This is a genomic window from Pseudomonas sp. NFPP12, from assembly GCF_900103205.1.
GTDB classification, from domain to species: domain Bacteria; phylum Pseudomonadota; class Gammaproteobacteria; order Pseudomonadales; family Pseudomonadaceae; genus Aquipseudomonas; species Aquipseudomonas protegens.
In genome coordinates this window covers 1420021-1475518 of the sequence record NZ_FMWW01000001.1, presented here as the reverse complement: position 1 = coordinate 1475518, position 55498 = coordinate 1420021, and the positions used below count along the sequence as shown (strand labels likewise).

At 65.8% G+C, this 55498-nt stretch carries 53 protein-coding genes (1 of these 53 cut by a window edge); 33 read left to right on the top strand and 20 right to left on the bottom strand.

Annotation, left to right across the window (positions count from 1 at the left end; translation table 11 throughout):
- The 3 genes in view from BLS75_RS06325 to msrA are tightly spaced (at most 11 nt apart) and all read left to right on the top strand, a layout consistent with a single transcriptional unit that may run on beyond the window.
- Positions 1 to 1582, top strand: the 3' portion of a protein-coding gene (locus BLS75_RS06325; protein ID WP_072452286.1) for an ATP-binding cassette domain-containing protein. The gene continues 491 nt to the left of window position 1, outside the view; the window shows 1582 of its 2073 coding nt (coding positions 492-2073); the start codon falls outside the window, past its left edge; it ends in the stop codon at positions 1580 to 1582.
- Positions 1579 to 2634 (top strand): ABC transporter substrate-binding protein, encoded by a 1056-nt coding sequence (locus BLS75_RS06320; RefSeq protein ID WP_065363813.1) that lies wholly within the window; start codon positions 1579 to 1581, stop codon positions 2632 to 2634. The genes BLS75_RS06325 and BLS75_RS06320 overlap by 4 nt, the downstream gene beginning before the upstream one ends.
- A gap of 11 nt (positions 2635 to 2645) precedes the next feature.
- Positions 2646 to 3095: a peptide-methionine (S)-S-oxide reductase MsrA gene (gene msrA / locus BLS75_RS06315; protein WP_072452456.1), complete on the top strand. Its 450-nt coding sequence runs from the start codon at positions 2646 to 2648 to the stop codon at positions 3093 to 3095.
- Between the two features lie 581 nt (positions 3096 to 3676).
- Here the strand turns inward: msrA and BLS75_RS06310 are convergent.
- From BLS75_RS06310 to BLS75_RS06295, 4 genes are all read right to left on the bottom strand, one after another.
- Positions 3677 to 4045 (bottom strand): VOC family protein, encoded by a 369-nt coding sequence (locus tag BLS75_RS06310; protein ID WP_072452285.1) that lies wholly within the window; start codon positions 4043 to 4045, stop codon positions 3677 to 3679.
- Positions 4046 to 4411: 366 nt separating this feature from the next.
- Entirely contained in the window at positions 4412 to 5830 is a 1419-nt protein-coding gene (locus BLS75_RS06305; RefSeq protein ID WP_072452284.1) for an efflux transporter outer membrane subunit, read from the bottom strand.
- A complete protein-coding gene (locus BLS75_RS06300; RefSeq protein ID WP_072452283.1) occupies positions 5814 to 6980 on the bottom strand; it encodes an efflux RND transporter periplasmic adaptor subunit in 1167 nt (388 codons plus the stop codon). Before BLS75_RS06300 ends, BLS75_RS06305 begins: the two co-directional genes overlap by 17 nt.
- Positions 6970 to 10191 carry an efflux RND transporter permease subunit gene (locus BLS75_RS06295; protein ID WP_072452282.1) on the bottom strand — a complete coding sequence of 1074 codons (3222 nt, stop codon included), beginning with the start codon at positions 10189 to 10191 and terminating at the stop codon, positions 6970 to 6972. Before BLS75_RS06295 ends, BLS75_RS06300 begins: the two co-directional genes overlap by 11 nt.
- A gap of 229 nt (positions 10192 to 10420) precedes the next feature.
- Here BLS75_RS06295 and BLS75_RS06290 point away from each other — a divergent pair, with 229 nt between their 5' ends.
- The 3 genes from BLS75_RS06290 to BLS75_RS06280 all read left to right on the top strand — a co-directional run bounded on the left by BLS75_RS06290 (position 10421) and on the right by BLS75_RS06280 (position 12409).
- A complete protein-coding gene (locus BLS75_RS06290; RefSeq protein WP_019095346.1) occupies positions 10421 to 10825 on the top strand; it encodes a PA0061/PA0062 family lipoprotein in 405 nt (134 codons plus the stop codon).
- A gap of 33 nt (positions 10826 to 10858) precedes the next feature.
- Positions 10859 to 11269, top strand: coding sequence for a PA0061/PA0062 family lipoprotein (locus BLS75_RS06285; RefSeq protein WP_019095345.1), 411 nt, complete (start codon positions 10859 to 10861; stop codon positions 11267 to 11269).
- 123 nt (positions 11270 to 11392) lie between these two features.
- The gene (locus tag BLS75_RS06280; protein ID WP_072452281.1) at positions 11393 to 12409 is read left to right on the top strand and encodes a PDDEXK nuclease domain-containing protein; all 1017 of its coding nucleotides are present in this window, start codon (positions 11393 to 11395) and stop codon (positions 12407 to 12409) included.
- 75 nt (positions 12410 to 12484) lie between these two features.
- Here BLS75_RS06280 and BLS75_RS06275 read toward each other — a convergent pair whose 3' ends face one another.
- From BLS75_RS06275 to BLS75_RS06260, 4 genes are all read right to left on the bottom strand, one after another.
- Entirely contained in the window at positions 12485 to 12856 is a 372-nt protein-coding gene (locus BLS75_RS06275; protein WP_239690395.1) for a YkvA family protein, read from the bottom strand.
- A gap of 326 nt (positions 12857 to 13182) precedes the next feature.
- Complete coding sequence (locus BLS75_RS06270) at positions 13183 to 14010, bottom strand: sulfite exporter TauE/SafE family protein (protein WP_011060859.1); 828 nt, start codon at positions 14008 to 14010, stop codon at positions 13183 to 13185.
- Entirely contained in the window at positions 14007 to 15284 is a 1278-nt protein-coding gene (locus BLS75_RS06265; RefSeq protein ID WP_072452280.1) for an NAD(P)/FAD-dependent oxidoreductase, read from the bottom strand. The genes BLS75_RS06270 and BLS75_RS06265 overlap by 4 nt, the downstream gene beginning before the upstream one ends.
- Positions 15285 to 15314: 30 nt before the next feature.
- Complete coding sequence (locus BLS75_RS06260) at positions 15315 to 16199, bottom strand: MBL fold metallo-hydrolase (protein ID WP_072452279.1); 885 nt, start codon at positions 16197 to 16199, stop codon at positions 15315 to 15317.
- Between the two features lie 251 nt (positions 16200 to 16450).
- On the opposite strand from BLS75_RS06260, the gene BLS75_RS06255 reads away from it, so the two are divergent.
- The gene (locus BLS75_RS06255; RefSeq protein WP_072452278.1) at positions 16451 to 17764 is read left to right on the top strand and encodes a sigma-54 interaction domain-containing protein; all 1314 of its coding nucleotides are present in this window, start codon (positions 16451 to 16453) and stop codon (positions 17762 to 17764) included.
- Positions 17765 to 17777: 13 nt separating this feature from the next.
- On the opposite strand, the gene BLS75_RS06250 is transcribed toward BLS75_RS06255, so the two are convergent.
- From BLS75_RS06250 to BLS75_RS06235, 4 genes are all read right to left on the bottom strand, one after another.
- Complete coding sequence (locus BLS75_RS06250) at positions 17778 to 18680, bottom strand: tyrosine-protein phosphatase (protein ID WP_072452277.1); 903 nt, start codon at positions 18678 to 18680, stop codon at positions 17778 to 17780.
- 20 nt (positions 18681 to 18700) lie between these two features.
- Positions 18701 to 20083, bottom strand: coding sequence for a DUF1329 domain-containing protein (locus tag BLS75_RS06245; RefSeq protein ID WP_072452276.1), 1383 nt, complete (start codon positions 20081 to 20083; stop codon positions 18701 to 18703).
- A 29-nt stretch (positions 20084 to 20112) separates the two neighbouring features.
- A complete protein-coding gene (locus tag BLS75_RS06240; protein ID WP_072452275.1) occupies positions 20113 to 21666 on the bottom strand; it encodes a DUF1302 domain-containing protein in 1554 nt (517 codons plus the stop codon).
- Positions 21667 to 21885: 219 nt separating this feature from the next.
- Positions 21886 to 22425 carry a GNAT family N-acetyltransferase gene (locus BLS75_RS06235; protein WP_072452274.1) on the bottom strand — a complete coding sequence of 180 codons (540 nt, stop codon included), beginning with the start codon at positions 22423 to 22425 and terminating at the stop codon, positions 21886 to 21888.
- 206 nt (positions 22426 to 22631) lie between these two features.
- Here BLS75_RS06235 and BLS75_RS06230 point away from each other — a divergent pair, with 206 nt between their 5' ends.
- From BLS75_RS06230 to BLS75_RS06215, 4 genes are all read left to right on the top strand, one after another.
- Positions 22632 to 24119 carry a PAS domain S-box protein gene (locus tag BLS75_RS06230; RefSeq protein WP_072452273.1) on the top strand — a complete coding sequence of 496 codons (1488 nt, stop codon included), beginning with the start codon at positions 22632 to 22634 and terminating at the stop codon, positions 24117 to 24119.
- Between the two features lie 136 nt (positions 24120 to 24255).
- On the top strand, positions 24256 to 24507 hold the full coding sequence (locus BLS75_RS06225) for a CsbD family protein (protein ID WP_011060865.1): 252 nt from the start codon (positions 24256 to 24258) through the stop codon (positions 24505 to 24507).
- 1 nt (position 24508) lies between these two features.
- A complete protein-coding gene (locus BLS75_RS06220; RefSeq protein WP_015635301.1) occupies positions 24509 to 24769 on the top strand; it encodes a DUF1652 domain-containing protein in 261 nt (86 codons plus the stop codon).
- Between the two features lie 176 nt (positions 24770 to 24945).
- Positions 24946 to 25587, top strand: a complete 642-nt coding sequence (locus tag BLS75_RS06215; RefSeq protein ID WP_015635302.1) for a trimeric intracellular cation channel family protein — start codon at positions 24946 to 24948, stop codon at positions 25585 to 25587.
- A gap of 193 nt (positions 25588 to 25780) precedes the next feature.
- Here the strand turns inward: BLS75_RS06215 and BLS75_RS06210 are convergent, their stop codons facing one another.
- Positions 25781 to 27175, bottom strand: coding sequence for a sensor histidine kinase (locus tag BLS75_RS06210; RefSeq protein WP_011060868.1), 1395 nt, complete (start codon positions 27173 to 27175; stop codon positions 25781 to 25783).
- Positions 27153 to 27836 carry a response regulator transcription factor gene (locus BLS75_RS06205; RefSeq protein ID WP_011060869.1) on the bottom strand — a complete coding sequence of 228 codons (684 nt, stop codon included), beginning with the start codon at positions 27834 to 27836 and terminating at the stop codon, positions 27153 to 27155. Before BLS75_RS06205 ends, BLS75_RS06210 begins: the two co-directional genes overlap by 23 nt.
- Before the next feature lie 181 nt (positions 27837 to 28017).
- Here BLS75_RS06205 and BLS75_RS06200 point away from each other — a divergent pair, with 181 nt between their 5' ends.
- The 6 genes from BLS75_RS06200 to hcnC all read left to right on the top strand — a co-directional run bounded on the left by BLS75_RS06200 (position 28018) and on the right by hcnC (position 33275).
- The gene (locus tag BLS75_RS06200) at positions 28018 to 28359 is read left to right on the top strand and encodes a YdcA family protein (RefSeq protein ID WP_053151024.1); all 342 of its coding nucleotides are present in this window, start codon (positions 28018 to 28020) and stop codon (positions 28357 to 28359) included.
- 38 nt (positions 28360 to 28397) lie between these two features.
- Positions 28398 to 28784, top strand: coding sequence for a hypothetical protein (locus BLS75_RS06195; RefSeq protein WP_072452272.1), 387 nt, complete (start codon positions 28398 to 28400; stop codon positions 28782 to 28784).
- A gap of 190 nt (positions 28785 to 28974) precedes the next feature.
- Entirely contained in the window at positions 28975 to 29916 is a 942-nt protein-coding gene (locus BLS75_RS06190; protein WP_072452271.1) for a hypothetical protein, read from the top strand.
- A 389-nt stretch (positions 29917 to 30305) separates the two neighbouring features.
- Positions 30306 to 30623 carry a cyanide-forming glycine dehydrogenase subunit HcnA gene (hcnA, locus tag BLS75_RS06185; protein WP_011060873.1) on the top strand — a complete coding sequence of 106 codons (318 nt, stop codon included), beginning with the start codon at positions 30306 to 30308 and terminating at the stop codon, positions 30621 to 30623.
- The gene (hcnB, locus tag BLS75_RS06180; protein ID WP_011060874.1) at positions 30620 to 32029 is read left to right on the top strand and encodes a cyanide-forming glycine dehydrogenase subunit HcnB; all 1410 of its coding nucleotides are present in this window, start codon (positions 30620 to 30622) and stop codon (positions 32027 to 32029) included. The genes hcnA and hcnB overlap by 4 nt, the downstream gene beginning before the upstream one ends.
- Positions 32022 to 33275 carry a cyanide-forming glycine dehydrogenase subunit HcnC gene (gene hcnC, locus BLS75_RS06175; protein WP_019094282.1) on the top strand — a complete coding sequence of 418 codons (1254 nt, stop codon included), beginning with the start codon at positions 32022 to 32024 and terminating at the stop codon, positions 33273 to 33275. Before hcnB ends, hcnC begins: the two co-directional genes overlap by 8 nt.
- Before the next feature lie 92 nt (positions 33276 to 33367).
- On the opposite strand, the gene BLS75_RS06170 is transcribed toward hcnC, so the two are convergent.
- On the bottom strand, positions 33368 to 33979 hold the full coding sequence (locus BLS75_RS06170; RefSeq protein ID WP_053151029.1) for a glutathione S-transferase: 612 nt from the start codon (positions 33977 to 33979) through the stop codon (positions 33368 to 33370).
- A 268-nt stretch (positions 33980 to 34247) separates the two neighbouring features.
- On the bottom strand, positions 34248 to 35471 hold the full coding sequence (locus tag BLS75_RS06165; RefSeq protein WP_019094283.1) for a multidrug effflux MFS transporter: 1224 nt from the start codon (positions 35469 to 35471) through the stop codon (positions 34248 to 34250).
- 92 nt (positions 35472 to 35563) lie between these two features.
- Here BLS75_RS06165 and BLS75_RS06155 point away from each other — a divergent pair, with 92 nt between their 5' ends.
- The 3 genes from BLS75_RS06155 (at position 35564) to BLS75_RS06145 (ending at position 38314) form a co-directional block, all read left to right on the top strand.
- Positions 35564 to 37033, top strand: coding sequence for a MocR-like pyridoxine biosynthesis transcription factor PdxR (locus BLS75_RS06155; protein ID WP_072452270.1), 1470 nt, complete (start codon positions 35564 to 35566; stop codon positions 37031 to 37033).
- 75 nt (positions 37034 to 37108) lie between these two features.
- Positions 37109 to 38029: a DHH family phosphoesterase gene (locus tag BLS75_RS06150; protein WP_072452269.1), complete on the top strand. Its 921-nt coding sequence runs from the start codon at positions 37109 to 37111 to the stop codon at positions 38027 to 38029.
- A 15-nt stretch (positions 38030 to 38044) separates the two neighbouring features.
- The gene (locus BLS75_RS06145; protein WP_053157953.1) at positions 38045 to 38314 is read left to right on the top strand and encodes a DUF7660 family protein; all 270 of its coding nucleotides are present in this window, start codon (positions 38045 to 38047) and stop codon (positions 38312 to 38314) included.
- A gap of 19 nt (positions 38315 to 38333) precedes the next feature.
- On the opposite strand, the gene BLS75_RS06140 is transcribed toward BLS75_RS06145, so the two are convergent.
- On the bottom strand, positions 38334 to 39254 hold the full coding sequence (locus BLS75_RS06140; protein ID WP_072452268.1) for a MurR/RpiR family transcriptional regulator: 921 nt from the start codon (positions 39252 to 39254) through the stop codon (positions 38334 to 38336).
- 315 nt (positions 39255 to 39569) lie between these two features.
- Between BLS75_RS06140 and iolC the strand changes: the two genes are divergently transcribed.
- The 13 genes from iolC (at position 39570) to BLS75_RS06075 (ending at position 54320) form a co-directional block, all read left to right on the top strand.
- Positions 39570 to 41510 (top strand): bifunctional 5-dehydro-2-deoxygluconokinase/5-dehydro-2-deoxyphosphogluconate aldolase, encoded by a 1941-nt coding sequence (gene iolC, locus BLS75_RS06135; protein WP_072452267.1) that lies wholly within the window; start codon positions 39570 to 39572, stop codon positions 41508 to 41510.
- 130 nt (positions 41511 to 41640) lie between these two features.
- Positions 41641 to 42549, top strand: a complete 909-nt coding sequence (gene iolE, locus BLS75_RS06130; RefSeq protein WP_072452266.1) for a myo-inosose-2 dehydratase — start codon at positions 41641 to 41643, stop codon at positions 42547 to 42549.
- Entirely contained in the window at positions 42546 to 43352 is an 807-nt protein-coding gene (gene iolB, locus BLS75_RS06125; RefSeq protein WP_072452265.1) for a 5-deoxy-glucuronate isomerase, read from the top strand. Before iolE ends, iolB begins: the two co-directional genes overlap by 4 nt.
- Before the next feature lie 36 nt (positions 43353 to 43388).
- Positions 43389 to 44291 carry a TIM barrel protein gene (locus BLS75_RS06120; protein ID WP_072452264.1) on the top strand — a complete coding sequence of 301 codons (903 nt, stop codon included), beginning with the start codon at positions 43389 to 43391 and terminating at the stop codon, positions 44289 to 44291.
- Positions 44288 to 46225 (top strand): 3D-(3,5/4)-trihydroxycyclohexane-1,2-dione acylhydrolase (decyclizing), encoded by a 1938-nt coding sequence (iolD, locus tag BLS75_RS06115; protein WP_072452263.1) that lies wholly within the window; start codon positions 44288 to 44290, stop codon positions 46223 to 46225. Before BLS75_RS06120 ends, iolD begins: the two co-directional genes overlap by 4 nt.
- A gap of 34 nt (positions 46226 to 46259) precedes the next feature.
- Complete coding sequence (locus BLS75_RS06110) at positions 46260 to 47270, top strand: bifunctional inositol 2-dehydrogenase/D-chiro-inositol 1-dehydrogenase (RefSeq protein WP_072452262.1); 1011 nt, start codon at positions 46260 to 46262, stop codon at positions 47268 to 47270.
- Positions 47271 to 47483: 213 nt separating this feature from the next.
- A complete protein-coding gene (locus BLS75_RS06105; RefSeq protein WP_072452261.1) occupies positions 47484 to 47729 on the top strand; it encodes a hypothetical protein in 246 nt (81 codons plus the stop codon).
- Positions 47730 to 47770: 41 nt separating this feature from the next.
- A complete protein-coding gene (locus tag BLS75_RS06100) occupies positions 47771 to 48697 on the top strand; it encodes a sugar ABC transporter substrate-binding protein (protein ID WP_072452260.1) in 927 nt (308 codons plus the stop codon).
- 66 nt (positions 48698 to 48763) lie between these two features.
- A complete protein-coding gene (locus tag BLS75_RS06095; protein WP_072452259.1) occupies positions 48764 to 50311 on the top strand; it encodes a sugar ABC transporter ATP-binding protein in 1548 nt (515 codons plus the stop codon).
- A gap of 31 nt (positions 50312 to 50342) precedes the next feature.
- A complete protein-coding gene (locus tag BLS75_RS06090) occupies positions 50343 to 51365 on the top strand; it encodes an ABC transporter permease (protein WP_011060891.1) in 1023 nt (340 codons plus the stop codon).
- Positions 51366 to 51790: 425 nt separating this feature from the next.
- Positions 51791 to 52195, top strand: coding sequence for a TraR/DksA family transcriptional regulator (locus BLS75_RS06085; protein ID WP_011060892.1), 405 nt, complete (start codon positions 51791 to 51793; stop codon positions 52193 to 52195).
- 159 nt (positions 52196 to 52354) lie between these two features.
- Positions 52355 to 53980 carry a methyl-accepting chemotaxis protein gene (locus BLS75_RS06080; RefSeq protein ID WP_015635319.1) on the top strand — a complete coding sequence of 542 codons (1626 nt, stop codon included), beginning with the start codon at positions 52355 to 52357 and terminating at the stop codon, positions 53978 to 53980.
- A gap of 121 nt (positions 53981 to 54101) precedes the next feature.
- Positions 54102 to 54320 carry a hypothetical protein gene (locus tag BLS75_RS06075; RefSeq protein ID WP_011060894.1) on the top strand — a complete coding sequence of 73 codons (219 nt, stop codon included), beginning with the start codon at positions 54102 to 54104 and terminating at the stop codon, positions 54318 to 54320.
- Here the strand turns inward: BLS75_RS06075 and BLS75_RS06070 are convergent.
- From BLS75_RS06070 to BLS75_RS06060, 3 genes are all read right to left on the bottom strand, one after another.
- The gene (locus BLS75_RS06070) at positions 54317 to 54556 is read right to left on the bottom strand and encodes a DUF2789 domain-containing protein (protein ID WP_011060895.1); all 240 of its coding nucleotides are present in this window, start codon (positions 54554 to 54556) and stop codon (positions 54317 to 54319) included. The genes BLS75_RS06075 and BLS75_RS06070 overlap by 4 nt on opposite strands.
- Before the next feature lie 84 nt (positions 54557 to 54640).
- On the bottom strand, positions 54641 to 55003 hold the full coding sequence (locus BLS75_RS06065; RefSeq protein WP_169891827.1) for an RND family efflux transporter: 363 nt from the start codon (positions 55001 to 55003) through the stop codon (positions 54641 to 54643).
- A 78-nt stretch (positions 55004 to 55081) separates the two neighbouring features.
- A complete protein-coding gene (locus tag BLS75_RS06060) occupies positions 55082 to 55312 on the bottom strand; it encodes a hypothetical protein (RefSeq protein ID WP_026020108.1) in 231 nt (76 codons plus the stop codon).
- Positions 55313 to 55498 lie beyond the last annotated feature (186 nt).

Below are 55498 nucleotides of genomic sequence, written 5' to 3'. Positions count from 1 at the left end.
CTATCCCCATGAGCTGTCTGGCGGCATGCAGCAGCGGGTCGGCCTGGCCCGGGCCCTGGTCAGCGAGCCGGACATCCTGCTGATGGACGAACCCTTCAGCGCCCTGGACCCGACCATCCGCCGCGACCTGCAAAGCCACTTTCTGCAGGTGGTGCGCGAGCGCGGCATCACCACCTTGCTGGTGACCCACGACCCGGCGGAAGCCCTGCGCCTGGCGGACCGCATCGCCGTGCTGCGCCACGGCCAGCTGATTCAGGTCGGCACGCCCGAGGAATTGCTGAAGCAGCCGGCGGATGCCGAAGTGGCGGACTTCTTCCAGGAACACGGCGCCCGCAGCGCCACGCCGGTGGCGACGATTGCCCCGCGCAAGAGCGCGACGACCCCGGCGCCGGTCAACCCCGGACTGTCCTTTGCCCAGGCCCTGCTGTTGGGGCCCGCCGCCCTGGCCGCCAGCGGTCGCGGTGGCCTGTACTGGCTGGGCTTCGCCCTGGAACTGGGGGCGGCCGCAGCCTTGGGGCAGGGGCTAGCCACGGCCAGTTTCGCCTGGGCCGCCCTGGCGCTCATCGGCTTGCTGCTCAGCCGCCTGTTGAGCCTGGCCCTGGCCCGCCGCCCCAGCCGCCTGGGGCGCTCGGACTGGCGTCTGCCGTGGCTGGTGTTGCTGCTGTCCCAGGCCCTGGTGCTGTGGCGGGTGTTGGCCGTCGACGCCAGTGGCCCCTGGCTGCAATTTCCCGCCGACCGGCAAGTGCTGCTGGGCACCGCCGCGGCCATCGATCAACTGATTGCCTGGTCCCAGGTGACGTTCGAAAGCACCTTCGTCGGCGTGATAGTCGCCGTGCGCACGGTGATCGACAGCACCGAAAGCCTGCTGGGCTGGCTGCCCTGGCCGGTGCCGGCCCTGGCCCTGGTGCTGCTGGCCTGGCGCAGCGCCGGCGCCGCCCTGGCCCTGACCAGTGCCGCGGCCTTGCTCTACATCGGCCTGTTCGGCTTCTGGGAGCGGACCATCGCCACCCTGGCCCTGGTGGGCTCCTCGGTGCTGATCTCGCTGTTGATCGGCGTACCGGCCGGCATCCTCCTGGCCAAGCGCGCCCTGGCCCGGCGCCTGATCACTCCGCTCTTGGACGTGATGCAGACCTTGCCGACCTTCGTGTACCTGATCCCGGCGGTGGCGTTCTTCTCGGTGGGCAAGACCCCGGCGGTGATCGCCACGGTGATCTTCGCCCTGGCGCCGATGATCCGCCTCACTGCCCTGGGGATTCAGGAAGTGCCCAAGACCGCCGTCGAGGCGGCCCTGGCCCACGGCGCCACGCCGTGGCAGATCCTGACCAAGGTCGAACTGCCCCTGGCTGCGGGCTCCTTGCTGCTGGGGATCAACCAGACCCTGGTGATGAGCCTGTCGATGGTGGTGGTGGCGGCGCTGATCGGCGCCGGCGGCCTGGGCTACGACGTGATGACCGCGCTGCGCAACATCAAGGGCGGCGAGGGCATGTTGGCCGGCGCCGCGATCGTGTTCTGCGCGCTGATTCCCGACCGCATCATTCAAGCGACCCTGCGCCAGCGGGATCGCACATTGCATCAATCATGAGGTGTCCCTTGAACAAGTCGTTTACCCGTACCCTTGGCGCCGCCGCGCTGTTGTTGGGTTTGTCCCTGCCGGTGCTGGCCAAGGACAAGATCGTCATTGGCGAGCAGAACTGGACCGGCGCCATCGCCATCCAGAACATCCTTGGCGAAGTGATCAAGAGCCGCCTCGACGGCGAGGTTTCCTACCTCGCCGGTGACGTGCCGGTGCTGTTCGCTGCCGCCGCCAAGGGCGACGGCTCGGTGGACGTGCTGACCGATATCTGGCTGCCCAACCAGTCCGCCGCCTGGGCCAAATACGTCACTGGCGGCACCCGCTCGCTGGTGCCCAACAAGCAGCCGTACCTGGGGGTTCAGGGCTTCTACATCCCCGGCTACCTGCAAGACAAATATGGCGTGAAGTCGGTCTACGACCTGCAAAAGCCCGAAGTGGCGAAACTCTTCGAACCCCTGGGCGGCGGCAAGGCGCAACTGCTGGTGGGCCCGGCGGGTTGGGAGTCGACCTACATCGGCGAGATCAAGGCCAAGGATTTCGGCTTTGCCGACAAATTCGAATCGGTGTCCACCGAAGCCTCGGTGACCTACGCCAAGCTGGCCGCGGCCTACAAGGCCCAGCGCGGCGTGGTGTTCTACGCCTACACCCCGGACTGGATCTTCTCCGCCTTCGACCTGCGCCGCCTGGATGAACCGGCGTTCGACGGCTACGCCCAGGACAACAAGAAGGGCGACCCGCTGTACAAGGCCGACGGCTGCTGGAAATTCATCAGCCCGACGGTGGATGCCGACTGGCTGAGCAAGAGCAAGATCACCTGCGCCTACCCGGATGCCCGAGTGTATGTCCTGGCGTCCAGCGCCCTGCAAAAACGCGCACCGCGAATTGCCGCGTTCCTGGAGAACTTCAGCATCGAGCCTCAGGCCCTGAATGACTTGATTCTCAAGATTGAAAAGGAACAGCAACCGGCGGCGCAGGCGGCCAAGGAATGGGTTGCGGCCCATCCGCAGATCGTTGATGGCTGGCTGGGTGCCAGCGGCGAGAAAGTGGGAGTGGCGCAATGAGTGGGGCGCCGGTGAACAGCCTCGAACAGGCGACCTTCGGCGCCGGGTGTTTCTGGGGCGCGGAAGCCGCGTTCCGGGTGCTGCCTGGGGTCGTGGACAGCCGCGTAGGCTACGCCGTGGAAGCGGCGGACGAAGCCTTGCAGATAGAAGTGGTGCAGGTGGATTTCGACCCGCAGGTGCTGGCGTATACCCGCCTGATCGAACACTTTTGGGACCTGCATGATCCGACCTCGGTGGATCGCCAAGGGGAACATGGCGGGGTGAAATATCGCTCGGCGATCTTCCACACCAACGCCGCGCAAGCCGAACAGGCGAGGGCGGCCAAGACCGCCCTGCAAGACTCCGGACGCCTCAACAAACCCGTGGCCACGGTGATCGTGCCCCTGGGCCGCTTCGACCTGGCGGATGAAGCGCACCAGCGTTACCTGGAGAAGAATGGCCTGAGCAGTTGCCACATCTGATCGTTTGCAGGTACGCAGGCTGTAGGAGCTGGCTTGCCGGCGAAGAGGCCCGTGAGCCATGCATCGTCTGGGCTGATGCCTTCGCTGGCAAGCCAGCTCCTACACGGTGGGACGGTACACACCGCTCCACCTTCAGGTCGGCCGGCAGGCCGCCACCCGGGCATTGATTACTTTGGGCTGGGCCGGCATTCCGGCATTTCCAAAGGGAGTCGCTGTCAGAGCGAACCCCTAAGCGGCCGTGACCACAGCAACGGATATGTACACCACCGCGGTAAAAAAGAAACGCAACAACGGATGTGTATTTCGAACCTCCCTGACGACCTCTATATCATCCCTTAAAATAAATTAGAGGGTGTCGTCACAAGACCCAAAAAACATTGATGGTTGGTTTATCCAGTTGGGCGGCCAGCGTGTCGTGGCACTTGCAAGCCATCGGCGGCACGATATCTAGATTAATTTGTGGAACTCGCTGAAGCTTCATTTATCTAGCCGTTCACCGTCAGAGGAACTGAAGGTGAAGCAATACTTCTGCTCAGATATTTGTATTGCCCCCTGGGCTATCAAAACTTGTGGGCATGAGATTAAGCAGGCATCTGGGCAGAAAAACATAGTTTGTTTTTATCCAAATCCCTCGCATACGCTGAAAAATATGGTCCCCGTTGGCCAGGTTTACCCTCGCAGGTACCGCCTAATTCAATCACCTTTTCATGAAAGCTTTTTACTTTTTCTACAGAGTCAACATTAAAACCAATCATCGTGCCATTTCCATTTGTTGCAGGCTCCTTGTTAAAGGGAGTTGCCAGCGCAAATGAGAAATTGCTGCTTTGCCAGTAAGTCATTCTGTCTGTTGATGTCACGTACTTGAGTTCTGTTTTCTCAAAGAGTGCATTGTAGAACTCAATTGCGGCCTCCATGTTGTTTGTGCCTAGGACGCAGTAGTTGACTCTCATAATTTAATACCTCGTATTTGTAGCAGGGTTTAGTACTCATGATTAGCATGTTAAAGCGGCTCATTGTCGTCATTATGCTGCAGGGCAGTGACAGTTTCCGTCAGGATTGATCGATACGCACAACAAGGGTAGGCCGCTGAGTTTGGGGAAATCCTACGTTAAGCCGGCTCGGCTTAAGTGCGTGTCATGCCCTTGCAACTCATCGGCGCCACGATATCTCCGACAATGTGTGGAGTTTGCTGAAACCGCATTGAGCCGGCCGCGAAGGTACCTGGGAAGGACGAGCCAAGGTTCACCAACACCGTATTGTGGATTGGCGCGCCGGGGCACCTTGGAGAGACCCGCCAGGCGATCATGTTTCAGGTTTCAAGCCCCACCTTTCCACCCCCCACCCAACGCCACCACCAACCCCACACTGGCCTGCAACTCCCTTGTCTGCACCGCCTGCAACCCCCGCTGGGCCTGCAAGGCTGCGGTCTGCGCCGTCACCACATCCAGGTAGCTGACGGCACCTGCCTGATAGCTGTTCATCGCCAAGGTTTGGGTGTGCTGCGCTGCGTTCACCGCCGCCTGCTGATCCAACGCCTCCTGGCGCAAATCCCGCAGTTGCCCCAGGTTATCCTCCACCTCGCGCACCGCCCGCAGCACTTGCCCACGGTAATGGGCGGCGGCCTCTTCGAACTCGGCATGGGCCTGGCGCTCATTGGCGCTCAGCCGGCCGCCATCAAAAATCGGCAGGTTCACCAACGGCCCCAGGGCCCAATAACGATTGCCCGCCGCCAACAGATTGCCCACGCCCTGGGTCTGGCCACCGAGCATGCCGGTCAGGCTGAAATCCGGATACCAGGCCGCGCGAGCCACGCCTATGCCGGCATTGGCGGCGTACACACGGCGCTCCGCGGCGGCAATGTCCGGCCTTCGTTGCAGCAGGGTGCTGGGCAGTTGCCGGGGAATGCTCGGCAGGCTCAAGAGTTGCGCAGAGGGCGCCAGGTGGAATTGGCTGGCCGGTTCGCCCACCAGTTCGCCGATGGCGTGTTCGGTGAGGGTGCGCTGGGCGCGCACTTCGTCCAGTTCGGCTTCGGCGCTGGCCAGTTGGCTCTGGGCCCGGGTCAGGTCCAGTTCCGAGGCGATCTGCCCCTGGTAGCGGTCGCGGGTCAGTTGCAGGGCCTGGGCGTAATCCTCCAGGGAGTGGCTGAGGATGCGGCTCTGGGCGTCCAGGCCATTGAGTTGCACATACAGGCTCGCCAATTGTTTTTGCAGGCTCAGGCGCGCCGCTGCCAAGTCGTCGCCGGAGGCTTGGGCCTGGGCGTCTCCGGCCGCCGCTTGATTGCGAATCCGCCCCCAGAGGTCGAGGTCCAAGCCCAGGGCAAAACCGGCGGTGTTGCTGTTGTAGATCGACGGTTGCGTGCTGCCGCGCAGGGGGCGGCTGTCCGACTGGCGTTGGCGCAACGGTTGGGCGCTGGCGCTGATCTGCGGGAACAGCCCGGCATGCAGCTGGCTGGCGTAGGCCTGGGCGCCGTCATAGTGAGCCAGGGCCGCGGCGAGGTCCGGGTTGGCCTGGAGCAGGCGCTGTTGCAGGTCGTTGAGAAGCGGGTCCTGGTACAGCAGCCACCACTGTTCGGCAATGACCTGGGGCGTGGCGGCCGGGTGCCAGGGGCCGTCGGCGTTCTGTTCGCGATACTGCGCCGGCAGGTCGATGGGCGGCACCTGGTAGTGGGGCGCCAGGGAGCAGCCGTGCAGGGCCAGCAACAGCAGGGCGGCGAGGGGCTTAAGCCTTGGGCGCATGTTCGCCTCCCGCGTCCGCCAGTTGCACCAGGTCACCTTCGCGCAGGGCGTCCGGCGGGTTGTCGATGACCTGGTCGGTCGCTTGCAGGCCCTGGTCGATCACCAGCCGTTCCCCCAGGTCCAGGCCGATATGGATGCTGCGCAGGTGTACGTGGCGGGAACCGTCGATCACCGCCACCTGGGTGCCCTGGGCGCGGAAGATCAGGGCGCTGGCGGGGATGCTCACACCGTGGGTGTCGGCAGGGATGGCCAGCGTGGCTTCGGCATAGTCGCCGGGCATCAGCGCGCCGTCCGGGTTGGCGGCGACGAACTGTGCCAGCAGGGTGCCGGAGCGTGGGTCGATGGCGGTGGAGTCGCCCAGCAGTTGCGCGCTGAAGTGCTGGCCAGGGTGCTCGGGCACGGTCAGCTGCGCTTGCAGACCAGGGTGGATCACGCTGGCGTAGTTCTGCGGAATCGGCACGTAGAGCCGCAGTTTGTGGGTGTCCGCCAGGTCGAACAGCTCCGGGTCGCTGTCGTTGTCGGCCTTGATCAACTGGCCGATATCGGTGTGGCGGGCGGTGATGGTGCCGGCGAACGGCGCACGAATGGTCTTGTAGTCCTCCAGCGCCGAGAGCCGCGCATAGTCGGCGGCGGCCGCCTCGGCATTGGCTTTGGCGGCGGCTGCGTTGGAGGTCTTTTCATCGGCTTCCTGGTGCGATACCGAGTGGCTGGCCAAGAGGTGCTGCCAGCGCTCGGCGGTGGTCTGGGCCAGCCGGGCATTGGCTTGCTGCTGGGTCATCCGCGCCCGGGCCTGGGCCACTTGCTGGTCCAGGTCGGGGCTGTCGATATGGGCCAGTACCTGCCCGGCGGCCACGTGGGTGCCTATGTCCTGGGTCCAGTCCTTGAGGTAGCCGCTGACCCGGGCATGGATCGGCGCCTTGCTCCAGGCCTCCAGGTGCGCCGGCAGGCGCAGGGTGTCGCCCAGCACGTTGTGCTGCGGCTGGAACACCAGCACTTGCGGCACGGCGGCGGTTTCGGTCCAGGCAACGACGGCCCGTTCATGCCGGGTGCGCGCGGCCAGGCCGCTGGCCACCAGCAGGGCAGCCAGGCTCAGGCCGCCGATGCCCAGCAGCATCAGGCGTTTGCGCGAAGGGGTGTGATCAGGCGACATGGGTGTTTTCTCCAGCAACAGCGGATTGGGGACGGCGGCCGTGGACCAGGCTGAAGACCACGGGGACAAAGATCAGGGTGGCCACGGTGGCGAGGATCAGCCCGCCGATCACCGCGCGGCCCAGTGGGGCGTTCTGTTCCTCGGACAGGGCCAGGGGCAGCATGCCGATGATCATCGCCAGGGCGGTCATGCACACCGGGCGAAAGCGCGTGTAGCCGGCTTCCAGCGCTGCCTTGAGGGCATCGCCGTGTTCCGCCAGGCGCTCGCGGCAAAAACTCACCACCAGGATCGAGTTGGCGGTGGCCACCCCCATGCACAGGATGGCCCCGGTCAGCGCCGGCACCGACAGCGAGGTGCCACTCAAGAACAGCATCCACACGATCCCGGCCAGGGCTGCCGGCAGCGCGGTGATGATCACGAACGGATCGACCCAGGACTGGAAGTTGACCACGATCAGCAGGTAGATCAGTACCACCGCACCCAGCAGGCCCAGGCTCAGGCCGCTGAAGGCTTCGTGCAGGGCGTCGATCTGCCCGTGCAGGCTGATCGTGGCGCCCTTGGGCCGCAGGGCCGCGGCGTCGTCCAGGACCTTTTGCATGTCGTGGGCCACGGCGCCCAGGTCGCGGCCCTGCACGTTGGCGTACAGGTCCAGGGTCGGCTGGATGTTGTAGTGGCTGACCACCGCCGGGCTCTCGACCCGGGAGATGTCCGCCAGGCCGCCGAGGATCTGCGACTGGCCGTTGCTGCCGGTGACCGGCAGCGCCTCCAGGGCCGGCAGGCTGTCCAGGCGGTATTGCGGGGTGGCGGCGACGATGGAATAGGACACGCCGTTCTTCGGGTTGAGCCAGAAGGTCGGCGCCACCTGGGAGCTGCCGGCCAGCGACGCCACCATGCTGTTGGTCACGTCGCGCTCGGTGATGCCCAGGCCATTGGCCCGCAGGCGATCGACCTTGACCTGCAAGGACGGGTAGCCGGTGGACTGCTGGATGCGCAGGTCGGCGATGCCCGGCACATGCTGCAGGCGCCGTTGCAGTTGCAGAGCGAAGGCGCGGTTGGCCGCGGCGTCGGGCCCGGAGATTTTCACGTCCAGGGGGGCCGGGGCGCCGAAGTTGAGGATCTGGCTGCTGATGTCTGCCGGCAGGAAGGCGAACTGGCTGCCGGGGAAGCTTTCCGGCAAGGCTTCACGCAGTTGTTTCACATAGTCGGCGCTGGGAGCGTGGCCGGGTTTGAGGGTGACCTGGATATCACCGTCCTGGGGGCCGATGGTGCCGCTGTTGCTGTAGGCCATGTCGATGCCGCTCAAGGGGATGCCGATGTTGTCGATGATGCTGTCCAGTTGCTCGGCTGGAATCACTTCGCGAATCCGCGCTTCGATACGGTCGAAGGCCGCCGCGCTTTCCTCGATCCGTGTGCCCAGGGGCAGCCGCACGTGCAGGGCCAGGGCCCCGGCGTCGGTGGCGGGGAAGAAGTCCTGGCCCAGGCTCGGCAGCAGGGCGAAGGAGGCCAGCACGCAGGCAAGAAAGCCGAGGATGAAGGTCTTGCGCCGGCCCAGGGCCAGGTGCAGCAGGCCGTGGTAGGTGTCGCGCACGCTGGAGAAACGCGCCTCGAAGCCCTGTTGAAAGACCAATAGCCCGCGCACCAGGGCATTGCGCGGCTTGGCGTGCTGTTCGCCTTCGTGGTGGTTGATGAAGGCATCTTCCGGGTGGTGCCCGGGGCCGGCTTCCGGCGTGTGGGGCTTGAGCAGGTACATGGCCAGTGTGGGCACCAGGGTCCGCGAGAGGATGAACGAGCTGGCCATGGCGAAGATCACCGCCAGGGCCATGGGCCGGAACAGGTAGCCGGCGATGCCTTGCAGCAGGAACATCGGCACGAAGACGATGCAGATGCACAGCAGCGAGACGAAGGCCGGGCCGACGATCTGCCTGGCGCCGTCGAGGATGGCCTGCTTGACCGCCTTGCCCTGCTCCAGGTGCCAGTTGATGTTCTCGATGGTCACGGTGGCGTCGTCCACCAGGATCCCCACCGCCAGGGCCAGGCCGCCCAGGGTCATCACATTCAGGGTCTGGCCGCTGAGCGCCAGCAGGGCAATGGCCGAGAGCACCGCCAGGGGAATCGAGGCGGCGATGATCAGTGTGGAGCGCCAGCTGCCGAGGAACAGCAGGATCATCGCGCTGGTCAGCAGGGCGGCGATGATGCCTTCCTGGGCCACGCTGCCCACCGACTGCTTGACGAACACCGAGGCGTCCCCCAGCAGTGAGGTCTTCAGCGCTGGCGGCAGGGTCTCATTGATGCGCGGCAGCATCTGGCGGATGCCGTCGACGATCGACAGGGTGGAGATATTGCCGTTCTTCAGGGCCGGCATCAGCACCGCGCGGCGTCCGTCGACCCGCACGATGTTGGTCTGCGGCGGCGAGCCGTCGCGCACGTGGGCCACCTGGCCGATGGTGATCAGCGCGCCGTCCACGGTCTTGATCGGCAGGTCGTTGAGCTCCTCGATGGCGGTCGGGCTGTTGTTCAGCAGCACCGTGTATTCATCGCTGCCCAGCTTGGCGGTGCCCACCGGGATGATCTGGTTCTGCGCCGCCAGGGCATTGCCCACGTCCTGGGCCGACAGGCCCTTGGCGGCCAGGGCTTGCGGGTCCAGGTCGAGGGTGATCTGGCGCTGCTTGCCGCCCATGGGGGTGGGCATGGCCAGGCCGGGCAGGGCGCTCAGGGGCAAGCGGATGTTGTTCTGCACCAGGTCGCGGATCTTCGCCTCCGACAGGGTCGGGCTGGAAAACGCCATCTGCAGGATCGGCACCGTCGAGGCGCTGTAGTTGAGGATCAGCGGCGGGGTGATGCCCGGCGGCATCTGCTTGAGCACGGTTTGTGACACCGCGGTCACCTGGGCGTTGGCGGTGCGGATATCGACCCCGGGCTGGAAGAAGATCTTGACGATGCCCATGCCCGGCAGCGACTGCGACTCGATATGCTCGATGTCGTTGACCGTGGTGCTCAGGGAGCGCTCGTAGGTGTAGATCACCCGCCCGGCCATGGCATCCGGCGACAGGCCGTTGTACTGCCAGACCACCGCCACCACCGGGATGCCGATATCCGGGAACACGTCGGTGGGGGTACGCAAGGCCGCCAGGGGCCCGATGATGCAAATGAATATCGCCAGCACGATGAACGTGTAGGGCTTGAGCAGTGCGGTCTTGACCAGCCCGAGCATGCCGAAAACCTCCGAGGGAGTGGGGTTGCAAACCTCGGCAGCCTGCAGCGACCCACCTAACACGCGGCTTTCAGCCAGGTGAAGGAAGTTTTAGGTAAGGCCTGTATTTCCTTTCATGTGGATTCATTTGTTCTCGCACCGGGGCCTCGACAAGCTTGGTGGCCATCGGCGCAGGGGGTTTTTCCGGGCTTGCGCCGCACTCATTACGGTCATTTGCGAGGTTTCTTCCATGTCCCTCAAACCCTTGTTGCTGTTGCCGGGCCTTGGCCTGGTGTGCCTGCTTTCGGCCTGTGCCGGGCCGCTGCCCAAGGCCGATCCTCAGCAGGCCTGGATCGATCTTGCTCCGGAGTCGCCCAACGACTTGCTGGCCGACAGCGTCGATGGCAAGCGCCTGAACGATGGCCGCTACTTCCAGGTCAGCCCCGGCCAGCACCGCTTGCGGATGGCCTTGCTGCAAGGGGCCAACGGCAACTCGGCGCAACCCGACTGCCTGGGGCGCCTGGACTATGCCGGGTTCCAGGCGGGGGGCCATTACCGACTGGTGGAGTCCAGCCAGGGCCAGGACGTCAGCGCCGCTCTGCTGGACGCCCAGGGCCGGCAGGTGGCCCAGAGCCGGCCGTTCAGTTGCCTGTAGGGCTTCTTTTTTCCATTGCCAAGGTAGATTTTCATGACACTCAAACCGCTGCTGCTGATACCCGTCCTGGGCCTCGCGTGCCTGCTCGGCGCTTGCGCCGGGCCCATGCCCCGGCCCGATCCCAGCCAGGCCTGGATCGGCCTGCAGGAAGAGGCGCCCAACGACCTGATGGCCGAACGGGTGGACGGACAGAAGATCGACGATGGCCGCTATTTCCAGGTCAAGCCCGGTGCTCACCGCCTGGACGTGACCCTGTTTGAAGAGAACGTCGGCGACTCCAACCAGCAAGACTGCGACGGCCACATCAGCTACGGCGGCTTCAAGGCCGGGGAGCATTACACACTGGTGGAGTCGAGCCTGGGGAACGAGGTGTCGGCGCGCCTGTATGACGCCAAGGGCAAGCAGGTAGCCAGTACCCACGACTTCAATTGCATGCCCGGCTGACGGGGCTGTTTACCGCGCTCAAACAAGGACATTTCGCTCACCACAAAGAGACGGGCCTGACTTCAGACCCATGGCGAGCCAGGGGATGATAGGGGCCTGTCTCCCAGCAAACGGGCGTGCGTCATGAAGCAAGAGGCTGAAGCGGCGATCTGCTCCACCGAAGTGGCATTTGGTGAAGTGGCGCAAATGATCACCGCCGCGCGGCAGCGGGCAGTGCGCGCGGTGAATACCGAACTGGTGGAGCTGTATTGGCAGGTCGGGGCCTATATCAGCCGCAAGATCGAGGCGGCGGAGTGGGGCGATGGCGTGGTCCGGCAATTGGCGGATTACCTGGCGCGGCAGCAGCCGGGCCTGCGGGGTTTTACCCGGGCAAACCTGTTTCGCATGCGCCAGTTTTATGAGGCCTATCGTGCTGACGAGAAAGTCGCACCACTGGTGCGACAATTGTCCTGGAGCCACCATCTGGTGGTGATGGGACAGAGCAAAGGGCCCAGTGAACGTGAGTTCTACCTGCGCTTGGCGGTCCAGGAACAATGGTCACGCAGAGAACTTGAACGGCAGATCAAATCCGCCCTGTTCGAACGCACGCTGACCCGCCCGGCCAATGCCTCGGCAACCTTGAAGCAGGCCCGTCCCGAGGCCCTGAAGGTCTTCAAGGATGCCTACATGGTGGAGTTTCTCGGCCTGGCCCAGGGGCATGACGAAGCCGACCTGCACCAGGGGCTGCTGCGCCAACTCAAGGATTTCCTGATCGAGATGGGGCGCGACTTCTGCTTTGTCGCTTCAGGCTATCCCCTGCAGGTCGGCGGGCGCGATTTCGCCCTGGACCTGCTGCTGTTCCATCGTGGGTTGAATTGCCTGGTGGCCGTTGAACTCAAGGTCGGGCGCTTCGAGCCGGAGTACCTGGGCAAGCTGGACTTCTACCTGGAGGCCCTGGATCGCCAGGTGCGCAAGCCCCACGAGAATCCGGCCCTGGGCGTGTTGCTCTGTGCCAGCAAGCATGACGAGGTGGTGGAATATGCCCTCAACCGTTCCCTGTCACCGGCGCTGATCGCCGAGTACCGGACCCAGTTGCCGGACAAGCAACTGCTGCAGGCCAAGTTGCAGGAGTTCTATGCCCTGGACACCCAGGCGCGGTGAGTCGGGTGGCCATGGTGTCGGGGGCACTGCACCGCCTTGGTGAGTCGAATGCCCAGCCTGGCGCCGATCTCTGGCTCATTCCGTCTCGCTGCCGAACCAGTCGGCCAGGCGCGCGCTGGCTTGTTCCCGGACCTCGGCGTTGATGTGGGCGGCTACTGTCACCACTGAGCCGGTCAACAGGCCGAGGTCATCGACGTACCCGGCCCCGGGGATCAGGTCGGGGATGATGTCCAGCGGCAGCACGAAGTAACCCAGGGCGGCATAGATGGTGGTCTTGGCCCAGATCGGGGTTTGCGGCCGTTGCGCGGCGTAGTAGAGCCATAGGGCTTTCTGGATCAAGGCCCGGCCGATGCGCGAGGCGTAGCGGCCGATCTTGCGCCAGAAACAGAGTTCAAGGGACTGGGCGGTGGACATGGCGCACTCCTGGGGGACATGGGTCCAGGTCATGGTCGCCACCCGAGCGCTGGACCGGCAGAGGCCAATATTTCCCCGGTTGTTCTGAGCGTAGGAGCCGGCTTGCCGGCGAAAGGGCCGGACCAGGCGCCGTGAATCTTGCGTCAGGACAGGGGCGCCTGTGAGTACGCCTTCGCTGGCAAGCCAGCGCCTACGGGTGGTGCGTACATGATGCTGTAGGAGCCGGCTTGCCGACGAAAGGGCCGGATCAGGCGCCGTGAATCGTCAGGACAGGGGCGCCTGTGAGTACGCCTTCGCTGGCAAGCCAGCGCCTACGGGTGGTACGTACATGATGCTGTAGGAGCCGGCTGGCGAAGGGGTCAAGGGGCAATCAGCCCCAGGGCGCCGCCGGCCAGCAGCAGGGCAGCGAGGATCCCGGTAATGGCGAACAGCTGCTGCAGCCGCGGGCCGGCCAGGTGGCTGGCTACCTGGCGTCCCAGCACCAGCCCCAGGACCGCCCCCAGGGCAAAGGGCGCGCCCACCGCCCAGTGCATGATCCCGCTGAGGCTGGCGGTGACCACGCTGCCCAGGGAGACCAGGGCGATCACCGCCAGTGAGGTGGCGACGATGCTCTTGCTGTCCAGGTTGGTGTAGCGGCTCAGGGCCGGGATGATGACGAAGCCGCCACCCACCCCCAGCAGCCCGGAAAGCAGCCCCGAGAGCATCCCGGTGAAGGTCAGCGCCCGGGCGCAGGGCAGGGTCCAGCGCAGGCGGCCCTGGGCCGGGTTGAGCACGCAGGGCATGAAGGCCGGGCGCGGCGCCGGCTGGCCCTGTTTCAGTTCCAGGCTGGCCTTGCGCAGGATGCGCCCGCAGGCGTACAGCAGCACCAGGGAGAACAGCAGCGCCAGCGGCAGGTTGGGTAGGCGGTGGGCCAGCCACAGGCCCAGCGGCGCCATGAGGATGCCGATGCCGGCCACGAACCCCGCCGCGCGGTAGCGCACGATGCCCTGGCGCAAGCCCAGCACCGCGCCGACGCTGGCTGCCAGGCCCACCGCCAGCAGGCCGATGGGCGCGGCCTCGACCATGCTCAGGCCCAGGCCGAAGACCAGGAGCGGCACGGCGAGGATGCCGCCACCGGCCCCGGTCAGGGCCAGGATCGCACCAATGATCGCCCCCAGCCCGGCGCCCAGAAGACTGTGTTCGCTCATGCTTTCGGGGTGTCCGTGGCCAGGGTCGGATGGGCCAGCCATTCGTGGCCCTTGAGCATGCCGCGCCAGTACAGCGGTGGCAGGATCCGTTCCTTCAGCCACCAGGCGCGACGGGTTGGCTGGCGCCCGTCCAGCAGCCAGCGCGGGAAACTCGGTGCCAGCTTGCCGCCATAGGTGAATTCGGCGAGGACGATCTTGCCCCGTTCCACGGTCAGCGGGCAGGAACCGTAGCCGTCGTATTCGGCCAGGCGGGTCAGGCGCTTGAGGGCCACCAGCACATTGTTGGCCACCACCGGTGCCTGTTTGCGTGCCGCTGCGGCGGTCTTGGCATTGCTGGTATTGGTGGCGTCCCCCAGGCCGTGGATGTTCACGTAGCGCTTGTGGCGCAGGCTGCCCGGGTCGACGTCGATCCAGCCGGCGGCGTCCGCCAGGGGGCTCTGGCGGATGAAGTCCGGGGCGCACTGGGGAGGCACCACGTGCAGCATATCGAAGGCCCGTTCCAATGTTTCCTGGCGGCCATCGGCCAGGGTGCGGACAAAGGTCGCGCGTTTGGCCGGGCCGTTCACCGCCACCAGGTTGTGGCCGAAATCCAGTTCGATGCCGTACTTCTTCACGTATTCCATCAGCGCCGGCACGTAGTCGGCGACGCCGAACAGCACACCGCCGGCATTCAGGAAGCGCGGCTTGATCTGCCCCAGGCGGCCGTGGCGCAGCCAGTGGTCGCAGGACAGGTACATGGCCTTTTGTGGCGCTCCGGCGCACTTGATCGGCATCGGCGGCTGGCTGAACAGCGCCTCGCCCTGCTGCAGTTGCTGCACCAGTTGCCAGGTGTAGGGCGCCAGGTCGTAGCGGTAGTTGGAGGTCACGCCGTGGTTGCCCAGGGCCTGGGGCAGGCCGTCGATGGCGGCCCAGTCGAGCTTGAGCCCGGGGCAGACGATCAGTTGGTCATAGGCCAGCACCCGGCCGTCCTCCAGTACGAGGGCGTTGTGTTCCGGGTCGAAGCGGCTGACCGCGTCCTGGATCCACTTGACCCCCTGGGGCATCAGCTCGGACATGGCGCGCTCGGTGGATTGGGCGCTGAATACTCCGGCGCCCACCAGGGTCCAGCCGGGTTGGTAATAGTGGTGTCGGGCAGGGTCGATGAGTGCCACGTCCAGGTGTGGATCGCGGGTCAAGAGGCTGGCAGCAACGGCGATGCCGGCGGCACCGCCACCGACGATCAGCACCTGGTGGCTGCCGTCGACAGTGGGCAGGGCCGGGTTGAAGGGGCGCATGGCAAGGTCTCCGTGTGGAGTAGGTAATAGTTATAGGGTGTTCAGGGGAATCTTCAGGTAGCTCACGCCGTTGTCCTCGGGCTCGGGGAAGTGCCCGCTGCGCATGTTGATCTGCACCGAAGGCAGGATCAGCACCGGCATGTCCAGGGTCGCGTCGCGGGCTTCGCGCATGGCCACGAAGCTGTCTTCGTCGACCCCCTGGTGAATGTGGATGTTGTTGGCGCGCTGCTCGGCGACGGTGGTCATGTACTGCAGCTCGCGGCCGTTGGGCAGGTAGTCGTGGCACATGAACAGCCGGGTGCTGGGGGGCAGGGCGAGGATCTTGCCGATCGAGCGGTACAGGGTCCGCGCGTCGGCCCCGGGGAAGTCGCAGCGGGCGGTGCCGTAGTCGGGCATGAACAGGGTGTCGCCGACAAAGGCCAGGGTTTCGTCGCCGACCTGCACCAGGTAGGTCATGCAGGCCGGGGTATGCCCCGGGGTGTGCATGGCCCGCGCGGTGAGGCCGCCGATGGCGAATTCGGTACCGTCTTCGAGCAGCACGTCGAACTGGCTGCCGTCCCGGGCAAAGGCCGGGGCTTCGTTGAACAGCGCGCCGAAGGTCTTCTGCACCCGGGTGATCTGGTTGCCGATGGCCACCTGGGCCCCGAGCTGCGCCTTGAGGTAGGCGGCGGCCGACAGGTGGTCGGCATGCACATGGGTTTCCAGGATCCAGTCGACCCGGGCGTCCAGCTCTTTCACCCGGGCGATCAGGCGGTCGGCGGACTCGGTGTGGGTGCGGCCGGATTTCGGGTCGTAGTCCAGCACGCTGTCGATCAATGCGCAGTGGCGGCTGGCCAGGTCCATCACCAGGTAGCTGATGGTCCAGGTATGGCTGTCGAAAAAGGCTTCTACACGCAGCGTGTCGCTGATGATCATGGGGCACTCCAGGCAATGAAGGTGAGGGCAGTCTGCGCTGACGCTCGTTTCTTGAAGTGTCAATAAGCGTGCCAACCCGAAACGGCGTCGTTTGGCGCCTGTTCATTGGTTTAGACGCTTTTTCAACCCCTTGGTGATGTGTTGTCGCCAGGACTGTCATCCGGGCTTGGCAGTCATTTGGCAGTTGCTGGCAGAAAATGGCAGTGATGGCGCCCATGCTTTAAGCTGCCGCCTCTGCCCCGGAGTTGCCCATGTCCCTGATTGCCACCGACCTAGTCCCGCCACCGATGTCCGCCCTGGTGTCCTACCTCGAACACGACCCGCAGCCCACCATAGTGCTGGACACCGACTACAACATCATCGCCGCCAACACCGCCTACCAGCGTCAGTTCGGCGTGGCCGGCAAGCCCCACGTGGGCGCCAAGTGCTACCGGGTATCCCACCAGTTCGCCGTGCCCTGCGATCAGGCCGGCGAGCATTGCCCGATGCGCAAGGCCCATGACAGCCGCGTGCCGGAACGCATGCTGCACATCCACCACACGCCCCGGGGGCCGGAACATGTGGACGTGGAGCTGCGGCCGATCATTGGCCAAGACGGCACGGTGGTGGCCTATGTCGAGCGCCTGAGTTCGGTGGCCGTGGCCTCGGTACAACCCCAGCAGAAGGGCCTGGTGGGGCGCTCGCCGGCCTTCAACGAAGCCTTGGGCGCCTTGCAGCGGGCGGCGCCGGCGCCGATCCCGGTATTGCTCCAGGGTGAATCCGGCACCGGCAAGGAGCTGTTCGCCCGTGCCCTGCACGACGGCAGCCCCCGGGCCAGCGGGCCGCTGGTGGTGGTGGACTGCACCGGGCTTACCGAAAGCCTGCTGGAAAGCGAATTGTTCGGTTATGAAAAGGGCGCCTTCACCGGTGCCCTGCAGCGCAAGATCGGCCTGGCCGAAGCCGCCCATGGCGGCACCCTGTTTCTCGACGAGATCGGCGAAGTGCCTCTGGCCATGCAGGTCAAACTGCTGCGTCTGATCGAGTCCGGCAGCTTTCGCCCGGTGGGCAGCCTGCGCACCGTGCACTCGGATTTCCGCCTGGTGGCGGCGACCCACAAGCCGCTCAAGGAAATGGTCGCCGCCGGCACCTTCCGCCAGGACCTGTACTACCGCATCAGCGCCTTCCCGATCCGCCTGCCGGCCTTGCGCGAACGCAGCGACGACCTGCCACTGCTGATCGACAGCCTGCTGCGCCGGCTCGACCCCGGGGTGGTGCCGCGGGTTGATCCCCAGGCCCTGGCCCAACTGAGCCTGTACACCTACCCGGGCAATATCCGCGAGCTGCGCAACATCCTCGAGCGGGCGCGGCTGTTCAGCGACGACGGGGTGATCCGCCTGGCGGACCTGCCGCCGGAGCTGCGCAGCACGCCGGCACCAGCGCCCCCCGGCCGCCGCCGCGGCAACAAGGACCTGGAGCAACTGGCCCATGCCCTGGAGGTGTTCGAGGGTTCGCGCAGTGAGCTGGCCAGGGCCCTGGGCCTGAGCGAGCGGACCCTGTACCGGCGGCTCAAGGCCCTGGGTCTCTGAGTGCCGCAACTGATCAGGGGGCGGCGGTTTCGAGGAACTTGCTTTGCAGCCGCGAGCGAAACGCGGCATCGACCCCCAGCCCCTCGCGCAGGTAGTTCTCCACTGAGCCGTAGTCTTCGCGCATGGCCATGAACGCCGCTTGCAGGTAGCGCGCCTCGACGCCTAGCAAGGGCTGTAGCAGGGCAGGATCGGTACGGCCTTTTGACGCGAGCCGAACTTGTTCGGCGATCCGGCGGTTTTTTTCCCCGAGGTAGCGGTTGGACGCCAGATAGTCCTCCATCACCGTAGCTTCCGGCACCCCCAAGGCCAGCAACACCATGGCCGAAGCGAAGCCGGTGCGATCCTTGCCCGCGGTGCAGTGGTAGAGAACCGGGGTGCCCTGGTCATCGAGCAGGCCATGCAGCCAGGCTCGGAAGAGCGGGCTCTGCTCGCGGACGAATTGGATGTTGGCCCGAACCAGCACATCGTCCAGGTGCAGCTCGGCGGTGTCGCCACTGTTGATGCGCCGAGTCAGCTCGCGGATGTCGATGTTGCCGGCACTGATCGGCATCTCGATCCGCCGCTCCATCAGCGCCGGCGGCAGGCGGTCGGGGGCGTCGGCGATTTCCTCGCGGCTGCGCAGGTCCACCACACGCTGCAGTTGCAGGCCTTGCAGCCTGCGTTGATCTTCGGCACTGAGTGAGTCCAGGGCTCCACCGCGATACAGCAGGCCCCATTTCACGCTACGTCCGTCGGCCGTGCGGTAGCCACCCAGGTCGCGCAGGTTGGGTGCGCTTGCCAGGTTCAGGTCGCGCAGCGCCTGGCGTTCGCTGGCGGGCAGTTCTTGCGGGGGCGCTGGCTGCTCGGCAGGGGCCGCATTGGCTGTGGCGATGGTGCACAGCAGGGCGGCCCCGAGGACCAGGTCGAATCGGGTCATGTTGTGCTCTCCGTGAGTCTTCATTTGGCGCGCTTGCGCACGGCGGCGGGGGTGAAATCGCTGGCATCGTGGGCCAGGTCCGTCAGGCGGATCGGGCCGTGCTCATTGGTCAGGCGATCCACCAGATAGGCCCCGGACATCAGGTCGTGATACACCGATGGGCCCGCCTGATAGCTCTGGGTGTCATAGGCGTAGAAGGTGGTCTGCAGGTTGGTGCGCCAGAGGAGGTTGCGGGCGTCATAGCTGTCGGCCATGACCGCGCCCCAGGTGTCTTCGTCGATGTAGAAGCGGCGCTTGGCATACACATGACGGTTGCCGGGCTTGAGGCTGGCCTCCAGTACCCATACCCGGTGCAATTCGTAGCGCAGTGCTTCGGGGTTGGGGTGGCCAATGGTTTCGGTGAGCTTGGCCAGGGTGGTCGCGGGGTCGCTGATTGCATAGTTGTGATAGGGGATGAACAGCTCGCGCTTGCCGATGATCGTCCACTGGTAGCGGTCGGTGCCGCCATTGAACATGCGGCTGTCATCGTTGACCCGCAGGCCGCCGCTGGCGCCACTGGAAGGGTTGTCGTAGCCGACGTTGGGCGCGCGCCGCACTCGTCGGCTGCCCGGGTCGTATTGCCAGCTCTGCTGGGCGTTGGCCACCGGATCGACGAAGCCGTGGCCGAAGGTGATCTTGCCCAGCTCCCGGGCCGGTTCCAGGGTCCGGTACATGAAGTGGCTGTTGATGGCGTCGCGGTCGTTTTGCCGGGGGCTGTCCGGGTTGGTCCAGATATTGAGCGTCTGGTGATGCTGGACCTGACGTGCCTGCTTGCCGTTGGCCAGGGTGACGACCAGGCTGTAGACGCCTTCCTCGCCGGGCCCCCGCCCTTGTAGGGCGTGGTTCCAGATCAGTTCGTTGCCGTTTTTCGGGATCGGGAACGGCGACGCGCCCCAGGCCCCGGTGACGCCGTTGCCATCCTCGGTGAGTCGAGCTGTGCGCCCGTTTTCGCGAATTTGCTCTTCGATTTTCGCACTCGGGCGCATGTCGCGATGACTGGGATAGATGTCCATCCAGTAGCTGCGTGGATAGCGCTTGAACAGGGCGATCTGGCCGTCACTGAGGCGGTTCTGGTACTGCTCCAGGTTCTGCGCGGTAATCCTGAACAACGGGCGCTCTTTGGCATACGGATCGGGGTACAGCGAGCCGCTGCCGGCGAACTGCACATGGGGCGGAGTGCCGCGCCACTGGCCGGACCAGCCAGGAATGCTGCCGTCGGCGTTACCGGCACGCTCCGCGCCGACGGGCGTGAGATCTTGATCGAGGCGAGCCAGCTCGGCCTCGCTGAGCGCGGCCTGGGCCAGGGGGCACAGGCCGAGCAGGCCGGCGAGCACAAAGGCAGGGAATTGCGTTTGGCAGGACATGAAATGTTCTCCGGTTGTCTGGGCGAGGGTCAGAAGCTGTACTTGGCGTTCAGGGCGATGTGGTCGCGATCGCTCTGGTTGTTGTACCGGGGGCTGCCCAGGTAGGCGTTGTAGACGGCCTCCAGGGAGAGGTTCCCGAGGTACTCCAGGGTGCCGCCCAGGGACAGCCGATTCCTGCCCTGGTTGTAGCTGCCCAGAGAGGAGTTGCCGTTCACCCCCTGGTTGAAGGACAGCGGAATGGTCAGGTCCCAGCCGGGCATGATCTCGATGTAGCGCGAACTGGCGCGCAAGGTGTAACCCCAGGCCGAACGATCGTTCCAGAGCTTGTCACTGGGGTTGCGCTGGGGCAGGTAGGCACTGTCGTTGCTCAAGACGCGGTTGTAGCCGACCTCGCCATTGAGGGTGAAATTGTCGGAAAAGGGCGTCTGGCCGAAGCCGTGGGTCATCGACAGCAGTACCTGGCCGGTCCTGCCGCGGGCAGTGTGGCGGGCGCCGCCGAGGTCGATCGCCAGGGGCAGGCGATCCTGGATGCTGATCTCGCCGTTGATGTTGGTGTCGACCACGACCGTGGCGAAGCTTGCGCCATACAGTTCGATGCCTTCGAAGTAGCGCGCCTGGTAGCTGCCGCGGCGGCTTAGGTTGTCCACCACCGGTGTCTTGCTGTGATAGCGCAGGCGGTAGAGGCCGAACTCGGTGTTGTTCAGGCTCTGGGCGACATAGCGCAGGGCCAGGCCGAACTGCCCGCTGTCGCGGGGTTCGTCATCTTTCAAGCGGACCAGTTGACCGGTGGAGTTGCTGTAGCCGCCCCTGTCGAGGAGGTCGGTGGTGGAAAAGTAGCTGCCGACCGCGTTGAGTCGGCTCTTCTTCCACTCGTACTGGTAGTAGAACTGCAGGTCGAGCGCGTCGGTGAGGCTGTAGGAGGCGAACAGCTGGCCGGTCGGCAGCGTACGCTCCTTGATCTCGACCCCGGGCACGTTGGATTTGCTGGCATCAAACGGGCTCATGGTCGAGGCAATGCCGTTGCCGTTGTAGACGCTCTCGCCCCAGTAGACCACCTGGCGCCCGAGGCGCAGGTTGAAGGGCCTGTCAGCGACTTGCCAACTGCCATACAGGTAGTTGTCGAGCATTTCCACGGCACCGCCGTGAGCGTCGCGGGTGGGCCTGGAAAACTGGTCGGGGCGCGAGCATTGCCCGGCGGCATAGCAGTTCGAGGTGCCGGTGTGGTTGTCATTGCGGCGATGGTAGACATTGTCGTAGTAGGCGCTGGCGCGCACGAACAGGCCGAAGTCACGGCGAAAGTTGAAGTCGGCGTCGCTGACCAGGCCCAGGCGATGGGTGATCAGGCTGCCCCGGTCGAAAGCGTTGTTGCCGTCGTTGCCGTTGGCATTGTTGCGCCCGCCAAGGGCATGGGCCGGCTTTGCCGTGCGCCAGGCCAGGCCATAGGAGACGACGTTGCTGTTCTGCACTTTGAGGTCGTCGCCGATTTCGAAGACCAGGGCGGCCAGCGGGGAACTGAACAGGAGCAAGGAACCGGGAACTGCGAGCAAGGTGGAGAAAGCGTAAGGCGTTGTTGTTTTTTTCATTGCTGCCTCTGAATGTCTGTTTTTGCGTCGAGGTACCGTAGGGTTGTGGAGGGGGGGAAGGGACTATCGGAAATGCAGCGGGGGCTGGACATCGTCTATTCGGACTAGTCGCTTTGTTGCGGGCGCCGCATGTTCAGGCCGCCGGAAGGGCTGAACGTGCGGGGTTCTGGAGGGAGGGGGGGACGGAGCAGGCGCTGCCCCTGGACGGGATCTTGAGCCTCAGGCCGTGCGTTCGCCGGTGCGCGGAAGGTCGCAGGCCATCACCCACATGCCGATCTGTTCCAGGTCGGTGCTGAACGGCACCTCGTCGACCTGCCGCAGGCCGGCGCTTTCATAGAAGCGCCGGGCGCCGCTATTGCTCTTGAGCACGTCCAGCCACAGGCAGGGCTCACCGGCAGTGCTGGCCCGTTGCAGCACATGCTCCAGCAACCGGCGGCCATAGCCCTTGCCGGCCTCTGACTTGAGCAGATAGATCTTCTGCAGTTCGGCCCCGCGCCGGGCTCCATCGGGCAGTGGCCGGTTCCAGTTGAGCTTGGCAAAACCGATGGGCTGCTGCTGCGGGTCCAGGGCCAGCAGCCACAGGTGCAGGTGCTTGTCGGCCAGGGACTGTTCCAGGGGGGCGGGGGCGAAGTCCTGGGCCAGGAACTGCTGCATGCCTTCGGTGCTCCAGATCGCGGCGAAGTGCTCGCGGTAGGTGGCGCAGCCAATGGCCTGGAGGGTGTCGATGTCGCGGCTGTCGGCTTCACGGATGGTGATCATGCGTCATTCCTCGAGGGGCGGCTGGCCGGTGTCGCCGGGCTGGCGGCTGGCCCGCAATCCGGACGGGGCAGCTTACTCCGTTGCCCAAAGGGGCTCCAGCGCTCGGGCCGGGGCACGATGGCGGCGCGCCGTGGTCGTAGTTGCAGCCCCCTTTTTTTCCGGCGTGCGGGATGTTTGGCGCAGCGTCGGGTTCTTCCGGAGATGCCATGAGCCAGGCCGTACTTGCCACCGAAACCAACCGCCGCCAATTGCAGCAGATCATCTCCGGCCTGTCCGACGGGGTGATCCTGATCGAGACCGACAAGCCCCGTACCCTGCTCTGGGCCAATGAAGCGGCCCTGGCCATGCACGGCGTCAGCACGGTCGAGCAGTTGGGCGGCAATCTGCGCGACTATGCCCGGCGCTATGCCTTGCGCTACCGCAACAACCATCCACTGGGCCTGGACAGCTACCCCATCAACCGGGTGGCTGCCGGAGAAACCTTCAGCGACGTGGTGGTGGAGGTCCAGGCCGAGATCGATGGCGAACCCCGGCACTGGGTGCACCGGGTGCGCAGCATGATCCTCGAGGACCGCAATGGCGCGCCGGAGTCCCTGGTGCTGATCCTCAGTGACGCCACCGACTGGGCCAGCGCCGAGCAGCGCTTCGAGAAGACCTTCAACGCCAACCCGGCGCCGGCGGTGATCTGCCGCCTGGGGGATTTGCGCTACATCAAGGTCAACCAGGGCTTCCTGGAGATGACCGGCTATGCCCGGGACCAGGTGATCGGCCGCTCGGTGTACGAGCTGGACGTGCTGGAAGACGCCGAGCACAAGGAACTGGCCGTCGAACGCCTGGGGCAGGGTGCGACCATCCCGCAGATGCAGGCCGAGCTGCGCCTGCCCGAGGGCGGCAGCAAGCTGGTGATCGTCGCCGGCCAGCCGCTGGACATCAACGACGAGGACTGCATGCTGTTTTCCTTCATGGACCTGGAGCCGCGGCGCAAGGCCGAGATCGCCCTGCGCCAGAGCGAGGAGCGTTTCGCCAAGTCGTTCCGCCTGACCCCGGTGCCGACCCTGGTGTGCAGCGCCGAGCAGCAGATCGTCGATGTCAACGAAGCCTTTCTCGACACCTGCGGCTACAGCAGCGAAGAACTGCTGGGCAAGACCGTGCAGGACATCGGTTTTATCGCCGAGCCCCAGGCCGCCGAGCAGTTGTTCGGCCGCCTGGAGAAGAGCGGCAACGTCATGGGCCTGGACCTCAAGGTGCGCAAGAAGGGCGCCGAGCAGGTGGACTGCGTGGCCTACGCCGATACCGTGCTGATCCAGGACAGCCCCTGCTACCTGCTGGTGCTGATGGACATCAGCGAGCGCAAGCGCTCGGAGCTGGAACTGGTGGGCGCCATCGAGGAGGTGATGCGTGATGCCTCCTGGTTCAGCCAGACCCTGATCGAAAAGCTCGCCAATGTGCGCAACACCCGCAGCGCGCAAGCCCCGGCGGTAACCTCTGCCGAGCTCACCACCCGCGAGCGCGAGGTCCTGGGGCTGATCTACCAGGGGCTGGCGGACAAGGAAATTGCCGCGCAACTGCAGTTGGCCCCCAACACCGTGCGCAATCACGTGGCCACTCTGTACTCCAAGCTCGATGTGCACAGCCGCGGCGAGGCCATTGTCTGGGCCCGGGAGCGCGGGCTGTTTGCCGGCAGTGCCGGCTGACCCGGTGCAAATGCACCAGTGCGACCAGTGCAAATGCGCCTTTTGCCCAGGGGCGGGCCTTTCTATCCTGTGATTCTGCGCAGGGCTCTGTATCGGGCCTCTGCCATTCATGAACCGCAGTAGAAGGAGCGCCAGCATGGCTAGCGAACAGATCAAGGGCACAGTGGGCAAGGTGGCCGGCAAGGCCGAGGCCGTGGTGGGTGAGTGGCTGGATGATGAGCAGCTGCAAGCCCGCGGCATGGCCCGGGAAGCCGCCGGGCAATTGCAGGAAAAGTACGGCCAGGCCCTGGACCAGGGCGCTCGCTGGGTCCGGGACAAACCGCTGTTGAGCGTGGCCCTGCTGGCCGGCGTCGGCCTGTTGGCGGGCCTGCTGCTGCGGCGCCGCTGAAATGCCGGCGGCCATCACCCTGGCGCAGTTGCGCGCTTGTATCGAGCAGCGCCTGGCGCCCCTGGCCTGCAGCTTCAGCAACGCCGGTGACGGCACCCTGACCTTGCGGGTGTTCGAGCCGGCCAGCGGCCGGGTCGACCTGGTGGTGACCGGGCTCAGCGCCCGGGCGCTGCAGAGCGAGGCCGATGTGCAGAAGATCATCGACGAACTGCTCTATGAGCTGGGTAGCAACTCCCTGGGCCAGCTCGATCTGGCGCCCTGAACCCGGCCTTGCACCGGGGCCGGTCGATGGCGACAGCCCACGGCCTGAACTATAAGCAAAGGGTCGACGGTCGGGTTCCCGGCCGTCATCTCCAGCCTTTTGCAGGTGCCGGGCATGCCTTCAACCCTGTTGCCGCGCCGTATTTTCCTGATCACCCCGCTTTTCTGGATGGGCCCATGAACGCCCGGGCCCAGGGCTTGCCCCGGCGCCTGGAAAACATCGTGCTGGTGGCGGATCTGGCGGGCACTGCGGTGTTTGCCGTAGAGGGCGCGATCAGCGCCATGCGCGCCCAGCTGGACCTGCTGGGGGTGATGGTGATCGCCTTTATCGTTGCCCTTGGCGGAGGGGTGACCCGTGACCTGCTGATTGGCGCCACACCGCCCAAGGCCGTGGCCGACTGGCGGTACCCGGCGCTGGCGCTGCTGATGGGCGGGCTGGCCTTCGTGGCACGGGACTGGGTGCTGGGGTGGTCCGGGCCGCTGCTGATTCTGCTGGACGCCGCGGGGCTGGGGCTGTTTGCCGTGGCGGGCACGCAGAAGGCGCAGAACTTCGGCATCTCGCCCTTTGTCTCGATGCTCATGGGTACGGTGACCGGGGTGGGGGGCGGGGTGATTCGCGACATTGTCCTGGCCCGCATTCCCCTGGTGCTGCAGGTCGACCTGTATGCCAGCTCGGCCTTTGTCGGCGCGGCCAGCCTGGTCATCGCCCGGCGCCTGGGCGTGCCGCCTTTATGGTCGGCCTGGCTGGCGGGCACCGTCTGTTTCGCCCTGCGCATGCTCTCGGTGCGCTACGGCTGGCAACTGCCCAAGGCCTTGTAGCCGCTGATGCAGGCTGCGAACGGCTTGCAGCAGGCGCCGGGGTCGCGAGAGCGCGGAAGGTTTGGCGCAAGATCGTCAAGCAAGGCCCGGCGTACCGAACGCGGCCCGGCCTTTCGCAGCTTCGCAGGCTCAGCAGCGGCTACAGGATCACAGGGTCACAGGCACCGGATCACAGGGGGGGTGGGGGCCGGAATCAATTGTCGGCAATCAGGCTCGGCCGGCAGTCCAGGCTCAGGCGCGCGCCGCCGCGTTCACTGCTGCCCACCTCAAGCTTGAAACCGTGCAGGCTGACAATCGCCGCGACGATCGACAGGCCAAGGCCAAACCCGCCCTGGGCATTGTTTTCGTCCACCCGGTAAAAGCGCCGGAACACCGCCGCCCGTTCCGCTGCGGGTATTCCGGGGCCTGAGTCGAGCACTTCCAGGCGCGGGCTGCCGTCGTCGTCGATCCCCCGCAGGATCACTTCGCCCCCCGGTGGGGTGAACTTGATGGAGTTGCTCAGCAGGTTGGCCAGGGCCTCGAACAACAGGGCGCGGTCACCGGTGAGGCTGGGCAGGCTCGCCGGTACATCCAGCACCAGGGTCAACTGGCCTTCCTCGGCCAGGGGCAGGTAGAAGTCATAGAGCTCGTGCAGCAGGGGCAGGGGGTCGAGCACCAGGAAGCCCGAGCGCCGCTGCTGGTCCTCCAGTTCGGAAATCCGCAGCAACCCGCGAAAGCGCGCCATCAGGGTGTCGGCCTCGGCCAGCAACTGGTCCATCTGCAGGGCCTGGGGCGAGCCTTCCTCGGCCTGTTGCTGCAGGCGATAGAGCTGGGCCCGCAGGCGGGTCAGCGGGGTGCGCAGGTCGTGGGCGATGTTGTCGCACACGCCCTTGACCTCATGCATCAGCCGTTCGATGCGTTCGAGCATGGCGTTGACGATGGCCGCCAGCATGTCCAGCTCGTCACGCCGGTCCGACAGCGGCAGGCGCCGGGTCAGGTCGCCGGCGACTATGGCTTCGGCGCTGGCCTGGATCTGGCGGATGCGCCGCAAGGGCCGGCGGCGCAGCAGGTGCCAGCCGGCGGCGCCGGGAATGATGGTCAGGGAAATGCCCCAGAGCAGGGCGTGGAGAATGATCCGGGTCACCGCGAACAGCGAGCCGTTGTCGCGCACCAGCACCAGCCAGCGGCCATCCCGGGTGTGGGTGGCCACGGCGTCGCAGCTGTCGCGGGGCAGGCTCGGGTCGTCGGAGTCGATGCAGTTCTTCAGCTCGTGGATCTTGCCGTCCAGGGGCAGGTCGTCGGGTATCTGCCGGATCGGCCCGCTCAGGGGCCGGCGCTGCTCATCGAACAGGCCGTAGGCGTCGATGGCCCGCATGTCGAAAGTCATGCTGGTGGTCAGGGCTTCCACCAGCTGGTCGCCCTCGAAGCGCGCGAACAGGTGCTGGCGCTGCATCAGCGAGTGCTTGGCCAGGCTGTCCAGGTAGGTGGAGACCTCGTAGTACAGCACCCCCATGAGGATGCAGCTCCAGGCCACGAACAGCGTGCTGTAGAGCGCCAGCAGGCGGCTGCTGGAGGAACGCCAGCCTTTAGAGGGGTTCAGCAATGACATAACCCGAGCCTCGCACGGTGCGGATCAACGGGGTCATGCCGGGCGGGTCGATCTTCTTGCGCAGGCGGCCGATGTGCACGTCGATCAGATTGGTCCCGGGGTCGAAGTGATAGCCCCAGACCTCCTCGAAGATCATCATCCGCGAGAGGATCTGGCCGGTGTTGCGCATGAGGAATTCCAGCAGCTTGTATTCGGTGGGCAGCAGGCTCAGCAACTGGTCGGCGCGGGTTGCCTCGCGGCTGATCAGGTTCAGTTCCAGGTCCGCCACCCGCAGGCTGGTGTCGAAATCCTTGACCGTGTTCTTGCGCCGCAGCAGCACTTCGACCCGGGCCGCCATCTCGTCGGAGGCGAAGGGCTTGGTCAGGTAGTCGTCGCCCCCGGCCCGCAGGCCGCGCACCCGTTCATCGACGTCGGAGAGGGCGCTGATCATCAGGATCGGTGTCGACACACCGATGGTGCGCAGGGTGGTGACGATGGCCAGACCGTCCAGTTCCGGCAGCATGCGGTCCAGGGTGATCAGGTCGTAGTCGCCGCTCACGGCGCGCACCAGGCCCTCGCGGCCATTGTCCACCCAATCCACGTCGAGGCCGTGGCTGCTCAGTTCGGCGACGATTTCCCGGGCGGTCACGGCGTCGTCTTCGATGGTCAGAATGCGGGTCATAGGCGTTACCTGTTTGGCGGTTCGTGACACAGGCGGGCATTTTGCCAAGAAACGGCGGCCGCAATTCTAAAAAAACTTTCATCTGCGCCTCCAGGACTCTGTCCAGACCTTGAACAAGCCCCTGCCAGAGGCCGCGCTGCCTGATATTATCGCGCCACTTTCATGGCCAGGAGGCACATCCATGACGGGCCTGCCCCGGGTTGGCTGGAAGCCATTGTCCTTTCTCTGCCTGATGGTGCTGTGCAGCAGCGCGGTGCTGGCGGCCAACCAGCCCTGTTCCGGGCGCAAGGGCGGCATCGCCCGTTGCGACGGCGAGCTGTTCCTGTGCAACGACGGCTCCATCAGCGCGTCGAAAAAGAACTGTGCCCTGATGTCCGGCCAGCGCTCCACTACCCCCCGGGCCGAGCCCCTGCTGCGCGACGCCCAGGGATGCAACTGTGGCAGCGGCAGTTTCTGCACCGGGCCCCGGGGCGGGGTGTACTGCCTGACCCCCAGTGGCAACAAGAGCTACAAGCGGCATTGAAAACCCGATTGACCTTCTGTGTATCAAGGTGTTGTGCAATGAACTACGCATCACGTTTCAAAGGCCTGCTGTGGCTGCTGGTGGCCAGCCTGCTGTTGAGTCTCGCCGTGGATCTGGCGCTGCGCCTGCCGGGTTACCTGGAGGCCTATGCTGCCGACCCTCGCTATGCGCGCTGGATGCTGGCGTATCGCGGCCTGGACGTCCTGGTCATCGCCCTGATGGCGGTGGCCGTGCCGGGAATCATGCGGCTGCTGGATTTTCGTCGTTCGGCCTGGCTGGCATTGCCGCTCTTTACCTTGTGGGGGCAGGGCATCGGGCAATTGGCCCTGGTGGGCAACCTGCTGCTGGCCCTGTGGATCCTGGTACTGGTGGCGCACCTGTGCTGGACCCGCGGCCGGGAGCTCTACCGGAGCCGGCAGGCCTGAGCACCGGGCGGGCCGTGCAGAACGCCCGCCCGAAAACTCCCGGGCCGGTAAATTGCACGATCCGGGATTGTCTGCTTATCGCAAGTCATTGAAATAAAAGCGCTTATAAAGTTCGTGCAACTGGCACGGTGGCTGCACTTGTCCCTTCGAGACGTGTAACACCATTTTTCATGCCTGGAGCTGAACAACAATGAACAGACCCTCTGAACACCTGCTGGCCACCGCAGATGCCTCGAGTCATCACTCGGGCGTGTCCTGGGCGGCGATCTTCGCCGGCGCCGCGGCGGCCGCCGCTCTTTCGCTGATCCTCCTGTTGCTGGGCTTCGGCCTGGGCTTTTCCGCGGTTTCGCCCTGGGCCGGCAGCGGCATCAGCGCCAAGGGCCTGGGCATTTCCAGCATTGTCTGGCTGGCCGTGACGCAGATCATCGCTGCCGGCCTGGGCGGTTACATCGCCGGGCGCCTGCGGGTGAAGTGGGCCAACCTGCATGGCGATGAAGTGTATTTCCGCGACACCGCCCATGGCTTCCTGGCCTGGGCCGTGGCCACCCTGGTCACCGCGACTTTGGTGGTGGGGTCGGTCAGCAGCGTCATCAGCGGCGGCGTGCATGCCGGCGCCCAGGTGGCTTCCGGCGCCGCCGGTGCCATGACCCAGGTGGCCGGCCATGCTGCCGCCCAGGGTTCCCAGGATGACTACGGCTACTTCGTCGACAGCCTGTTCCGCGACGATCGCCCGGCAGCGGTCAGCGATGACGCGGCCCGTGGCACGGTATCGCGGATTTTCGTGCGCACCCTGAGCAACGACGGCCAGTTGGCCCCTGAGGACCGCAGCTACCTGGCGCAACTGGTGGCCCAGCGCACCAACCTCAGCCAGGCCGATGCCGAGCGTCGGGTCGATGAAGTCTTCGCCAAGACCCTCCAGGCCGTGGAAGAAGCCAAGCAGGCCGCCAAGGAAGCTGCCGACACCGCAGCCAAGGTGGCTGCCTGGTCGTCGCTGTGGATGTTTATCGCGCTGTTGTGCGGGGCTTTCTTCGCCAGCCTCGCGGCGACCTTTGGCGGTCGTCGTCGGGACGCCGTGGTCTGGCTTGAAAGCGATGTCCAGCCGCGCACCGTAGCCCCCACCCCCGTTCACTGATCCAGGAGATTTCCCATGCGCTCATTACTCTTGTGGTTCCTCGGTGTGCCGATCCCGGTGATTATCCTGATCGCCCTGTTCATGCACTGATTCAAGCTATAAAGCCCGGCCCGAACGGGCCCGGGCCTTCCCGAACGCCGCTGCCGGCCATTGCCGCCAGCGGCGTTTTTGTGCGCGGTATCGCAGTTTTGCAAGGGCTGGCCACCGTCGGGTGCGAGGCAGCCGTTTGCTTGGCCCAGATCAATATCCGTGTCCGACAAACCGACTAGATTGGCCCGCGCTCGGTTCTGACAAACAGCTTGGGACCGGGACGTTGCCCGGTCCCGACCGCAGCAGCATGGACGGCGGGACGCCGGCAACCCCATTCATTTTTCACGGATGAACCCACAATGCGTCAGATAGACCGCAACTTCGATATTCAGCCGCTGCAGCATGCGGACATGACCATCAGCCTCAATGGCCAGCCAGTCACTGCCGCCCTGGGTGAAACCGTCCTCAGCGTGATCCAGGCCACCGGCCTGCGCCAGGTGGCGCGCAACGATCACGGGCAACTGGTCGGCGCCTACTGCGGCATGGGCGTATGCCATTGCTGCCTGGTGCAGATCGACGGCCGGCACAAGCGCCGAGCCTGCCAGACCCTGGTCAAGCCGGGGATGCAGGTGCAGACCCTGAGCAACCGCATCACTGAAACGGAGCCCACGTTATGAGCCTGAACCCGGTGATCGTCGGCGGTGGGCCGGCGGGCATGGCGGCCGCCATCGAACTGGCCGAGCACGGCGTGCGCAGCACCCTGATCGAAGAGGCCTCGCGCCTGGGGGGCGTGGTCTACCGCGGGCCGCTGCGCGACGGCGTGCAGCTGGATTACCTGGGGCCGCGCTACTGCGAAATGCTGGCCAAGCTGCACGGCGATTTCGCCGACCACGAACAGATGATCGACGTGCGCCTCAACAGCCGGGTAGTGGGCGCCGAGGGCACCCAGAGTCTGGTGCTGCTCGATGGCGAAGAGCAGGTGCAGCAGGTCAGCTACGAGCAGTTGATACTGGCCGCCGGCTGCCATGAACGCAGTGTGCCGTTCCCCGGCTGGACCCTGCCCGGGGTCAAGCTGCTGGGTGGCCTGCAATTGCAGATCAAGAGCGGGGTGGTCAAGCCCCAGAGCCCGGTGGTGATCGCCGGTACCGGCCCCTTGCTGCCCCTGGTGGCGTGCCAGCTGCATGCTTCCGGCGTGCGCGTGGCGGGGGTCTACGAGGCTTGTGCCCTGGGCAAGATCGCCAAGCAGAGCCTGGCCATGCTCAACAAGCCGCAACTGTTTCTCGACGGCCTGAGCATGCTCGCCTACCTCAAGCTGCACGGCATTGCCCTGCGCTATGGCTGGGGCGTGGTCGAAGCCCAGGGCCAGGACGCCCTGAGCGTGGTCACCGTGGCGCCGTACTCCAGCGACTGGCAGCCGGACATGGCCAAGGCCCAGCGCATTGCTGCCCAGACCCTGGCGGTGGGCTACGGCTTCATCCCGCGCACCCAGTTGAGCCAGCAGATGGGCCTGGAACACAACTTCAGCGACGACGGCTACCTGCGCGCCAGCGCCAACGCCTGGCAGCAGAGCAGCGAGCCCCACGTGCACCTGGCCGGCGACATGGGCGGCATCCGCGGCGGCGAGGCGGCCATGCTCAGCGGGCGTATCGCCGCGCTGTCGATCCTCATGCAGCGTGGCGTACTGAGCAACGAAGCGGCCCTGCAACGGCGCCAGGGTTACGAGCGCAAGCTGGCCTCGATCCTGCGTTTTCGTGGTGCGGTGGACCGCTATACCGCGCGTGGCGCCGGGCAGGTAGAGCTGCCCAAGGGCGACACCGTGATCTGCCGTTGCGAACACACCACCCGCAACGACATCGAGCGTGCCCTGAGCCAGGGCGTGCAGGACATGGCCAGCCTGAAAATGCGCACCCGGGTGAGCATGGGCGACTGCCAGGGGCGGATGTGCGTGGGCTATTGCAGCGACCGCCTGCGCCAGGCCACCGGGCGCAAGGACGTGGGCTGGATCCGCCCGCGCTTCCCCCTGGACCCGATTCCGTTTTCCGCGTTCCCGCCGTCTGACCAGGAGGTCTCCCAGCATGATTAAGCATTACGACGTGGTCATTGCCGGTGGCGGCGTGATCGGCGCTTCCTGCGCCTACCAGTTGTCCAAGCGCAAGGACCTGAAGGTGGCGCTGATCGACGCCAAGCGCCCGGGCAACGCCAGCCGCGCTTCGGCCGGCGGCCTGTGGGCCATCGGCGAGTCGGTGGGGCTGGGCTGCGGGGTGATCTTCTTTCGCATGATGTCGGCCAACCGCAAGCGCGAGGCCCAGGGTTCGGCGGTGGTGGTGGATTCCAGCACTCCGCACATCCTGCCGCAGTCGTTCTTCGACTTCGCCCTGCAGTCCAACGAGTTGTACCCGCGCCTGCACCGCGAGCTGATGGGCCTGCACAACATGGATTTCAAGTTCGAGCAGACCGGGCTCAAGTTCGTCATCTATGACGAGGAAGACCGGCTGTACGCCGAGCACATCGTCGGCTGCATCCCGCACCTGAGCGACCAGGTACGCTGGCTCGACCAGGCGGCCCTGCGCGCCGCGGAACCCAATGTCAGCCATGAAGCCCAGGGCGCCCTGGAGTTCCTCTGCGACCACCAGGTCAACCCGTTCCGCCTCACCGACGCCTACACCGAAGGCGCACGCCAGAACGGCGTGGATGTGTACTTCAACACCAACGTCACCGGGGTCCTGCACCAGGGCAATCGGGTCAGCGGGGTGAAGACCGACGTTGCTGGTTTGTTCCGCTGCACGACCCTGATCAACGCCGCCGGCGCCTGGGCCGCCGAGCTCAGCCTGCAGGCCACCGGCATCGAGATTCCGGTGAAGCCGGTGAAGGGCCAGATCCTTCTCACCGAGCGCATGCCCAAGCTGCTCAACGGCTGCCTGACCACCAGCGACTGCTACATGGCGCAGAAGGACAACGGCGAGATCCTGATCGGCAGTACCACCGAGGACAAGGGCTTCGACGTCACCACCACCTACCCGGAGATCAACGGCCTGGTGCAGGGCGCAGTGCGCTGCGTACCGGAGCTGGCCCATGTCAACCTCAAGCGCTGCTGGGCGGGGTTGCGCCCGGGTTCGCCGGATGAGCTGCCGATCCTCGGGCCGATGGATGGGGTCGAAGGCTACCTCAATGCCTGCGGGCACTTCCGCACCGGCATCCTGACCTCGGCCATCACCGGCGTGTTGCTGGACAAACTGGTGAACGACGAAGCCCTGCCGCTGGACATCACCCCCTTCCTGGCCCGGCGCTTCGCCACTGCCGCCGTGAAGAAACAGCCCGAACCGGCCTGACCGCTGCTGTAGGAGCTGGCTTGCCAGCGAAGGCGCTGCGAGGCTTGCGGGCCTCTTCGCCGGCAAGCCGGCTCCTACGGGGAGGGTGCGGCTCAGGTGGCGGGGGTGGCGAGGAACACCGGCAATTGTTCGGCGTACTCGGCAAAGCCGCGTACTGCCGGGAATTGCCCGGGGTTGAACTGGTCCGCCACCATCATCTGGCTGAAACTCCAGGCCACCGCCAGGCTGATGCCGGCCTGGCCCAGGGAGCCATCCCGGGGCAGCGGCTGTTTCTGCAACTCCTGCTCCAGCTCGCCATAGGCGGCTTGCAACTGGCCGCCAACCCGCTCCAGCCAGGGGCCGTGCTGTTTCTCCGCGGGGCGCAGGTTGCGCTCGTAAACGATCTGTACCGACTTCTCGCAGGCCGCCAGGGCCAGGCCGACCAGCCGCAGCTCACGCAGGCGCTGGGGCAGGGCGGCGGGCATCAGGCTGCGTTGCGGGCCGGCCAGGGTTTCCAGGTAGTCGATGATCAGGCTCGAATCCATCAGCACTTCACCGCCCTCGCAGACCAGGGTCGGGGCCTTGACCACGGGGTTGATCGCCTTGAACTGCTCGAAGGTGCTGAACACCGAAAGCGAGTGATGCTCGAAGGGCAGGCCCAGGCTCTTGAGGCTGATGGCGACGCGGCGCACGTAGGGTGAATCGAGCATTCCAATAAGCTTCATCACGTATTTCCTTGTCTTGAACGGCACAACGGATGGGAAAGGCGCGGCCAATTTAGCGGTATTGAAGCGGCCTTGCACAGTGCAAACCTGTAGCCGCTGCCGCAGGCTGCGAACGGCTCCGAAGGAGACGCGGGGATCTTGAAGGCGCCAGAGGTTCGGCAGGAGGCCGCCAAGCCAGGCCCTGCGTACCGAACGCGGCCCGGCCTTTCGCAGCTTCGCAGGCTCAGCAGCGGCTACAGGGGTGCAGGAAGGCGTTCCGAGCCGGCGCCTACCGCCGCCGTGGCCGCAGGCACCACCAGGCCAGCCCCAGGGCCAGGCTGAACAGGCCGGTCAGGGCCTGCAGCGAGCCCGCCGGGCTGTCCGCTAGCAGGCTGGCCAGCAGCCCGCAGCCGGCGGTCATGGCCATCTGGATAAAGAAGAACAGCCCCGAGGCGGTGCCCGCAACCGCCGCATAGGGCTGCAGGATCGCCAGCTGGCAGGCGGGAATCGCCAGGCCCACCGAGAGCATCAGCGCCAGCATCGGCAGCACGATGGCCCACAGGCTGTCGGGCCACAGGCTGCGGGTGAGCAGCAACAGGCCGGCGCCGGCCAGGTTCAACAGGCAGGCCGCGGTGATCAGGCGGTCGGCACTGTGGCGTACCCCCAGGCGCTGGAACAGTCGCGACCCCATCAGGTAGCCGGCCACGGTGGCGGCGAACACTAGGGCGTAGGCCGTGGGCGACAGCCCCAGCTGGCGCTGCAACAGCGCCGGCGATTGCACAATGAACGGGAAGTAGGTGCAGTACAGGCAGCCGATGGCCAGGGAATAGCGCATGAAGTAGGCCTCGCCCAGCAGGCGCAGGTACAGGCGCGGCAGGCTTTTCACGGCCACTGGCGCGAGCTGCGGCGGGCGGGTTTCGGCCAGCCGCTTGAACATCAGCAGCCAGGCCGCCGCGGCCACCAGGCTCAGGCACAGGAACAGGCCACGCCAGCCCAGCAACTGGTCGATCAGGCTGCCCAGGGGCGGTGCCAGCATCGGCGACAGGGCAATGCCCATGGACAACAGCCCCAGCAGCCGCGGCTGCTCCTCGGGCGGGCAGCGGTCGCGGACCATGACCCGGCCCACCAGGGTGCCGCAGCAACCGCCCAGGGCCTGCAGCAGGCGGGCGGCCATCAGTACTTCGACACTGGCGGCCAGCATGCAGGCCAGGCTGGCCGCGAGAAACAGCGCTGTGCCCGCCAGCAGTACCGGGCGCCGGCCATAGCGGTCGCACAGCGGGCCACCCAGCAGCATCGACAGGGCATAGCCGAGCATGTACAGGCTCAGGGTCAGTTGCAGCTGGGCGTCGCTGGCCCCCAGTTGGTCGGCCATGGCCGGCAGCGCCGGCAGGTACAGGTCGATGCTGATCCGCGGCAGGCAGACCACCACCAGCAGCAACAGGGTCCAGAGCCAGGGGGCGAGGGGGCGTTCAACAGCGATGGAGCGGGTGGTGATGGGGCTGGCGGGCGGCATGGCAGGCTCGGGGCAGAGGGCGATGGCGCTGAAATTAAGGGGTTTGTGGTTTAATGCCGAGCACCATTTAGGCCGCTTTTGACTGGACCACTATGAGCCGTGGAAAACACCCCGTGCCCCTCGACCTGCCGCTGCCCCAGCACTGCGATGAAGCCCCGGGCAAACAGGACAGCGCCTACAGTGCCCTGCGCCAGGCGATCCTGGAAAAACGCCTGCCGGCCGGCTGCCGCTTGCCCTCGACCCGCACCCTGGCCCAGCGCTGGGGCCTGTCCCGGGGCACCCTGGAAGTGGTCTTCGACCGCTTGCGCAGCGAAGGTTATGTGAGCCGGGCCAGCGGTTCCGGGACCCGGGTCTGCGCGGTGGTGCCGGACCTGTACCTGAGCGCCCCGGCACGGGCGGCGGCACCCATCGTCAGCGAGAGCGAGACGCCGTACCCGCCGCTCAGCGTGCGGGCCGGCCAGCCGTTTGTCGCCCGGCTGGCCGACCCGGCGCTGTTTCCCCTGCAACGCTGGACCCGCTCCCTGACCCGGGCCCTGGGCAATGCCTCGGCGCAGTCGCTGTGGGACGCCGACCCTGGCGGCCTGCCGGCCCTGCGCCAGCAGATCGCCCAGTACCTGGGGCAGCACCGGGGCATCGCCTGCGAGCCGCAGCAGGTGATGATCACCACCGGCATCCGCCATGGCCTCGACCTGCTGGCCCGCAGCCTGCTGCAAGCGGGCGACAAGGTGTGCCTCGAAGACCCCGGCTACCTGTCGGCCCGGAGCCTGTTCGCCCTGGCCGGAGCGCGGCTGGTGCCGATTCCGGTGGAGGAGGACGGGATCGATGTACAGCAGCTGCAACACCATCAGGATGCCCGCATGGTCTATGTCACCCCGGCCCATCAGGCGCCCCTGGGCATGACCATGCCGGTGTCCCGGCGCCTGGCCCTGCTGGAGTGGGCCCGGCACAGCGAGGCCTGGGTGGTGGAGGACGACTACGACAGCGAATTCAACTACCAGAGCGCGCCCCTGGCGGCCCTCAAGTCCCTGGACCGGGACGACCGCGTCATCTACTGCGGCAGCTTCAACAAGACCCTGTTCGCCGGCCTGCGGGTGGGCTTCATGCTGCTGCCCGAGCGCCTGCGCCCGCGGTTGCTGGCCACCTTGCAGGACACCGGGCGCTCGGTGGGGGTGATCGAGCAACTGGCCCTGGCCGACTACATCGCCAGCGGCGCCTTCCTGCGCAATCTGCGGGCGGCGCGCCAGGCCTATCAGGAACGCCGCGACCTGCTGCTGGCGATCCTCGCCAGTGAAGCGCCAGGCTGCTACAGCATCAGCGGCCAGCAGGCCGGGCTGCACCTGCTGCTGACGTTGCCGCCGGGCAGCGATGAGGCGCGCTTTCGCCAGCGCGCGGCCCAGCAGGGCCTGCTGTTGCAGGGCCTGGCCGAGCACTGCCAGCAGGTGCGCCGGCCGGCGGCGGTGATCGTCGGCTACGCGGCCCTGAGCCTGGCGCAAATCCGCTTCAGCGGCTCGCGGCTGGCGGCGCTGCTGGTGGCGGAGGCAGGGGCTGTAGAAGGCCGCTGACTGTCATCTGGCTGTCATGTGGCTCAGGCACCCTCGGCGCCCCGGCCTCCGGCCTTTGTGGATTACAGGGACGTCATGATCATTGTCACCGCCGGCGCGGCTTATCTGGATATCGACGCCTACGCCGGCTGCATTGCCTATGCCGAATGGCTCAACCTCAGCGGCCGCCCGGCCCGGGCCCTGAGCAGCGCGCCGCTCAATGAGAGCATCCCGGGCACTTTCCGCCAGCGTCTCAAGGGGCTGGACGCCCATGTTCCGCAAGGGACCGAGCAGTTCGTGCTGGTGGACATTTCCAACCACCTGCACCTGGACCCGCTGGTGGACCTGGACCGTGTGGTGGAGGTCATCGACCATCACCCGGGTTTCGAGGCCTTCTGGAATGAGCGCCTGGGCCAGCACGCGGATATCCGCCAGATCGGCGCCGCCTGTACCCAGGTCTACCAGCGCTGGCGCGACTCCGGGTTGCTGCCCAGGATCAGCCGCGACAGCGCGAAACTGCTGGCGGCGGGCATTCTCGACAACACCCTGAACTTCACCGACCAGGGGTGCACCGCGGCGGACCGCCAGGCCTACGCCGACCTGGCCGCGCTGGCCGGCCTGGGCCCCGACTGGCCCGAAGACTATTTCAAGGAGTGCCAGCAGCAGATCGAAGCGCAATTGCCCGAGGCCCTGCTCAAGGACCTGAAAGTGTTCGAAGCGTCCAGCAACCTGCCGCGGCGTTTCGCCCAACTGACCCTGTGGCATGCCCAGGGCCTGCTGGTGCGCCAGCGCAGCCTGATCGAGCAGGTGCTGGGGCAGTGGGGCGATGACTGGCTGCTGAACCTGATCAGCCTCGGCGAAGGCACGAGCTACCTGCTGACCGGCAGCCCGGGCAGTGCCCGCAAGCTGGAACGGCTGCTAGAGTGCAGCACCCTGGACGGCGTGCATTGCCCGGGCCGGCCGATCCTGCGCAAGGAACTGCTGCGCAAGGGCCTGGCGCTCCAGGCAACGTCCTGACCCCGGAGAGCCCCAATGGACCTTGAACAATGCTTGCAGCAGGTGCATGACGAGCAGAGCTTCCTCGACTTCGTCCAGGCGCTGATTGCCGACCGCCGCCAGGCGCAGCGCATGGCCCAGGCCGGCGAGGCCGACAGTTGGCAGAACCATTGCATCGAGGATTTTCTCGACGGCGCCCACGCCTGGGCCGAGGCCACCGGCATCGGTGCCACCCAGGGGCTGGTGGAGGCTTCGCCCTGGCAGCGCTTCGCGGTGTTCCTGTACTGCGGCAAGATCTACGAATAGCGCCGCGCCAGCCGAAGGGTTAGTCGTCGAAGCCGCCCTGTTCGTGAATCTCGTCCATCTTCAGTTCCAGGCGGTAGGCCACGGCAATGAACAGCGCCTGGCACAGGCACAGGGTGGCGCTCAGTGAGCGGAAGGCGAAGGAGCTGCCCTCGTTGACCAGCAGCACGCTGTTGGCGCGCTTGGCCAGGGGCGACAGGGTGCTGTCGGTGATGATCAGGGTCTTGGCCTGGTTGTGCTGGGCAATGCGCAGGCAGTGCTGGGTTTCCTTGGCGTAGGGGGTGAAGCTGATGGCGATCACCAGGTCGTTGGGGCGGATACTGCGCATCTGCTCGCGGTAGCTGCCCCCCAGCCCCGACACCAGGTGGATGCGCTTGTTGGTGTGCTGCAGGTTGTACACCAGGTAGTCGGCCACGGCGAAGGAGCGGCGCACCCCCACCACATAGATATTGTCGGTGTTGACCACCAGGTCCACGGCCTGCTCGAAGGCCGCGTCGTCCAGCTCCAGGCCCAGGCGCTCGATCCCCGACAGGGTGGCGCTGATGCAGTCGCGCGCCAGGTCGCCGTCGCTGGCCTTCTGCGACTTGTTGGCGATCAGGCTGCGGATGCGCTGCTGGTAGTTCTGCACCGGCGTGGCCTTGTGGGTGTAGGCCTCGCGGAACAGCGCCTGCATTTCACTGAAGCCGCTGAAGCCGAAACGCTGGGAAAAACGCACGATGGCCGAAGGGTGCACCTCGCACTCGCGGGCGATGTCGCTGATCCGGTCGACCATGATCCGGTCGCTCTGCTGGCTCATGTAGCTGGCGATGCGCTTGAGCTGGCGCGGCAGGCTCTCGTACTCCTCGGTGATCAACTGCAGCAGCCGCTCGGCATTGGCCGGAGGGCTGGCAAGGTCGCTCTCGGGCGTGCGATCGGGCAGGGCCGGCTGATCGGTGCGGGACATAACGGATCCTTCTGAGGGTACTGATGGGAGCGATCGCGGGCGTCGCCCCCTGACAATAAATGGGCTGCGGGCAGTCTACAGGGTCGGCGCCGGGAAAATCTTGAGGGGCCGGGCCCCGGGCGCCTTGCTGAAACGATGCACGGCGCAGCCTTGGGCATTGCAGAAAAGTTTAATGGAAAAAATATTCCACGTAAAAAATTTATAGAATAAATATTGATTGGTGCCGGGAGACGTTCTAGTCTGCATCCACCAAGTAGGCCTGCCGGGGCAGTGCGCGACGGCAGGCAGCGGCTGATAAAAATAACAGGAGCCAGCATGGGCCAGACTCGTTTTGCCAGTGGGCGTCAATTGGATCTGATCTGCCTCGGACGCCTGGGCGTCGACCTCTACGCGCAGCAAGTGGGGGCCCGGCTGGAGGACGTCGCAAGCTTTGCCAAATACCTCGGCGGCTCGTCGGCGAACATTGCCTTTGGCACCGCACGGCTGGGCCTCAAGTCGGCGATGCTGAGCCGGGTCGGTGATGATCACATGGGGCGCTTCCTGCTGGAGTCGCTGGTGCGCGAAGGCTGTGACGTCAGCGCCGTCAAGGTCGACCCGCAGCGCCTCACCGCCCTGGTCCTGCTGGGCCTCAAGGACCGCGAAACCTTCCCCCTGGTGTTCTACCGCGAGAACTGCGCGGACATGGCGCTGTGCGCCGCCGACATCGACGAAGCCTTCATCGCCTCCAGCAAGGCCCTGCTGATCACCGGCACCCATTTCTCCACCGACGGCGTCTACCGGGCCAGCCTGCAGGCCCTGGACTACGCGCAAAAGCACGGAGTCAAGCGGGTCCTGGACATCGACTACCGGCCGGTGCTCTGGGGCCTGGCGGGAAAGGCCGACGGCCAGACCCGGTTCGTGGCCGACCCGCAGGTCAGCCAGCATGTGCAGGGCATCCTGCCGCGCTTCGACCTGATCGTCGGCACCGAAGAGGAATTCCTGATTGCCGGCGGCAGCGACGACCTGCTGACGGCCTTGCGCACCGTGCGTTCACTGAGTGCCGCGACCCTGGTGGTCAAGCTTGGCCCGCAAGGGTGCACGGTGATCCACGGCGAGATTCCGGAGCGCCTGGAAGACGGGGCGATCTACCCCGGTGTGCGGGTGGAGGTGCTCAACGTGCTGGGCGCCGGCGATGCTTTCATGTCCGGCTTCCTCAGTGGCTGGCTGGAAGAGGCCAGTGATGAGCGCTGCTGCCAGTTGGCCAACGCCTGCGGCGGCCTGGTGGTGTCGCGCCACGCCTGCGCCCCGGCGATGCCGACCCGGGCCGAACTGGACTATCTGTTCAGCAGCCCGGTGCCCATCACCCGTCCCGACCAGGACCCGGTGCTGCAACGCCTGCATCAGGTCAGTGTGCCGCGCAAGGCCTGGAAGCCCCTGTTCGTCTTTGCCTTCGACCACCGTGGGCAACTGGTGGAACTGGCGCAGCAAGGTGGTCGCGAGCTCAAGGCCATCGGTCAGCTCAAGCAACTCTTCATAGACGCGGTGCAGCGGGTCGAAGCCGACCTGCGGCGCCGGGGCATCGAGGCCGATGTCGGCCTGCTGGCCGACCAGCGCTTCGGCCAGGAGGCGCTGAACGCCGCCACCGGGCGCGGCTGGTGGGTGGCGCGGCCGGTGGAAGTGCAGGGCTCGCGGCCCCTGGCGTTCGAGCACGGGCGCTCGGTGGGCAGCAACCTGATCGCCTGGCCCCAGGAACAGATCATCAAGTGCCTGGTGCAATTTCACCCGGACGACGAGCCCTTGCTGCGCCTGGAACAGGAAGCGCAGATCCGTGGCCTGTACCAGGCGTCCCAGGTCAGCGGGCATGAGCTGCTGCTGGAAATCATCCCGCCCAGGGACCTGCCCGGCGCTCATCCCGAGGTGCTCTACCGCAGCCTCAAGCGCCTGTACAACCTGGGCATCTACCCCGCGTGGTGGAAGATCGAAGCGCAGTCGGCCGAGGAATGGAAAAAGCTCGATGAATTGATCCAGGAGCGCGACCCGTATTGCCGTGGTGTGGTGCTGCTGGGCTTGAATGCCTCGGCCGAAGCCCTCGCCGAGGGCTTCCGGCAAGCGGCCGACAGCCGCACCTGCCGGGGGTTTGCCGTGGGCCGCACGATTTTCCAGGAGCCCAGCCGAGCGTGGCTGGCGGGGGAGATCGACGACGACACCCTGATCCGGCAAGTGCAGGGCACCTTCGAGCAACTGATCAACGCCTGGCGCAGCGCCCGCCCTGTGTAGGAGCCGGCTTGCCGGCGAAGAGGGGCTTGAGCCTGGTGCCAGGCTCGCCGGTGCCTTCGCTGGCAAGCCAGTTCCTGCGAGTGCAAGGCCGTTCTCCACGCTTTCATGAATAACAACAAAAGGTGCAGCCATGCCCGCGATCCGAATTGGCATCAACCCGATCTCCTGGAGCAACGACGACCTGCCGGCCCTGGGCGGTGAAACGCCCTTGAGCACCGCCCTCAGCGAAGGGCGCGAGATCGGTTACCAAGGCTTCGAACTCAACGGCAAGTTCCCCAAGGACGCCAAGGGCGTGGGCGATGTGTTGCGCCCTTATGACCTGGCGCTGGTCTCGGGCTGGTACTCCAGCCGCCTGGCCCGGCGTTCGGTGGCCGAGGAAATCGACGCCATTGCCAGCCACGTCGAACTGCTCAAGCGCAACGGCGCCTCGGTGCTGGTCTACGGCGAAGTGGCCGACTCGATCCAGGGCTTGCCGGTGCGCCTGATCGAGCGCCCGCGCTTCCACTGTGCACAGGCCTGGCAGGATTACGCGGACAAACTCACGGAGCTGGCGCGTTTCACCCTGTCCCAGGGCGTGCGCCTGGCCTATCACCACCACATGGGCGCCTACGTCGAGTCCCCGGCGGACATCGACACGCTGATGCGCCTGACCGGCGAGGAAGTCGGCCTGCTGTTCGATTCGGGCCATTGCTACATGGGCGGCGGCGAACCCCTGGAGGTGCTGCGCCGGCATATCGGGCGGGTGTGCCATGTGCATTTCAAGGACGTGCGCAAGCCGGTGGTGCAACTGGCGCGCAACAACCTGTGGAGCTTCCCGGACTGCATCGTCAACGGCACCTTCACCGTGCCCGGCGATGGCGACATTGACTTCGCCGCCTTGCTCGATGTGCTGCTGGACGCAGGCTACCAGGGCTGGCTGGTGGTGGAGGCCGAGCAGGACCCGGCGGTGGCGCCGAGCTATGTCTACGCGAAAAAAGGTTACGACACCCTGCGGGCCCTGCTGGACGCTGGCCTGCAACGCAGGAGGGCTGCCCAATGAGCCTGCTGGTTAAAAGCGCTGCAAAGGGCCGGACCATGGTCCAGCTGCAAGAGGGCGCCCTGGAATACGTGGGGTTCAGTGCCTACCGCCTGGGCCTGGGGGAAAGCCTGCCGGTCAGCGCCGGCGACAAGGAGCTGTGCCTGGTGCTGCTCAGCGGCCGTATCGATGTGCAGGGCGAAGCGCCCCAGGGCGCCTTCCAGTGGCCCAACCTGGGTGACCGGCAATCGGTGTTCGAGGACAAATCCCCCTTTGCTGCCTACCTGCCGCCGGGCAGCCGGGCCCGGGTCACCGCCTTGAGCGATGTGCAGATCGCTGTGTGTGCCGCCCCGGGGGCAGTCGATAACGACCTCGGCCCTCGGCTGATCCGCCCGGAACAGTGCAGGCGCAGCGTGCGCGGCAAGGGCGCCAATACTCGCTACGTCTGCGACATCCTGCCCGACAGCGAGCCGGCCCATTCCCTGCTGGTGGTGGAGGTGCGCACGCCGTCCGGACATTCCTCCAGCTACCCGCCGCACAAGCACGACACCGACGACCTGCCGCGCCAGAGCTTTCTGGAAGAGACCTATTACCACCAGCTCAACCCGCCCCAGGGCTTTGTCTTCCAGCGGGTCTACACCGACGACCGCAGCCTGGACGAGGCCATGGCGGTGGAGCACCACGACCTGGTGGTGGTGCCCAGGGGGTACCACCCGGTCAGCGTGCCCTATGGCTACGAGTCCTATTACCTGAACGTGATGGCCGGGCCGAAGCGGGTCTGGCAGTTCCATAATGACCCCCGGCACAGCTGGCTGCTGGATCTGTGAACGACGCACCTTTGCCGATTTTCGGGGAGCTGGAACATGACTCAGCCTTTGCGTTTTGCCTTGAACCGAATGGTCGCACCGCACCTGCCTCTGGCGGATTTTCTTGACCTGGCACTGGCCTTGAAGATCGATGGGGTGGAGCTGCGCAATGACCTCAAGGGTGTGGAGATCGAGGATGGCACGCCCCCCGAGCAGGTCCGCGAGCTGTGTGAGCAGCGTGGCATCCGGCTGCTGTCGATCAATGCCCTGTACCCCTTCGACCTGTGGGATGAACAGCGCCGCCAGCAGTTGCTGCACCTGGCCGGTTATGCCCGCGCCTGCGGTGCCGAGGGCCTGGTGTTGTGCCCGCTGAACGACCCCGGCGACCGGCGCAGCGCGGGCCAGCGGGCCCAGGGGCTGACGGCTGCCCTGACCCGGATCGCGGAGGTTCTTCGCCAGCATGGCCTGCGCGGTTTTGTCGAACCCCTGGGGTTTGCCGAGTGCGCCTTGCGTGACAAGCGCAGCGCCGTGGACGCGATCCGCGCCGTTGGCGCGCTGGATGTGCTGAGCCTGGTGCACGACACCTTCCACCACACACTGGCCGGCGAACCCCAGCTGTTCGCCGAGCTTACCGGGCTGGTGCACCTCTCCGGTGTCGAGGGGCCGCCACTGCCTCTGGCAGCGCTGCGGGACGGTCATCGGGTGCTGGTGGGCGCGGCGGACCGGCTGGGCAACACGACGCAGATCGCCGCGTTGCTGGCGGGTGGTTACCGCGGCTACCTGTCCTTCGAGCCCTTTGCCGCGAGCGTTCACGATCGACCGGACCTGCAGCAGGCTCTGGAGCGCAGTATCCGGCACCTGCGCCAGGCCCTGGCCTGCCCCCCTTGTAGGCGCCGGCAAGCCGGCTTCCGCACAAAGAACAGTGAGAGTGCTGTATGGCCATTGAAGGAACACAGATGAGCACGATTCGACTGACCATGGCCCAGGCCCTGGTGAAATTCCTCGATAACCAGTACGTCGAGGTGGACGGGCAGCAGAGCCGGTTCATTGCCGGGGTCTTTACGATCTTCGGCCACGGCAATGTGCTGGGCATCGGCCAGGCGCTGCAGCAGGACCCGGGCCAATTGCGGGTGCACCAGGGCCGCAACGAGCAGGGCATGGCCCATGCCGCCATCGGGTTTGCCAAGCAGCACCTGCGGCGCAAGGTCTATGCCTGCACCGCTTCGGTGGGCCCCGGCGCGGCCAATATGTTGACCGCTGCGGCCACCGCCACGGCCAACCGCATTCCCTTGCTGCTGTTGCCCGGCGACGTGTTCGCCAGCCGCCAGCCGGACCCGGTGCTGCAACAGATCGAGCAGTTCCATGACCTGGGCATCAGCACCAACGATGCCTTCAAGGCGGTGAGCAAATACTGGGACCGGATCAACCGCCCGGAGCAGTTGATGAGCGCGGCGCTGCAGGCGATGCGAGTGCTGGCCGACCCGGCCCAGACCGGCGCGGTGACCCTGGCGCTGCCCCAGGATGTGCAGGCCGAGGCCTACGATTACCCGCTGAGCTTCTTCGCCCGACGGGTGCATCGCATCGACCGGCGGCCACCCACCGAAGCGATGCTGGCGGACGCCGTGGCGCTGCTGCGGGGCAAGCGCAAGCCGTTGCTGATCTGCGGTGGCGGGGTCAAGTACGCCGCGGCCAACCAGGCCCTGCAGGCCTTTGCCGAGCGCTTCGCGATCCCGGTGGCCGAGACTCAGGCCGGCAAGAGCGCGCTGCTGTCCAGCCATCCATTGAACGTGGGCGGCATCGGTGAAACCGGCTGCCTGGCGGCCAACCTGCTGGCCCGGGAGGCCGACCTGATCATTGGCGTCGGTACCCGCTACAGCGATTTCACCACCTCGTCCAAGTGGCTGTTCCAGCACCCCCAGGTGCAGTTTCTCAACCTCAATATCAACCCCGGCGATGCCGTGAAGCTCGATGGCGTGCAACTGCTGGCCGATGCCCGGGCCGGCTTGCAGGCACTGGGCGAGGCCCTGGCCGGCAGCGCCTACCGCGCCGGCTGGGGCACTCGGGTGGCCGAGGCCAGGGGGCAGCTGGATGCCGAGCTGGAGCGGGTCCACGGCGTGCACTATCAGGGCGAGGATTTTGTGCCGGAGGTCAACGACGCGCTGGACCCGGCGGTGCTGCGCGAGTTCATCGAGCTGACCGGCTCTTGCCTGACCCAGAGCCAGGTGCTGGGGGTGCTCAACCAGACCCTGGCCGACGATGCGGTGATTGTCGCCGCTGCCGGCAGCTTGCCCGGGGACCTGCAACGCAGCTGGCGCAGCAAGGGGCTCAACACCTACCACGTGGAATATGGCTATTCGTGCATGGGTTATGAAATTGCCGCGGCCCTGGGGGTCAAGCTCGCCGCCCCCGAGCGTGAGGTCTATGCCCTGGTGGGCGACGGCTCCTACCTGATGCTGCATTCGGAGCTGCTGACCTCGATCCAGGAGCAACGCAAGATCAACGTGGTGCTGCTGGACAACATGGCCTTCGGCTGCATCAACAACCTGCAGCTGGGCCAGGGCCTGGACAGCTTCGCCACCGAGTTCCGCTACCGCAACCCAGACAGCGACCAGCTCGACGGTGGCCTGATCCCGGTGGACTACGCCATGAGCGCCGCGGCCTACGGCTGCAAGACCTACAAGGTGAGGAACCTGGAGCAGCTCCACGTCGCCCTGGCGGACGCCCGGCTGCAGCGGGTCTCGACCCTGATCGATATCAAGGTGCTGCCCAAGACCATGCTCCACGGCTACCTGTCCTGGTGGCATGTGGCGGTGGCCGAGGTCAGCGGCAGTGAGAGGGTGGCCGCCGCGGCCGCCGCTATCGATCAGCAGTTGGCCAAGGCGCGCCAGTACTGAAGCTCCCCAACCGAACAACCACAGGAGTACACCCATGTCTTTGCAGCTAGGCGTTATCGGCACTGGTGCCATAGGTCAGGATCACATTCGGCGTTGCAGCCAGACCCTGCAGGGCTGCCGGGTGGTGGCGGTAACCGACATCGACCCGCAGCAGGCGGCCCGGGTGCTGGACGGGCTCACGCTTGAGGCCGAGGTCTACCCCGACGGCCATGCCCTGATCCAGGCGCCGGAAGTCCAGGCGCTGCTGGTGACGTCCTGGGGCCCGAGCCACGAAGAGTTCGTGCTGGCGGCCATCGCCGCCGGCAAGCCGGTGTTCTGCGAAAAGCCCCTGGCGGTGACCGCCGCCGGCTGCCGGCGCATCGTCGAGGCCGAGATTGCCCACGGCCGGCGCCTGGTGCAGGTGGGGTTCATGCGCCCCTACGACGCCGGCTACCAGGCGCTCAAGGCGGTGCTGGACAGCGGGCGCATCGGTGAGCCGCTGATGCTGCACTGCGCCCACCGCAACCCGCGGGTGGGGGAGAACTACAAGACCGACATGGCCATCACCGACACCCTGATCCACGAGCTGGATGTGCTGCGCTGGCTGCTGGCGGACGACTATGTGTCGGTGCAGGTGCTGTTCCCGCGCAAGACCGGCAAGGCCCACGCCCAACTGCGCGACCCGCAGATCGTGCTGCTGGAAACCGCCCGGGGCACGCGGATCGACGTGGAGATCTTCGTCAACTGCCAGTACGGCTACGACATCCAGTGCGAAGTGGTGGGCGAGAGCGGCATCGCCCGCCTGCCGGAGCCGCCCCAGGTCCAGCTGCGCAGCGCGGCCAGCCTGTCCAGCGCGATCCTGATGGACTGGAAGGAGCGCTTCATCGCCGCCTATGACGTCGAGCTGCAGGCCTTTGTCGATGGCGTGCGCGCTGGCCGGGTGGGTGGGCCCTCGGCCTGGGACGGCCTGGCCGCGGCGGTGGCGGCCGACGCCTGCATCGAGGCCCAGCAGAGCGGGGCGATCGTCCCCATCAGCCTGCCCCAGCGCCCGGCGCTCTACGCCTGAACCCCGGGATTTCTGTAGGCGCCGGCTTGCCAGCGAAGGTGTTTTCCAGGGCGCTGCAAGGCGTGCGGGCCCCTTCGCCGGCAAGCCGTCTCCTGCGGGAAGCGAGGGATCTGGCTGCTGGAAATGCAATTGCAGTAAAATTCTAAAATGAGTTGATATAGAAATTATTTTCCAATAAAGTCGTTTACAGGTAGCCGACCCTACAAGGTTCCCATGGCCTTCAAGCCCCGCTTGAGCCCTGGAGAACCCACCAACAAGAACAAACAGGTGCCGTCGATGAAAACCTTCCGCTCTGCTCTGCAATGGCTGTCCCGTACCCGGGGCGCCGCCTCCCGCAATCTGCCCGTCACTCCCTGGTCCTCTCGTTTATTGACCCTGCTCAGCGGCCTGTGTGTCGAACACCAGGGCGCGCTGCTGGGCTGCATGCCCGGGGCCCCGGTTCTGTATTCGCCGGCCTGAGCACGGCCACCCACCAACAAGCATGTGGAGAACGACTCTTAATGAACATTCAGAACCCAGTGGCGTGTCTTGCCCTGTCGCTGATGCTGTTCAGTGGTGCGGCGCTGGCCCAGGTGCGCATCGGCGTGAGCATGTCGCAGTTCGACGACACCTGGCTGACCTACCTGCGCGAGTCCATGGACCAGAAGGCCAGGTCCATGCCCGAAGGCGTGCAGTTGCAGTTCGAGGACGCCCGCAGTGACGTGGTCAAGCAGCTGAGCCAGGTGGAAAGCTTCATCAGCCAGAAGGTCGACGCCATCGTGGTCAACCCGGTGGATACCGCTGCCACTCGCAAGATCACCGAGGCGGCGGTCAAGGCCGGGATTCCCCTGGTCTACGTCAACCGTCGCCCGGACGACCTGAACCTGCCCAAGGGCGTGGTCACCGTGGCCTCCGACGACCTGGAGGCAGGCAAGATGCAGATGCAGTACCTGGCCGAGAAAATGGGCGGCAAGGGCAGCATCGTGATCCTTCTCGGCGACCTGGCGAACAACTCCACCACCAATCGCACCAAGGGGGTCAAGGAGGTGCTGGCCCGGTACCCCGGGATCAAGGTCGACCAGGAACAGACCGGCGTCTGGCTGCGGGACAAGGGCATGACCCTGGTCAACGACTGGCTGACCCAGGGCCGCGAGTTCAATGCGGTGGTGGCCAACAACGACGAGATGGCCATCGGTGCGGCCATGGCCCTGAACCAGGCCGGGGTGGCCAAGGGCAGCGTGCTGATCGCCGGGGTCGACGGCACCCCCGACGGGCTGCGCGCGGTGCAGCGCGGCGAGCTGGCGGTGTCGGTGTTCCAGGACGCCAAGGGCCAGGCCGACGGCTCGGTGGAAACCGCGGTGAAGATGGCCAACAAGCAGCCGGTGGACGCCGCGGTGTGGATTCCCTACCGCCTGATCACCCCGGAAACGGTCGCCCAGTTCAAGTAGGCGCCGGCCCTTCAATCACACGCGGGCCGGGCGGCGCTGGCTGCCCGGCCGCTGGAGTAGCTGATCATGAACGCTTGTGCTACTGCTTCGAGCCTGCACTCCCTGAGCCCGGCCGTGGCGCCCCAGGAGCCCTACCTGCTGGAAGTACTGAATGTCAGCAAGGGCTTTCCCGGGGTGGTGGCCCTGGCCAACGTGCAACTGCGGGTACGCCCCGGCACGGTCCTGGCGCTGATGGGCGAAAACGGTGCCGGCAAGTCGACCCTGATGAAGATCATCGCGGGCATCTATCAGCCCGACTCCGGCGAACTGCGCCTCAAGGGCCGGCCGGTGACCTTCGCCACGCCGCTGGCGGCGCTGCAGGCGGGGATCGCCATGATCCACCAGGAACTCAACCTGATGCCGCACATGAGCATCGCCGAGAACATCTGGATCGGCCGCGAGCAACAGAACCGCCTGGGCCTGATCGACCACCGGGAAATGCACCGCTGCACCGCCGCCTTGCTGGCGCGCCTGCGCATCGAACTGGACCCCGAGGAGCAGGTGGGCAACCTGAGCATCGCCGAGCGCCAGATGGTGGAGATCGCCAAGGCGGTGTCCTACGACTCCGACGTGCTGATCATGGACGAACCGACCTCGGCCATCACCGACAAGGAGGTGGCGCACCTGTTCTCGATCATTGCCGACCTCAAGGCCCAGGGTAAGGGCATCGTCTATATCACCCACAAGATGAACGAAGTGTTCGCCATCGCCGATGAGGTGGCGGTGTTTCGCGATGGCGCCTACATCGGCCTGCAACGGGCCGACAGCCTGGACGGCGACAGCCTGATCTCGATGATGGTGGGGCGCGAGCTGAGCCAGCTGTTTCCCCAGCGCGAGAAGCCTATCGGCGAGCTGCTGCTCAAGGTCCGCGACTTGCGCCTGGACGGGGTGTTCAAGGGCGTGTCGTTCGATCTGCATGCCGGGGAGATCCTCGGCATTGCCGGGCTGATGGGCTCGGGGCGGACCAATGTCGCCGAAACCCTGTTCGGCATCACCCCAAGCGATGGCGGTGAGATTGTCCTCGACGGCCAGCCCCTGCGCATCGGCGACCCGCACCGGGCGATCGAGAAGGGCCTTGCCCTGCTGACCGAGGATCGCAAGCTCAGTGGCCTGTTCCCCTGCCTGTCGGTCCTGGAAAACATGGAAGTGGCGGTACTGCCGCACTATGCCGGCGGCGGTTTTGTCCAGCAGAAGGCCTTGCGCGCCTTGTGCGAGGACATGTGCAGGAAACTGCGGGTCAAGACCCCGTCCCTGGAGCAATGCATCGACACCCTGTCCGGGGGCAATCAGCAGAAGGCGCTGCTGGCGCGCTGGCTGATGACCCAGCCGCGGATCCTGATTCTCGACGAGCCGACCCGGGGCATTGACGTGGGGGCCAAGGCCGAGATCTACCGCCTGATCGCCAGTCTGGCCGGTGAGGGCATGGCGGTGATCATGATTTCCTCGGAACTGCCCGAGGTGCTGGGCATGAGCGACCGGGTCATGGTCATGCACGAAGGGCAACTGATGGGCACCCTGGACCGCAACGAGGCGACCCAGGAACGGGTCATGCAACTGGCTTCGGGCCTGAACTAGACGACATTCAACCCAAGGGTGGTGGCTGGCAATGAACGCGATAATCGACAACAAACCCGCGGCGGTGGCGGTCAAGCCCCGGCGACGACTGCCCACCGAGCTGAGCATCTTCCTGGTGCTGATCGGTATCGGCCTGGTGTTCGAGCTGTTTGGCTGGATCGTCCGCGACCAGAGTTTCCTGCTCAATTCCCAGCGCCTGGTGCTGATGATTCTCCAGGTCTCGGTGATCGGCCTGCTGGCCATCGGCGTGACCCAGGTGATCATCACCACCGGTATCGACCTGTCTTCCGGTTCGGTGCTGGCCCTGTCGGCGATGATTGCCGCCAGCCTGGCCCAGACCTCGGACTTCACCCGGGCGGTGTTTCCCTCGCTGACCGACCTGCCGGTGTGGATCCCGGTGCTGGCCGGGCTCGGGGTCGGCCTCCTGGCGGGGGCGATCAACGGCAGTGTGATTGCCCTGACCGGCATTCCTCCCTTTATTGCCACCCTGGGAATGATGGTCTCGGCCCGGGGGCTGGCGCGTTACTACACCCAGGGCCAGCCGGTGAGCATGCTCTCCGATTCCTACACCGCCATCGGCCACGGGGCGATGCCGGTGGTGATCTTCCTGGTGGTGGCGCTGATCTTTCATATTGCCCTGCGCTACACCAAGTACGGCAAGTACACCTATGCCATCGGCGGCAACATGCAGGCGGCGCGGACTTCGGGGATCAACGTCAAGCGCCACCTGGTGATTGTCTACAGCATTGCCGGGCTGCTGGCGGGGCTGGCCGGGGTGGTGGCCTCGGCACGGGCCGCCACCGGGCAGGCGGGGATGGGCATGTCCTACGAGCTGGACGCGATTGCCGCGGCAGTGATCGGCGGCACCAGCCTGGCCGGCGGGGTGGGGCGCATCACCGGCACCGTGATCGGCGCGCTGATCCTCGGGGTCATGGCCAGTGGCTTCACCTTTGTCGGGGTCGATGCCTACATCCAGGACATCATCAAGGGCCTGATCATCGTGGTGGCGGTGGTCATCGACCAGTACCGCAACAAGCGCAAGCTCAAGCGCTGAGCAGGGGAGAGGCGCCGGCTGGTGCAGGAGCCGGCGTGCCAGCGAATACGCTCCCGAGCTCTGGCCCGCTCCAAAGGCCTCTTCGCCGGCTGGCCGGTGCCCCTGGAAATCGTTGAAAACGGCCAGAATCCGCCGTCCGGCACTGCCGTTTGTCTTCTAACAGACCCATGACTATGGAATTTTTTGTTATAAACGCACTCCAATAAACGCCACCAAAGCCCGCATTTGCGGGCTTTGTGCGGTTTGTCGGACAGATTCGCTGTCATTTCAGTTGCTGCGCCCTCAAACCGGCCTTAGACTGCCGCCCCTCGTAAATTGAGTGCCGGGTGGCGCTTGGAAGGTATGGCGCCTTTCTGATGACCTGACGGGTCAACCGGAAACAGTTTGAATTCGCCTTAATGCACGTATTTTTTATAGAGAAATCAATGACCAAGGAAAAGTTGCTGGCCATGCCGGCGGATGACTACATGAATGCCGAGCAGCACGCTTTTTTCAGCGACCTGTTGCAAGCCATGAAGGTGGAAACCCACGAGCGCATCGAACAGAACCGGATCGCCATTGAAAGCCTGGACACCCCGGCTGACCCGGCCGACGCCGCTTCCGTCGAAGAAGAGCGCACCTGGTTGGTCAACGCCATTGATCGCGACCAGCGCATGCTGCCGCAACTGGAACAGGCCCTGGGCCGGATCAGCGACGACAGCTTCGGCTGGTGCGACGACAGCGGCGAGCCGATCGGCCTCAAGCGCCTGCTGATCAGCCCCACCACCAAGTACTGCATCGAGGCCCAAGAGCGCCACGAGCAGATCGACAAGCATCAGCGTCAAGCCTGATCGCCAGCCCCCGCCACAGCGGGGGCTCTGTTTTTTCGGGCAGTGCCCGCCCGCACATTCTCTTGATCTGCTGCAAACCCGCGACTAAGGGACCATGGATAATGGCCCTCTAGTGGCGTCTAATGCCGCAAACAATTAGAACGATGTGGGGTGACACAGATGTCAAGAGATGGATCTCTAGCGGCGCCGGTCGCACAGCCGCTGGCAACACCCGAAACCGCCGCCCGCTGGTGGGCGCCGTCCTTGCAGAGCGCGGCGCTGATGGCGCTGTTCGCCGGCCAGGCCCTGGGCGGCTGGTCGCTGTACCTGTGCCTGCCCGTGGCGGTGCTGGTGATCTGGCTGCCGCGGTTGCGCGGGCGCGGGCGGCCCCTGGTGGCGAACGCGACGGCTGACGATCAGTTGTCGGCGCTGACCCGTGACCTGTCCTACGGCACCACCCATAACGCACTGTCCGCGGCGGGCGTGGCCTACTCGGTGACCCAGCTGGCAGGCAAGCTGCAATCCCAGCTCGACGCCGCCGCGCGCATCGTCGGCAACGCCGAAGTGATGATCAAGACCGAGCAGGTCACCTCCCAACTCAGCCAGCAGGCCCTGGGCGCCGCCAGCGAGGCCCACGCCAGCAGCGCCGAAGGGCGCACGGTGCTGGGGGAGTCCATCAGCCGCATGCACCTGCTCAGCCAGCGCGCCAATGGCAGCCGTGAGCTGATCGAGGCCCTGAGCCAGCGCAGCGAGGAGATCCAGCGGGTGACCCTGGTGATCCAGTCCATCGCCAGCCAGACCAACCTGCTGGCGCTGAATGCGGCCATCGAGGCAGCCCGGGCCGGGGAACACGGGCGCGGTTTCGCGGTGGTGGCCGATGAGGTGCGCGGGCTGGCCGGGCGCACCGCCGCGGCCACCGACGAGGTCGGGGTGATGGTGGCGGATATCCAGCAGCGCACCAGCGACGTGGTGGAGCAGATCCGCCAGCTGGCCGACGACCTCAACCTGGGGGTCGAGCAGGTGGAGCACACCGGTCGTCACTTGGACAACATCGCGCGCCTGGCGGCCGGGGTGGAAGGGCAGGTCAGCGAGATCGCCCGGGGCGCCGAGACCAACCGCGAGCAACTGGACAGCCTGTTTCATGCCGTGGAGCAGATGCGCAGCGACCTGGCGGTCAGCGACCAGCAGACCCGCAGCCTGGCGCAGGCCGCGGTGCAGATGGAAGGGCAGGCGGAAACCATCAGCGAACGCCTGGCGGCTGTGGGCCTGGATGACTATCACCAGCGCATCTACGACCTGGCCCGCGAAGGCGCGCGGCGCATTGCCGAGCAGTTCGAGGCCGACCTGGAGCAGAACCGCATCAGCCTCGACGATCTGTTCGATCGTCACTACCAGTTGATCGCCAACACCGACCCGGCCAAATACCAGACCCGCTTCGACCGCTACACCGATCAGGTGCTGCCGCCGATCCAGGAATCCCTGCTGCCGCGCCACGATGGCCTGGTGTTCGCCATCGCCTGTACCCAGGAAGGCTACGTGCCGACCCACAACAAGGTTTTTTCCCAGCCGCTGACCGGCGACCCCGAGGTGGACAACCTGCATAACCGCAGCAAGCGCAAGTTCGCCGATCGCACGGGGATCCGCTGTGGCAGCCACCAGCAACCGCTGCTTCTGCAGACCTATACCCGGGATACCGGTGAGCTGATGCACGACCTTTCGGTGCCGATCATGGTCCGCGGCCGGCACTGGGGCGGGCTGCGCCTGGGTTACAAACCCGAGCAGGCGCCAGGCTCGGGCAAGGGCTGAGGCCTCCATTGTTACGCTATCGGTAATGCTGCAATGCAGGAACAGGCTGTTCCAGGGGCCGGCAAGTTAGTTAGTATGCCAACATCGTTAGGCAGCTAACTAATTTTCTGGAGGTAGCTCCATGCACAGCAAAGTCGATGTAGCGGTGATGATTGGCAGCGGCGTGCCGGCCAGCCTGCGGGCCTTGGGCCGTCGTGCGTGCTGGGTGGTTCTGGTCAATGGCGAACAGCGCGGCACGGCCTTTGCCAGCCGCGCCGAGGCCGAGGAGTGCCGGCTGGCCTGGCAGCAGCAGCTGCAGGTGCTGCTGCCCGGCGGCCGGCACCTGCGGCATTCGGCTTAACCGGCCTGGTGCAGGCGCAGGTTGAGCTCGTCCACCACGGGCGCCCAGTCGGCGTCTTCGCGCAGTTGCTGCTTGAGAAAGGCCGCTTGCTGGGGCGTCCAGAAGGGGGCGTCGATCATTTTCAGGTCTTCGTCCAGGGGCGAGTGCCGGGCGATGAAACCATCGATGGCGGCGGGGCTGGAATCCAGGCCCAACTGGTCGAACAGCCCTTCGAGGTTATGGGTGGGCGCTTCCATGGTGATCTCCTTGGGTGACGGGCAGCACCGGCGCTGCCTCAGTGCATCTGAGGCATGGCGGGCGCGCAAGTTCGATCCAAGGGTTCAGGCCAGGGTGCCGCTCTCGGCCTGGAACAACGCCGTCTGGGCCATGGACAGGGCAGTGCTGTAGGCCATGACTTGGGCCCTGGCGGACGACAGGGCCATGGCCCGGCCGGTGTCGGAGCCGGAACTGGCGCCCTTGACCGTGGCCAGGCGGGCCTTGGCCCGTTGCAGTTTCTGTTGCAGCAGCTCGATCTGCTTTTTCAGTTGGCGGATGCGTTTTTTCTTCGCCAGCAACAGCGCCTCTTCCGGGGTTTGCGCGCTGGAGCGGCTCAGGACCAGGGTCTCGCCGTCGTCCGAGGCTTCCAGTACCGCAGTGCTTGGATCCGGCTTGAGGAAGTCGGCCAGGCGAGATGGGGGTTTCAAGTCGATCATCATGATGCTCTTAAACGGATCTCGCCTTTGTATCGGTCGCGCTGTCGGATCCTTGACTGGCGCTGTCTGTCAGGCGTTCAGGGCGCCCTGGTCGATGGCCTGCTTGAGGGCCTTGGCCGACGCTCTGGCTGCCGCGGCAGCGTCTTCCGAGGTCTTGAACCAGCGATCGCGTTCCACCTGGTGGAAGGTGACCTGGGTCAGTGGGGGTTTTGCGCGCATGGCAATCACGGCCTGGAACTCGCCTTCGACTTCTCTGCACTCGCCACGAATGAAAAACTCGCCAATATCTAGTTCGGTCACTTCTAGCCTTCCCTTGGAGATGAGTGAGTGCTTGAACGCCCCCCAAGAGGGGGGCATTCAATCAATGGCGGAGTATGGCAGTTGTTGGGTGACGGCGGGCTGAGTTATATCATTTGGATTCTAGGTGGCGATTATTCTGATGATCTAATCTGAAACTTCCTGCTTCTGTTGCTGGGTAATATTACC

Bases quoted from the DNA above. Each gene is read 5' to 3' on its own strand.
- BLS75_RS06305 (WP_072452284.1), bottom strand. From the start codon at position 5,830: ATGCGCCCAAGGCTTAAGCCCCTCGCCGCCCTGCTGTTGCTGGCCCTG.
- BLS75_RS06165 (WP_019094283.1), bottom strand. From the start codon at position 35,471: ATGCCGCCCGCCAGCCCCATCACCACCCGCTCCATCGCTGTTGAACGC.
- BLS75_RS06080 (WP_015635319.1), top strand. From the start codon at position 52,355: ATGTCAAGAGATGGATCTCTAGCGGCGCCGGTCGCACAGCCGCTGGCA.
- BLS75_RS06200 (WP_053151024.1), top strand. From the start codon at position 28,018: ATGACGGGCCTGCCCCGGGTTGGCTGGAAGCCATTGTCCTTTCTCTGC.
- BLS75_RS06225 (WP_011060865.1), top strand. From the start codon at position 24,256: ATGGCTAGCGAACAGATCAAGGGCACAGTGGGCAAGGTGGCCGGCAAG.
- BLS75_RS06280 (WP_072452281.1), top strand. From the start codon at position 11,393: ATGAAGCAAGAGGCTGAAGCGGCGATCTGCTCCACCGAAGTGGCATTT.
- iolD (WP_072452263.1), top strand. From the start codon at position 44,288: ATGAGCACGATTCGACTGACCATGGCCCAGGCCCTGGTGAAATTCCTC.
- BLS75_RS06275 (WP_239690395.1), bottom strand. From the start codon at position 12,856: ATGACCTGGACCCATGTCCCCCAGGAGTGCGCCATGTCCACCGCCCAG.
- BLS75_RS06235 (WP_072452274.1), bottom strand. From the start codon at position 22,425: ATGATCACCATCCGTGAAGCCGACAGCCGCGACATCGACACCCTCCAG.
- BLS75_RS06230 (WP_072452273.1), top strand. From the start codon at position 22,632: ATGAGCCAGGCCGTACTTGCCACCGAAACCAACCGCCGCCAATTGCAG.
- BLS75_RS06205 (WP_011060869.1), bottom strand. From the start codon at position 27,836: ATGACCCGCATTCTGACCATCGAAGACGACGCCGTGACCGCCCGGGAA.
- BLS75_RS06295 (WP_072452282.1), bottom strand. From the start codon at position 10,191: ATGCTCGGGCTGGTCAAGACCGCACTGCTCAAGCCCTACACGTTCATC.
- iolB (WP_072452265.1), top strand. From the start codon at position 42,546: ATGAGCCTGCTGGTTAAAAGCGCTGCAAAGGGCCGGACCATGGTCCAG.
- hcnA (WP_011060873.1), top strand. From the start codon at position 30,306: ATGCGTCAGATAGACCGCAACTTCGATATTCAGCCGCTGCAGCATGCG.
- BLS75_RS06085 (WP_011060892.1), top strand. From the start codon at position 51,791: ATGACCAAGGAAAAGTTGCTGGCCATGCCGGCGGATGACTACATGAAT.
- hcnB (WP_011060874.1), top strand. From the start codon at position 30,620: ATGAGCCTGAACCCGGTGATCGTCGGCGGTGGGCCGGCGGGCATGGCG.
- BLS75_RS06145 (WP_053157953.1), top strand. From the start codon at position 38,045: ATGGACCTTGAACAATGCTTGCAGCAGGTGCATGACGAGCAGAGCTTC.
- BLS75_RS06090 (WP_011060891.1), top strand. From the start codon at position 50,343: ATGAACGCGATAATCGACAACAAACCCGCGGCGGTGGCGGTCAAGCCC.
- hcnC (WP_019094282.1), top strand. From the start codon at position 32,022: ATGATTAAGCATTACGACGTGGTCATTGCCGGTGGCGGCGTGATCGGC.
- BLS75_RS06070 (WP_011060895.1), bottom strand. From the start codon at position 54,556: ATGGAAGCGCCCACCCATAACCTCGAAGGGCTGTTCGACCAGTTGGGC.
- BLS75_RS06290 (WP_019095346.1), top strand. From the start codon at position 10,421: ATGTCCCTCAAACCCTTGTTGCTGTTGCCGGGCCTTGGCCTGGTGTGC.
- BLS75_RS06320 (WP_065363813.1), top strand. From the start codon at position 1,579: ATGAGGTGTCCCTTGAACAAGTCGTTTACCCGTACCCTTGGCGCCGCC.
- BLS75_RS06105 (WP_072452261.1), top strand. From the start codon at position 47,484: ATGGCCTTCAAGCCCCGCTTGAGCCCTGGAGAACCCACCAACAAGAAC.
- BLS75_RS06170 (WP_053151029.1), bottom strand. From the start codon at position 33,979: ATGAAGCTTATTGGAATGCTCGATTCACCCTACGTGCGCCGCGTCGCC.
- BLS75_RS06110 (WP_072452262.1), top strand. From the start codon at position 46,260: ATGTCTTTGCAGCTAGGCGTTATCGGCACTGGTGCCATAGGTCAGGAT.
- BLS75_RS06260 (WP_072452279.1), bottom strand. From the start codon at position 16,199: ATGATCATCAGCGACACGCTGCGTGTAGAAGCCTTTTTCGACAGCCAT.
- BLS75_RS06270 (WP_011060859.1), bottom strand. From the start codon at position 14,010: ATGAGCGAACACAGTCTTCTGGGCGCCGGGCTGGGGGCGATCATTGGT.
- BLS75_RS06155 (WP_072452270.1), top strand. From the start codon at position 35,564: ATGAGCCGTGGAAAACACCCCGTGCCCCTCGACCTGCCGCTGCCCCAG.
- BLS75_RS06215 (WP_015635302.1), top strand. From the start codon at position 24,946: ATGAACGCCCGGGCCCAGGGCTTGCCCCGGCGCCTGGAAAACATCGTG.
- BLS75_RS06255 (WP_072452278.1), top strand. From the start codon at position 16,451: ATGTCCCTGATTGCCACCGACCTAGTCCCGCCACCGATGTCCGCCCTG.
- BLS75_RS06190 (WP_072452271.1), top strand. From the start codon at position 28,975: ATGAACAGACCCTCTGAACACCTGCTGGCCACCGCAGATGCCTCGAGT.
- BLS75_RS06095 (WP_072452259.1), top strand. From the start codon at position 48,764: ATGAACGCTTGTGCTACTGCTTCGAGCCTGCACTCCCTGAGCCCGGCC.
- BLS75_RS06120 (WP_072452264.1), top strand. From the start codon at position 43,389: ATGACTCAGCCTTTGCGTTTTGCCTTGAACCGAATGGTCGCACCGCAC.
- iolE (WP_072452266.1), top strand. From the start codon at position 41,641: ATGCCCGCGATCCGAATTGGCATCAACCCGATCTCCTGGAGCAACGAC.
- BLS75_RS06195 (WP_072452272.1), top strand. From the start codon at position 28,398: ATGAACTACGCATCACGTTTCAAAGGCCTGCTGTGGCTGCTGGTGGCC.
- BLS75_RS06220 (WP_015635301.1), top strand. From the start codon at position 24,509: ATGCCGGCGGCCATCACCCTGGCGCAGTTGCGCGCTTGTATCGAGCAG.
- BLS75_RS06075 (WP_011060894.1), top strand. From the start codon at position 54,102: ATGCACAGCAAAGTCGATGTAGCGGTGATGATTGGCAGCGGCGTGCCG.
- BLS75_RS06150 (WP_072452269.1), top strand. From the start codon at position 37,109: ATGATCATTGTCACCGCCGGCGCGGCTTATCTGGATATCGACGCCTAC.
- BLS75_RS06245 (WP_072452276.1), bottom strand. From the start codon at position 20,083: ATGTCCTGCCAAACGCAATTCCCTGCCTTTGTGCTCGCCGGCCTGCTC.
- BLS75_RS06285 (WP_019095345.1), top strand. From the start codon at position 10,859: ATGACACTCAAACCGCTGCTGCTGATACCCGTCCTGGGCCTCGCGTGC.
- BLS75_RS06140 (WP_072452268.1), bottom strand. From the start codon at position 39,254: ATGTCCCGCACCGATCAGCCGGCCCTGCCCGATCGCACGCCCGAGAGC.
- BLS75_RS06310 (WP_072452285.1), bottom strand. From the start codon at position 4,045: ATGAGAGTCAACTACTGCGTCCTAGGCACAAACAACATGGAGGCCGCA.
- BLS75_RS06300 (WP_072452283.1), bottom strand. From the start codon at position 6,980: ATGTCGCCTGATCACACCCCTTCGCGCAAACGCCTGATGCTGCTGGGC.
- BLS75_RS06250 (WP_072452277.1), bottom strand. From the start codon at position 18,680: ATGACCCGATTCGACCTGGTCCTCGGGGCCGCCCTGCTGTGCACCATC.
- BLS75_RS06240 (WP_072452275.1), bottom strand. From the start codon at position 21,666: ATGAAAAAAACAACAACGCCTTACGCTTTCTCCACCTTGCTCGCAGTT.
- BLS75_RS06100 (WP_072452260.1), top strand. From the start codon at position 47,771: ATGAACATTCAGAACCCAGTGGCGTGTCTTGCCCTGTCGCTGATGCTG.
- BLS75_RS06210 (WP_011060868.1), bottom strand. From the start codon at position 27,175: ATGTCATTGCTGAACCCCTCTAAAGGCTGGCGTTCCTCCAGCAGCCGC.
- BLS75_RS06265 (WP_072452280.1), bottom strand. From the start codon at position 15,284: ATGCGCCCCTTCAACCCGGCCCTGCCCACTGTCGACGGCAGCCACCAG.
- iolC (WP_072452267.1), top strand. From the start codon at position 39,570: ATGGGCCAGACTCGTTTTGCCAGTGGGCGTCAATTGGATCTGATCTGC.